Origin of the sequence: Intrasporangium sp. (assembly GCF_040414665.1) — a bacterium.
Taxonomy (GTDB): domain Bacteria; phylum Actinomycetota; class Actinomycetes; order Actinomycetales; family Dermatophilaceae; genus Intrasporangium.
Window position 1 is genome coordinate 1 of sequence record NZ_JBEDUL010000152.1, and the last position, 57,671, is coordinate 57,671.

The window sequence follows — 57,671 nt, forward strand, 5'->3', positions numbered from 1 at the left end:
GGCCTTGACGAGCGCCAGCTCGGCGAGCCCGCCGTAGTTCGTCTCGAACCCCCAGATCCGCTGCTGCGGGTCCATCATCGTGTCGTCGTGGCCCTCGGCGTCCTCGAGCTCGACGGAGAGGCAGTGCGCGACGACCTCCGTCCCCGGCTTCCACTTCGTCACGCCCGGCCCGACGCGGAGGATGACGCCGGCGAGGTCCGAGCCGACGACGTGGTACGGCAGGTCGTGGCGCTTGGCGAACTCGGAGGTGCGCCCGTAGCGCTCGAGGAACCCGAAGGTCGCCACCGGCTCGAAGATCGAGGTCCACACCGTGTTGTAGTTGATGGCGCTCGCCATGACGGCCACGAGGGCCTCGCCCGGCGCGAGCTCGGGCACGGGGACGTCGTCGATGTGGAGCGACTTGCGCGGATCCTTGTCCCGGGTCGCAAGCCCCTCGAACATGCCCACCTCGTCCTTGTGGACGGTGGCGCCCCGGTACGTCTCCGGGATCGCAAGGTTCGAGAAGGTCTCTTGGCTCCGGTCTCCGGAGAGGATGGCGTCGCGGATGGCCTGCATCTGAGGTCCTTTGGTCGCTGGCGTCATGGATTGCTACCCGAACGTAGCCATCCGTTCACGCCCGTGCACCCTCCTGAGACTGCCACCACAGGTGACCTGAGTCACGAGTTGGCGGGCTCACACAGGCACGGCTCCAAAGGTGGTGGCGGGCCCCATGGACACGTGGCCGTATGCCGCTGAGCTCGCTCCCACACGCCCGCTCGCTCCTAGCCCTCCCGCCCCCTCCCTCGAGTGTGCAGTTCGCGCCGGCCCGTGCTCGGTGCTGCTCGAGTGTGCAGTTCGCGCCGGGCGTGAAGTGCACACTCGACGGAGGGGGGAGCCCAGCGGCAGACGGCATGGGCGGAGTGACGGGACCACCCACCCCCTGCGGGGCGTCCCCAGCACGGAGGTATGAGACCCGTCCCGTCACTTGTACCGCCGCCCGGTCGAGTGTGCAGTTCGCGCCGGGCGTCAAGTGCACACTCGACGGAGGGGGAGGTCAGGTGAGGCGGCGGGTGACCGTGGGGTGGCGGCGAATCGAGAGCCAGGCGATCGCCGCAGCGATGAGCGGGACGACGATGACCGGGCCGACGAGCTGCAGCCAGGGCACGACGATCATCGGTTCGGTGATGCGGTTCTCCCGGGCCTGCCAGCTCGACATCGTGCTCGACCAGGCCACCGCGATCCCAGGGACCAGCCCGACGAGGCTACCGAGCACCATGCCGAGCAGGGCGAAGAGCCCTGCCTGCGCGGATGCCACGGCCCGCCGAGTCAGGCGGGTGGCGCCGACCGCCGCGAGCGTGCCGGACATCGCCTGTCCCTCCGCCTGTGAGAGGGCCGTGGCGATGAGCGTCGCGACGAGGATGATGAAGCCGACGATGCCCACCGCGATCGTGAAGATGAGCGCGGTGGCGGGTTGGAAGCCACGCTCGACGTAGACGTCGCTGTCCGGCGCGGCGGTGGCCAGGGTCGCGCGGATGGCGTTCTCGTCGGAGGCTGTGACGCCGCCCGGCGCGTCGAGGGCGATCCCAGCGAACTCGAGCTGGAAGCCCAGACGGCGTGCGGTTTCTGTCGTCATGACAGCCCCGGCCTCCTTGCTGGGAAAGGCGGTGCTGAATGATGCGCGTGGAGCGTAGACGGCTGGCACTGAGGCGAACGTCGACAGGCTGCTGATGTCGGCCCCCCGGTCGCCCAAGGTGACTACGTAGCGGACGAAGTCAACCCTGCCGTCGACGATGTCGACCTGGGCCTGTGGCGCATTCGAGGAATAGCCGCCCTGATCGTCGATCTGGAAGAGCTGCTCGGGAACACCCTTGCCGTCGGCGACGACCATCCCTCCAGACTCGAGCAGACGGGATTGCTCGGCACTGAGACCCAGCCGGTTCGCGAGAAGCTCGGTGTCTGCCGTGGCGATGGCGGCATAAGCGCCGTACGGCATGGTGGTGAGCGTCGCGCATGTCGTCGTCGGCTGGACCGGCTTGCCGTCCAGGTCGATTGAGATCCCCTGACCCATGATGCCGTCGCCCGGGTCGCACCCCGTTCGCACCGCGTCAATGTGGACCTCGCCCTTGCGATTCTGAGCCGTGGGGTCGAAAGTCGAGGCGCGCCAGGTCGCCGTCGCCGTGACGGCGGGTGCCGCTCCACGGACCACCTGCAGCACGTGATCCGGGGAATGCTGGGTGCTGACCAACCCCGTCCCGGCCGAGATCCGCGGGACATAGAACCGGGCGTTCAGGGCGGTGTCGCTCGCGAGAACCACCAGGATCGTCGAGAGCGCCGCGGCCCCTGCCAGGATCGCTGCGACGGTGGGCGTGGCACGGCCGCGCTGTCGAGCCGCGTCGCGCGTGGCCATCCGCAGTGCCACGGGTGCCTGCCCGGTGAGTCGCGCGAGCCAGACGAGCAGGAGGGGCACGATGAGCAGGGTCCCGAGCACGAGGGCCACCGATCCCGCCGCCATAGTGTTGGGGCTGTCCGCTGTCGCGGCCCACAGGGTTGCCGCGGCGCCGGGGGCAGCGATGAGGAGCCCCACGACGGGAATGCGTCTGCGCAACCGTGGTGACACGTTCTGCCCTCGCAGCACGGCCACGATGTCGAGCCGGGCCAGCCCTCTCGCCGGCAGCAACGCCGAGACGATGCTGCTGACCACGGCGGCGAGCACGATGACGAGAACCGCGAGCCAGGGGATGTCGAAGGGCCCGAAGAACTCGCCGGGCCGGGTCCTTCGCAACCACGTCACGACGGCCCAGCCGCCGCCGAGCCCGACGGCCAGCGCCACCAACGTCGCTCCCACCCCGAGCACGAGGGCTTGGCCGAGCACGGTCCGGCGCAGCTGCTTCCGGTCGGCGCCATTGCTGGCCGCTAGGGCCAGGGTCCGTCGCTGCCGGGCGGCGCTGACCGCGAAGGCCGGTCCGGCGAGCAGGCTCGTCAGCAGGAGGAGCCCGACCCCAGCCAACGCAGCGACTCCCGCAAACTGGACGTCCCTGCGCTGCGTGAAACCTGACTCCTCAGGCCCCAAACTGTGGGAGAAGCCGCCGAAGCTGCTCGGGTCCATGACCACGGCGCGGCTCAGGACGAAGATGCCGTGCTGGTTGAGCCGCTTGACCTCGGCAGCCGCGACAGGCTCGACTCGGTCGAGGAGGTACTCCGGGCCGTACGACGAGTAGGTCGAGACCTCGACGGGGAGTCCGATGAGCTCGGCCGTCGAGACGCCGCCGTAGGTCTGGACGAAGCCCGACCCCGTCCCCACGATGGTCACGTCGCGGCCCGCGTCCTGCCCGCCCTCGATCCGAACGCGCAGGGTGCCGGACGACGGAAGCCCCTTGTCGATGCCGGTCTGGGTGACCAGCATCTCGTCGGCGGAGGCGGGCCAGCGTCCGGACAGCAGCCGGACGCGGTCACCACCGGCACTCCAGTTCGCGGCCTCGATGCCGAGGTAGTCGACGCGGTCTGCCTTGGTCTCCAGCGAGACGATGGCACTGGCGTTCGTCACGGCGGTCACGCGGCCACCGGTCAGTGCAGACAGCGCGGCCACCTCCGACCCTGTCCCAAAGCCGGGAACTGGGGTTGCGGGCGTGCTGTCGTTGCCGAAGCCCTGTAGGTCCGCGTCCTGCACGGCAACGGAGGCGTCGGGGAAGTAGAAGAGGGATGCCTGCGCGGATCCCAGCGCCAGTGGCAGCCGCTCCTTGGCATCGACTTCCGTCGTCGCGTAGAGCACGCAGCCACCGACCAGGGCGATGACGGGGATTCCCACCATCAGGGCGATGAGCGCGCTGCGCCCCTTGTGCCTTCGCACGTCGCGTCGTGCCATGCGGATGGCGACGCGCCACGAGGACCGCCACTGCGACCAACGCCCGCCCTTGGGATGCGCCGACTCGTCGCGGGCCGAAGTGGCAGCGTTGCTTGGCGCACCGGTCATGACCATGGCCCGGCCTCAGGTGGCGCTGCCGAGCAGGAGCTCGGGCTCGTCGGGTGACCCGGTCGTGTCGACGATGCGTCCGTCACGGAGGAAGACGACCCGGTCCGCCCACGCCGCATGCCGGGCCTCATGCGTGACGAGCAGCCCTGCGGCACCAGCGTCGACGCGCGACCGCAGGACCCGCAGCACACCCTCGCCGGTCGTGGAATCAAGCGCCCCGGTCGGTTCGTCGGCGAGCACGAGCCGCCGCGAGCCAACCAGCGCCCGTGCGATCGCGACGCGCTGCTGCTGGCCGCCCGACATCTGGTCGGGGTAGCGGTCGGCGAGCTCGCGCAGCCCGAGCTGGTCCAGAGCGTCCAACGCGTTGCGCCGAGACCGCCGCACCGAGTCGCCGTCGAGCTCGAGCGGCAAGCTGATGTTCTCCGCCGCGGTGAGCGAGGGGATGAGGTTGAGGTCCTGGAAGACGAAACCCACCTTGCGCCGGCGGAGCTTGGCCAGGTCGTGCGCGCCGAGCGACCCGAGCTCGGTCCCGGCCACGTGCACCAATCCCGACGTCGCCCGGTCCAGCCCGCCAGCCAGGTTGAGCAAGGTCGACTTGCCGGAGCCCGACGGGCCCATGACCGCGACGAGCTCACCCGTCGACACCGTAAGGCTCACCCCGTCGAGAGCCCGGACCTCGGTCGCGCCCGAGCCGTGGACCCGGGTCACGTCCTCTATGACCAACATCGGTGTGCCCATCACCGGCTCCTCTCCCGACCAGCCGCGGCGGACTCAACCACGTCAGGGACGTCACCTGACGGCGGGGGCGAGCTCAGCGGCATACGGCCTCGATGGCGCGAAAGCGCCGACTCGATGTGATCGAGCCAGCGAGCCTCGGCCTCAGCGGTGAAGAGGTGATTCTCCAGGACAAGCGACCATGCGAGGTCGCGCCCGTCAGACGGCTCGTCGGCGCGGGCTTTGAGCCGCGTCAGGTCGCGCAGGTGCTTGAGGGTCGCCGTGCGCTGGGCCTGCACGACGGCAGCGACGTCGACGCCCGGCAGCGTCACGGCGAGTGCGAGCTTGATGACGAGCTCGTCCCGGGGGGACGACTCTCGCGTCACAGGAGTCAGCCACCATCTGGAGGTCTCGGCCCGGCCCGAGTCGGTCAGCGAGTACTCGATGCGGCCCTCGTCGTCGCCCCCTGAAGCGACGACGAGGCCATCCCGCTCGAGCCGGGAGAGCGTCGTGTAGACCTGCCCGACGTTGAGCGGCCACGTGCCGCCCGTCCGGGCCTCGAACTCGGCGCGCAGCCGCGCCCCGTACATCGGCTCCTGCGCCAGGAGGGCCATGAGCCCCTGCTTGACCGACATCCCCGACCCCCATACCGAGTATCCACTGCGACGGTCCGAACCGTATACCGAGTATTACCCGCCGTCAATCGCCCGAATCGTCCGTATCCTCGGCCTGGACGCGCCGCCTCCGACGGTGCCGGGACGAAGGGGGTGCGCATGCGCAGGAGGCTGCTGGTCGCGTCCGTTGCCACCCTGCTCGCCGGCGCGGCGCTCCAGCTGGGCGCGGGTCGCGCGCAGCCGCTGCCCACGCTCGGAAATGGTGCCGACTGGCGCAGCTCCAGGGCCACCGAAGAGGACGCCGCCTGGTTGAGCGGCGGCACGGTTCCGGGCGGCGCCGGCCACCGCGAGGTCGTCGCCCAGGCCCTGCTCGACCTGCGCGCCCTCACGCAGACCAATGGCGCTGTCGCCGCTGGCCCGGACGGACCATGGGCGTATGCGTGGCCGCGGGACAACTCCTTCGTCGCGGTGGCCTATGCCGTGAGCGGTCACCCGGAGGACGCCTGGCGGACCCTGCGGTTCTTCGTCGACGGGCAGCTCGAGGACGGCGGCTTCCAGGCCCGCTACAGCCTTGACGGATCGGGGGCGCCGGACGATCGCCAGCGGCAGACCGACGGTGTCGGGTGGCTCCTCTGGGCCATCGATGCCGTGAGCCGGTCCTCCGGCCAGCCGGTGCCCGGCGACCTACGGCGTCTGCGCGACCGCGCCACGGAGCACCTCCTCAGGCTCACCGACCACGGACGCGAGCTGCCCCCGCCGTCACCCGACTACTGGGAGGTGCCCGAGCGTCGGGTCACGCTGGGCACCGTCGCGCCGCTGGCCGCGGGCTTGGAAGCATCTGCCAGGGGCCATGCGGCAGAAGGGGATTCGGCTCGATCAGCACGATTGGAGCGCGCCGCGGCCGCTCTGCGGTCGGTCATCCGCGAGCAGTTCGGTCCTGACTACGAGCGGCACGGCGACCGTGGGGGCCCGGACGCCGGCGCGGCGATGCTGCTACCGCCCTTCGCCCGCTCGGCCGACCCAGCGGTCATCGGCGCCGTGCACCGCTACGCGCGGCAGGCCATCCGCCCTGCCGGAGGCCTTGCGCCAGGCGTCGGCTGGAGGGCGGACGGGGTCTCCTGGACGCCGCAGACCGCCCTCGTCGCCTACACCGCGGCTGCGTCAGGAGACCGGACCACCGCGTCCGCGTGGCACGACTGGCTGGCTCGGCAGGCAACGGACTGGGGCAGCCTGCCCGAGAAGGTGCTGCCTGACGCCAGGCCGGCGGGTCCGGCGCCGCTCGCCTGGACCGCGGCCCTGTTCGTCCTCACCGAGGCCGAGCTCGACGGCGACTGAGCGGGACGGGCGGGCGTGCGCGATCGCTCAGTGGTCGGCGTCGGCGGCGGGTTCCACGAGCTCGACGAGCACCCCACCCGCGTCCTTCGGGTGGATGAAGTTGACCCGGCTGTTGCTCGTGCCGCGCTTGGGAGTGTCATAGAGCAGCCGCAGTCCACGCTCGTGCAGCGTCTCGCACACCGCGTCGATGTCGTTGACCCGGTAGGCCAGCTGCTGGATGCCCGGACCGCTCCGGTCGAGGAACTTCGCGATCGTCGAGTCGGGGGAGAGCGGCGCGAGCAGCTGGATGCACGACCCCGAGTCGCCGACGCCAATCATCGCCTCGCGGACGCCCTGCTCCTCGTTGGTCTCTTCGTGCAGCATCGTCATGCCGTACTTCTCCTCGTAGAACGCGATGGCCGCGTCGAGGTCGGGGACGGCGATGCCGACGTGGTCGATGTGCGTGAAGAGTGGGCCTGCGGGTGCGGTCATGCGCCCAAGTTATGGCCGTATGCCGCTCTGTTGCCACCGCGACCGACGTGCCGTTCGCCACGCGCTTTATCACTTAAAGCAACAAGTGATAATCTCTGCCTGCGACCTTATCGGCTGAGGAGGAGCATGAGCTGGCCGGCGGTGACTTGGCAGGAGCGGGTGTGGGACCCGCCGCTCGACCGTGTCGGGGTGACCAGGGCCGAGCGCTCCGCGGTGGGCCGCACGTACCTCGCCGCGGTTCCAGCGACGATCGCGAGCCGCGACCTCACGGTGAGCTCGCGGGTCGCTGCCCAGGGCGAGGAGGCTGTCGCCGAGATGCGCGCCTTCGACGCCGAGACGACCGGCGAGCTCGCCAGCCTGGATGCCATCCTGCTTCGCAGTGAGTCGGCGTCGTCCTCGCAGATCGAGAACCTGACGGCATCCGCTCGGGCCGTCGCGGAGGCCGAGGTGACCCACGCGGGACGCGGCAACGCTGCCGTCGTCGTCGCCAATGCAGCAGCCATGGTGGCGGCCATCGAGCTCGCCGACCGGCTCGATGCCGACGCCATCCTGCGCATGCAGGACGCGCTGCTGCGTGAGACGTCCCCCCACCTCGTCGGGTGGCGGACTGAGCCGGTGTGGATCGGGCCGGGCGGCAGCACCCCACTGACGGCCGACTTCGTCGCGCCACACCACTCCCGAATCGGTACGAGCATCGACGACCTCGTGTCCTTCTGCGCGCGGGACGACGTGCCCGTCCTCGCGCAGGCGGCGGTGGCGCACGCCCAGTTCGAGACGATCCACCCGTTCGCTGACGGCAACGGCCGCACCGGGCGAGCTCTCGTCCACGCGCTCCTCCGGGCAAAGGGCGTCACCCGGCACGTCACGATCCCCGTCTCCGGAGGGTTGCTCCACGACCGCGACGGCTACGTGGCAGCCCTGGACGCCTATCGCTCCGGTGACGCCGAGCCGATCGTCACGGCCTTCGCGCTCGCGGGGCTCCGGGCGGTCCAGCACGGCCGGGTCATGCGCGAGCGCATCGCCTCGGTCCGGACCGAGTGGCACGAGCGGGTGCGTGCCCGGCGCGACTCGGCTGTGTGGCGGCTCACTGACCTGCTCATCGCGCACCCCGTCGTCGACGCCGCCGCCGTGGCCCGGGAGCTGGGCATCACCGAGACGAACGTCCATCGCCACCTCCGTGTCCTGACCGACGCCGGCGTGCTCGTCGCCACGAACCACCACAAGGCCCGCCGCACGCTCTGGCGCGCTCCCGACGTGCTCGCGGTGCTCGACGCGTACGCCCGCGACGTCGGTCGGCGCACGTGAGGCGGGCCGACCGACTACCACGACGGCGGGTCCGGATCGCAACTCGTGCTCAGGCTCTGCGCTGCGGCCGTTTGGTGGTCGTCCGTCGGCTCGCGGGTTCTCGGCTCGGCTCGTGTGTGCGCTAGGTCATGCGGGAGTGGGCTTCCCAAAGGTCGCGTCTAGAGTGGATGGGACATCCCCAAAGACGTTGGAGAGGCATCGCCATGACTGACCGTCCCGTGTCCGTGATCGTCGCTGGAGCCCGCACCCCGATGGGCCGGCTGCTGGGATCGCTCAAGGACTTCTCCGGCGCCGACCTCGGTGGCATCGCCATCAAGGGCGCGCTCGAGAAGGCGGGAGTGCAGCCCGAGCAGGTCGAGTACGTCATCATGGGCCAGGTCCTCCAGGCCGGCGCCGGCCAGATCCCGGCCCGCCAGGCCGCGGCCAAAGCGGGCATCCCGATGACCGTGCCGGCCATCACCATCAACAAGGTCTGCCTCTCGGGCATCAACGCCATCGCCATGGCCGACCAGCTCATCCGGGCGGGCGAGTTCGAGATCGTCGTGGCGGGTGGCCAGGAGTCGATGACCAACGCGCCGCACCTGCTGACGAAGTCGCGCGAGGGCTACAAGTACGGCGACGTGACGATGCGTGACCACATGGCCTACGACGGGCTGTGGGACGCCTTCACCGACCAGGCCATGGGAGCGCTGACCGAGCAGGCCAACACCGGCGGGCAGGCCTTCACCCGGGAGGAGCAGGACGAGTTCTCGGCGCGGTCGCACCAGCTCGCGGCGAAGGGCTGGAAGGACGGGATCTTCGACGACGAGGTCGTCGCCGTGTCGATTCCGCAGCGCAAGGGCGAGCCGATCGAGTTCAAGTCGGACGAGGGGATCCGGGCCGACACGACGGCCGCATCGCTCGCGGGCCTGCGCCCCGCCTTCAGCAAGGACGGGACCATCACCGCCGGATCCGCCTCACAGATCTCCGACGGCGCGGCCGCGGTCGTCGTCATGAGCAAGGCCAAGGCGGAGGAGCTCGGCCTGACCTGGGTCGCCGAGATCGGCGCGCACGGCGTCGTGGCCGGCCCGGACTCGACCCTCCAGCAGCAGCCTGCGCGTGCCATCGCGAAGGCGTGCGAGAAGGAGGGCATCGCCCCGGCCGACCTCGACCTCATCGAGATCAACGAGGCGTTCGCCGCCGTCGGGCTCGCCTCGGCCAAGGAGCTTGGCATCGACGTCGAGAAGGTCAACGTCAACGGGGGCGCCATCGCGCTCGGCCACCCGATCGGCATGTCCGGCGCCCGTATCGCCCTGCACCTGGCCCTCGAGCTGCAGCGGCGCGGCGGCGGCGTCGGTGCGGCAGCGCTCTGCGGCGGCGGTGGCCAGGGTGACGCGCTCATCGTCCGCGTGCCGAAGTCGGCCTGATCGCGGCGCGACAAATCTGCTTGCAGCAGAGGTGACTTCACGCAGAACTGTGGACGTGCCCGCCTTGGTCGATTCGGCCAGGGCGGGCTCGCCGCGCGCCGTCGCGCGCCTCATCTCCCTCGTCGAGGACGGCCATCCCGCGCTGCGCGAGATCATGGCCGCCCTCGCGCCGCACACCGGGGGAGCATGGGTCATCGGCCTCACCGGCTCACCCGGCGTTGGGAAGTCGACGTCGACGACGATGCTCGTCGGGGCCTTCCGCGAGCGGGGGCTGCGCGTCGGCGTCCTCGCCGTGGACCCGTCGTCGCCGTTCTCGGGCGGTGCCCTGCTCGGCGACCGGATCCGGATGCAGGACCACGCGCTGGACCCGGAGGTCTACATCCGGTCGATGGCGTCACGCGGCCATCTCGGCGGACTCTCGTGGACTACGCCCCAGGCCATCCGGGTCCTCGACGCCGCGGGCTGCCAGGTGATCCTCGTCGAGACGGTCGGGGTCGGGCAGTCCGAGGTCGAGATCGCCGGGCTCGCCGACACGTCGATCGTGCTGCTCGCACCGGGCATGGGAGACGGCGTCCAGGCGGCCAAGGCCGGGATCCTCGAGATCGGGGACGTCTTCGTGGTCAACAAGGCGGACCGGGACGGTGCCGATGCGACCGTCCGTGACCTGCGGCACATGATCTCGCTCGGCGACCGCACGGAGCCGGGTCTCTGGCGGCCTCCCGTGGTCAAGACCATCGCCGCGCAGAAGGTCGGTGTCGACGAGGTGATGGAGGCGCTCGACAAGCACTGGGCCCACATGGAGGGCAACGGCGACCTGCGCCGCCGTCGTGAGCGCCGGGCAGCGGACGAGATCGAGTCGATCGCCGTGGCGTCGCTGAGGGCGCGCTTCGGAAGGGTGCGGGGACATCATGGCCTGAGCACCCTCGCCGCCCGGGTCGTCGAGGGGGACACGGACCCGTACACGGCGGCGGACACGCTGTTGACCCAGGTCGACATCTGACTCGCCGTGACGTAGTCCCTCCGGGAGGATCGGTACCCCGCTGGCGTGTGGGAGCCGGCTCAGCGGCATACGGTGTGGGCATGTTGATCGCCTTCTCCGTTGCCCCGACCGTCGCCGCCGATGACACCGGGTCGGTGAGCGCGGCCGTCGCCCGCGCCATCGCCGTCGTCCGCGAGTCGGGGCTGCCACACCGGACGGATGCGATGTTCACGACGGTCGAGGGGGAGTGGGACGAGTGCATGGCTGTCGTGAAGCGGTGCTGCGACGTCATCGCCGAGGCGTCACCTCGAGTCGGGCTCGTGCTCAAGGCCGACATCCGGCCCGGCTTCAGCGGCGAGCTCGACGGCAAGCTGGAGCGGCTCGAGGCGGCCCTCGAGCGTCAGTCGGGCGACTGAGCCCGCTCGGGACGGGGTCGAGAGTCGATCCGCGCGGGGTTTGGCTGACGTGGCGCTGAGAGCCGTGCCGGTTTGTGCAGCATCGACCGGTTTGAGCTGACAAGCGCTACCACATGGATTTGGTCAGTCGGGGCGGGGGGTGCGTATGGTGGATCGCGGTCGGGCCACGGTCCGGCCGCTCGATCGTGCGCGCCGTGCGATCGGACGCGTCACCGAAAGGCCCTCTCTATGCTCCGCCCGCCCATCCGCCGCCGTGCACTCGTTGCGGCGCTCGCGACCCTCGCGTTGCTGAGCGCCTGCACCGGCAACGCCGACGAGAGAGCGGAGTCCACACCGACACCGGCAGTTGCCGCGACGGCAGCCGCGTCGACGGCGGACACCACGCTCAAGGCGGCGGTCGCAGCGCTGTCCGACACATCGCCGACGGGTGAGGCAGCTCGGGAGGCCGCCTTCACGGGCCCTGCGCTCGAGTCAGCGAATGCCTGGGCCAAGACCCTGCCCGGCAAGACGCCCCAGCAGAAGGCCGACGCCGAGCTGGCCACGTCGGGCGCGAAGGTCATCGGCGTCTCCCGGGTGGGCGACGAGCCGAAGCAGCTCCTCGTCCAGACGACCCTCGAGAAGTCGAAGGCAGCCGTACTGGCACTCCTCCTCAGTGACGGCGCGGGTCAGGAGTTCAAGGTCGCGGCCCTCACCCCGATGCTGACGGAGGCCCGGGTCGACGCCCTGGACACGACCTCGATCGGGTCGGAGCCCATCGGTTCCGGCGAGGGCCTGGCGATGACACCGGATGAGGCCACGCAGGCGCTCGCGGACTCGCTGCGGTATCCCGACCCGAAGGAGACCACCGCGCTGGTCGAGGACCCGTTCTCGGCGCAGCTGCGTCAGTCTGCTGCCGCGCAGGCCAAGGCCATCTCGGCGACCGGGACCTTCACGCAGTCGCACCAGCCCAAGGAGGTCATCGGTGGGCTGCGCCTCAAGGACGGATCGGGCGCCCTCGTCTTCGCCCATCTCGTCCGGACGGACAACATCGCCATGCGGCAGCCCACCAAGCTGACGCCGTCGAAGGACCTCACGCTCCTGACGGGCATCAAGCAGATCACGAGCGAGGCGAGTCTGAACTCCAACCAGATCGTCGCCTTCGTCATCCCGACGACCGGTGCCGCCCGAGTCGTCGCAGGGTGGGACCAGCTCGTCGGCGGCACGGGTCGGTGAGGCAGGATTGATCCATGAGTCAGCAGCCCTTCACGGCAGCCGCCTTGCGCGGTGCCGTCGACCTCTCCTCGCTCAAGCGTCCGGCCCAGCCGGCTGGCCCCGCATCAGGCGGGGGGGCCGCCCCCACCACTTCCGGTGGTACTGCCGGCGTCATCGTCGAGGGTTCTGACGCGGCGCTTCGCGACATCATCGCCGCGAGTGCGCGTCATCCCGTCGTGCTCGTCCTGTGGTCGTCCCGGCTCGCCGAGACCGCGACCTTCGTGGCCACCGCCAAGCAGGTGGCACAGCGCTACGGCGGCCGTTTCCAGCTCGTCACGGTCGACGTCGACAGCAACCCGGCCACGCTGCAGGCCTTCCAGGTGCAAGCGGTGCCGGTGAGCTTCGCGCTGATCCAGGGTCAGCCGGTGCCCCTGTTCGAGGGCGCCCAGCCGGAGGCGCAGTTCGCCGCCGTGATCGACCAGGTGCTCGCCCTCGCGACCCAGAACGGCATCACGGGCACGGTGGCGGCAGGCCCCGAGGACGCTGATGGTTCCGGCGCTGAAAGCAGCGGCGAGCAGGCCGACGCGGCCGTTCCCCTGCCACCACTGCACCAGAAGGCGTTCGACGCCATCGAGGCGGGCGAGCTGGACGGGGCGGCCGACGCCTACCGAGAGGCACTCGCGCAGAACCCTGCGGATGAGGACGCCAAGCTCGGCCTGGCCCAGGTCGGGCTGCTCCAGCGCACTGCGGGAGTGGATCTCGCAGCAGCTCGGGCGGCGGCTGCCGACGCTCCCACCGACGTGGACGCCCAGATCCTCGTCGCCGACCTCGACCTGCTCGGGGGCCACGTCGATGATGCCTTCCTGCGGCTCGTCGACACCGTGCGGGTGACGAGCGACGCCGACCGCAACAAGGCTCGTGAACACCTCGTCGAGCTGTTCGACGTCGTCGGGCCCGCCGATGAGCGGGTCGTCAAGGCGCGCAAGGCGCTCATGAGCGCCCTGTTCTGAAGCGCTCCTCCCGGCGTCAGTCGGCCGACGCAGCGTCCTCGCCCGGCTCGACGGTTCGGACCTTCGCCTCCTCGAGATGTGCAAGGATCGCGCCCACTAGGTCGCCGGGCGGGGCGGCGCTGGCATCGAGCCACAGGCCCCACCGGGGCGTCGCCGACACGCGTGGGTCGTCGAGGACGACGACGTGAACGGTTTCGGGCGCCGCGAGGTCGAGGAAGTCCTCGAGGTGTCCGCCGATGACGACGTCGTGCACCACGGCGTCGAACCCCTCGAGCTGGTAGGTCTCCGCCGCAGCCAGGCATGCCGACCACCGAAGGAGACGGTGCCGGACGCCCTCCAGGCCGGCGTGGTCAGCAGGGGCGCGGCCGCTCACGACCATGGCGTCCACCTGCGATCCCGCCACGACCAGACACCTCGGCAGCCGGTCGCCGAGCTCCAGCGCGACGGCTGCTGCCGTGTCCTCGTTCGCTGCCGTGACGAGGAAGAGCCGGCCGCGCGTGATGGGTTCGTCGGTCATCCGCGCAGCGCCGCGTCCACGACCTCCTTGGCCTCCGCCTGTACCTGGGCCAGGTGCTCACGACCGCGGAACGACTCGGCGTAGATCTTGTAGACGTCCTCCGTGCCAGAGGGCCGGGCGGCAAACCACGCGCTCTCGGTGACGACCTTGAGCCCGCCGATCTTGGCGCCGTTTCCGGGCGCCTCGGTCAGTTTTGCCGTGATCGGCTCTCCGGCGAGCGATTCCGCCGTGACATCAGCCGCCGACAGTGCCGACAGCTTCGCCTTCTGCTCACGGTCGGCGGGGGCGTCGATGCGGGCGTAGGCGGGCGACCCATGCCGGTCGGCGAGATCCGCATAGAGCTCGCTGGGGGTCCTCCCCGTCGCCGCGAGGATCTCGGACGCGAGCAGGGCCAGAATGATCCCGTCCTTGTCGGTCGACCAGACGGTGCCATCGAAGCGCAGGAAGCTCGCTCCCGCCGACTCCTCGCCACCGAACCCGACCGACCCGTCGAGCAGACCGGGCACGAACCACTTGAACCCGACGGGCACCTCGAGCAACCGACGGCCGAGATCCGCGGCAACGCGATCGATCATCGAGGAGGACACGAGGGTCTTGCCGATGGCGGTGTCCGGGCCCCAACCGGGCCGGGCGCCGCCGAAGAGGTACTGGATCGCAACCGCGAGGTAGTGGTTGGGGTTCATCAGTCCGGCGTCGGGCGTGACGATGCCGTGCCGGTCGCTGTCCGCGTCGTTGCCCGTCGAGATGTCGAACCGCTCCCTGCTCGCGATGAGCGAGGCCATCGCCGCCGGCGAGGAGCAGTCCATCCGGATCTTGCCGTCCCAGTCCAGGGTCATGAACGACCACTGGGGGTCGATCTCCGGGTTGACCACGGTGAGGTCGATCCCGTGTCGTTCGGCAATCGCGCCCCAGTAGTTCACCGACGCCCCACCCAGAGGGTCTGCGCCGATCCGGATGCCGGCCTCCTTGATCCGTGCCAGGTCGACCACGGCAGGCAGGTCGTCGACGTAGCTACCGAGGAAGTCGTATGCCGCTGAGCTCGCTCGCGCTTGCTCGTACGGGACCCGCTTCACGTCCTTCAACCCCGCGCGGATCAGCTCGTTCGCCCGTGCCGCGATGACCGAGGTGGCGTCTGTGTCTGCGGGGCCGCCATGCGGCGGGTTGTACTTGAAGCCGCCGTCCGAGGGCGGGTTGTGGGACGGCGTGACGACGATGCCGTCGGCCAGCCCACCCGCGCCGGACGTCTTCCCACGGTTCGCGCGAAGAATGGCGTGCGACACCGCAGGGGTGGGAGTGCAGCTGTCGCGGTCGTCGACGAGCACCTCGACGCCGTTCGCGACAAGGACCTCCAGGGCCGTCTTCCAGGCGGGCTCGGACAAGCCGTGGGTGTCGCGGCCGATGAAGAGTGGGCCATCGAACCCCTGCGAGGCCCGGTACTCACAAATGGCCTGCGTCGTCGCGAGGATGTGGTCCTCGTTGAACGCCGCGTTGAGGCTGGAGCCGCGGTGCCCCGACGTGCCGAAGACGACCTGCTCGTCGGGGTTGTCGGCGTCCGGGTGTCGGTCGTAGTAGGCGGCGACGAGCTCGTCGACATCGATGAGGTCGCGGTCCTGAGCGGGTTGTCCGGCGCGTGGGTGGGTCATCAGGAGCCTTCCTTCGACGTTGGCTTCGCCCGACGGTGGGCGGTCGGGGCGGACTGCTGCTCGGCAGGCTCCGGGACCAGCCACACCGCCGACAGCCGCGGGACGGTGATGGTGGCGGCGTGTGCCTGCTGCTGCCACGCCTCCGGGCGCGCCTCGACGACGACGCCGGTGCTGCTGGGGGCACCCGGGTGGTAGCCGGCGGTGTCCAGCACCACACGCCACGACCCGGGCCGGGGCAGACCGACGCGGTAGCCCTCCAGGGTCTCGCCGCTGAAGTTGACGACGCACGCGACGACAGGGGCGTCAACCGCTCGGTCGCCCGTGCCGAAGCGCAGCCAGGCGAAGGTGCTGTGTGCGGCGTCGTCGGCGTCGAGCCACTGGAAGCCGGACGGGTGGGAGTCCAGCTCCCACAGCGCGGGATTGGCCCGGTAGATGCCGTTGAGCTCCTTGACGAGATTGTGGACCCGGTAGTGGAGCGGCAGATCGAGCAGCCACCAGTCGAGGCTGCGGCCCTCGGACCACTCGGACTCCTGGCCGAACTCACAGCCCATGAAGATCAGCTGCTTGCCCGGGTGGCTCCAGATGTAGGCCAGGAAGGCGCGCAGGGTCGCCACCTGCTCCTCCCGGGACCCCTGTGACTTGCGAAGCAGCGAGCCCTTCCCGTGGACGACCTCGTCGTGGCTGATCGGCAGGACGTAGTTCTCGCTGAAGGCGTACATGAGCGAGAAGGTCAGCTTGCCGTGGTGGTGACTGCGGAACAGGGGGTCCTCGCCGAGGTAGCTCAGCGAGTCGTTCATCCAGCCCATGTTCCACTTGAAGCCGAAGCCGAGGCCGCCCTGGTCGGTCGGCTTCGTGACGCCGGGCCATGCGGTCGACTCCTCGGCGATCGTGACGATGCCACCGACCCTCTTGTAGGCCGTCGCGTTGGTCTCCTGGAGCAGCGCCACCGCTTCGAGGTTCTCGCGGCCGCCATGTCGGTTGGGCACCCACTCGCCCGCCTGGCGTGCGTAGTCGAGGTAGAGCATCGAGGCCACACCATCGACTCGGAGGCCGTCGACGTGGAACTCCTCGAGCCAGTAGATGGCGTTGGCGACGAGGAAGTTGCGCACCTCTGGCCGACCGTAGTCGAAGACGTTGGAGCCCCACTCCGGGTGCCATCCGAGGCGCTTGTCCGGGTGCTCGTAGAGGGGCTGACCGTCGAACCGGGCCAGCGCCCAGTCATCGGTGGCGAAGTGCCCGGGCACCCAGTCGAGGATCACCCCGATGCCCGCCTGGTGCAGCTCGTCCACGAGGTGGCGGAAGTCGTCCGGGGTGCCCCAGCGGGAGCTCGGCGCGTAGTAGCCGGTGACGTGGTACCCCCAGGACGGGACGTAGGGGTGCTCCATGACCGGCAGGAACTCCACGTGGGTGAAGCCGGCGTCCCGGACGTAGTTGACCAGGTGCTCGGCCAGCCCCCGATAGCCGAGGCCCTGGCGCCAGGACCCCACGTGCACCTCGTAGATGCTCATCGGCCCCACATGGGCGTCCGCGCCTTTGCGCCGCTCCATCCACGCCTCGTCCTGCCAGACGTGGTGCGTCTCCGTCACGATGGCGGCCTGCTTCGGAGCCACCTCGGTCATCCGGGCCATGGGGTCGCTCTTGAAGCGGACGATGTCGTCGGCACCCCGGATCGCGAACTGGTAGTTCATGCCCTCCCGAGCGCCCGGCAGGAAGAGCTCCCAGATGCCCGACTCGCCGAGCGCCCGCATCGGGTGCGACAGGCGGTCCCAACCGTTGAAGTCGCCGATGACGTGGACCGCCGTGGCCCGGGGAGCCCAGACGGCGAACGCAACTCCCCAGACGTCGCCCATCGGTCCCGGGTAGTTGCGCAGATGGGCACCGAGCACGGTCCACAGCTGCTCGTGGCGTCCTTCGTTGATGAGGTGCCGGTCGATGTCGCCGACCGTGGGCGCGAACCGGTACGGGTCATCCTGCTCGTGCTCGACCCCGTCGCCGTAGGTCACGAGCAGGCGGTAGTCGTGGGTGCTGCCGAAGTCCGGCGACGTCATCGACCAGATGCCGTCCCGGATGTGCTGCAGCTGCACCTCATCGCCCGAGTCCAGGCGCGCGCGGACCGACGTCGCGAGGGGGCGATAGCAGCTGATGGTGAGCCCACCGGGGCCGAGGTGGTGCCCCAGCAGGTCGTGCGGCTGCCCGTTTCGTCCCTGGAGGAAGGCATCGACGGCACGATCGTCAAGATGGGGGTCCGACGCGCCGGACGTCTCCGATGGCCCTGATGGCCCCGATGATGTGGGCGAGGGCGTGCTGCCTGGTTGCGGCGGTGTCCTGCGTTCCGGGCTCATCCAGACGGGCCTTTCTCGGAGAGGATCCGGCCAACCGCATCGACGGGGATCGGCAGCCAGGTCGGGCGGTTCCGGGCCTCGTAGTCAACCTCGTAGAGGGCCTTGTCGAGCTCGAGGACCCGAACCAGCGTGTGGTCGTCGGCGTCGAGCTCACCGGCAACGGACCCATACCCATCGAGGAAGGCGAGCCGACAGTCGGCCGCCCACGTACCGGGTCCGTCGTCGCCGGCGGCCTGGCCGCTCAGACGCACGGAGCCGGCCACGTAGTCGAAGGAGCGCAGCATCCCGGCGATGTCGCGGTGCACGAGGTCGGGTCGGACCCGCTCCGCAAGCGGCCGTAACGGCTCCCCCTCGAAGTCGAGCGCAACCCACCCGCGTTCGGGCACGTCGAGCACCTGACCGAGGTGGTAGTCCCCGTGGATCCGCTGGAGTGGTGGCCAGGCCACGGAGCCGACCCGACCGAGGAGGGCCGCGACGTCGGACTCGCGGGAGGCAAGGTCGGGCACGGCGGCAACGGCAGCGGCATACCGGCGTCGCATCGAACTCAGCAGGGACGCATGGGCTTCTGGCGACGCCTCCTCTGTCCCGAGGATGGCCGCCAGTGACTGGTGGATCTCTGCCGTCACGGCGCCGAGCTCGCGAGCCCGGGCGGTGAAGTCGGTGCCGGATGCTGCGGCGACGAGGGCGATCCGCCACGCGTCTTCGACGCCGGGGATGAACTCCTGGGCGAAGGCCAGCTGGCCGTGCTGCTCGACCCCGGAGCCCGAGGAGTCGTCCCAGGCGCCGGAGAGGTGGCCGAAGGCGGCCGGCACCCGCGTCGAGCCCGCCTCCGTCAGGGCGGACTGGATCACGACGTCGGGATTCTCGCCATCCTGGACGATGCGGAACACCTTGACGATGAGCGGCTCCGCTGGCCCCCCGTCGGGCGCTGCCATCCGACAGATGATCGAGGTGTTCGACTGCTCGCCGGTGAGCACCATCGAGGACGAGACGGCTCCGGTCGTGAGACCGGTGGGCCGTCCGATCGCCAGGGCGTTGCTCCCGCGGGAGGCCTGGGCGTCATCGCTGCGCCCGCCCGTGAGGATGGTATCGACGAGTCCGGCGACGTAGACCGGGTCGTGCGGACCGTCGTACACCCAGCGGGCACCGAGGACGCTGTGGTCCATGGTGCCGACGAGGGCATGCTCGGCACCCTCCAACGGGGCGCCTCGGTAGGTGAGGGGCACCTGATAGACGATGACTGGCGACGCGGCCAGGTCGGCGACGAGGACCACCTCGACCCCGACCTGCCCCTCCGGGTCCTCGAAGCGGAAGCCCCCAACCCGCTCGAGCCTCGGGACCCGCCCCTTGCCGGCGTACCATCGTTGCTCGGGCATCCATCGCGCGAGCAGCTCGAGCTTGGAGGGAACGAGGGAAGCGCCCTTGTGCACGATCGCCATCAGGATCCGTCCCCACTGCGGAGCTGGAGCCAGAAGAAGTCACGGGTGCCGAGCGTGATGGTCACCCGGCCGTCTGCGGCGACCCAGGGGAAACCGCTACCGCCGAAGAGGTCGACGAGCTGACGGCCCGCGAACTGCTCCGGCAACGTGATCGTGGCCGCCTGCGGCCGGCTCGACAGGTTGCTGACGCAGAGCACCGCTTCTGCCGGGTCGTTCCCTTCAGCGTCCATTGATCGGGTGAACGCCAGGATGGCCTCGTTGTCAGCGCTGACCACCTCGAAGTCGCCGAGCCCGAAGACCGGATGCCGGCTTCGCACCTGGATCATGCCGCGGATCCAGTGCAGCAGGGACGCCGACGTGGCCATCTGCGCCTCGACGTTGACGTTGTTGTAGTGGTAAACGAGGCTCGAGATGACCGGCAGGTAGAGCTTGCCCGGGTCGACCGTCGAGAAGCCCGAGTTGCGGTCGGGCGTCCACTGCATCGGCGTGCGCACGGCATCGCGGTCGGTGAGCCAGATGTTGTCGCCCATCCCGATCTCGTCGCCGTAGTAGAGGCAGGGCGATCCGGGGAGCGAGAGGATGAGTGCGTGGATGAGCTCGATCTCCGGACGTGAGTTGTCGAGCAGGGGCGCCAGTCGGCGGCGGATGCCGACATTGGCCCGCATGCGAGGGTCCGGCGCGTACCAGCCGTACATGGCGGCGCGCTCCTCGGGCGACACCATCTCCAGGGTCAGCTCGTCGTGGTTGCGCAGGAACGTCCCCCACTGGGTTCCGGTCGGAATGGATGGCGTCTCCGCCAGCACGGAGACGATCGGCGCGGCCTTCTCCTCACGCAGCGCGTAGTAGAGACGCGGCATGACGGGGAAGTGGAAGCACATGTGGCACTCGGGATCCTCCTCCGTCCCGTAGTAGTCGACGACCTCGGCCGGAGGCTGGTTCGCCTCGGCGAGCAGGATCCGGCCCGGGTACTCCTCGTCGACCATGGCTCGGAGCCGGACGAGGAACTCGTGCGTCCGGGGCAGGTTCTCGCAGTTGGTGCCCTCCTCCTCGAAGAGGTACGGCACCGCATCGAGTCGGAAGCCGTCGATCCCGAGGTCCATCCAGAACCTGACGATGTCGAACATGGCCTCCTGGACGACCGGGTTCTCGTAGTTGAGGTCCGGCTGGTGCGAGAAGAAGCGGTGCCAGAAGAACTGTCGGCGCACCGGGTCGAACGTCCAGTTCGAGACCTCGGTGTCGACGAAGATGATGCGCGCGTCGGGATAGCCCTCGTCCGTGTCGGACCAGACGTAGAAGTCACCGTGGGGACCGTCGGGCTCCGCCCGGCTCGCCTGGAACCACGGATGCTGGTCGCTCGTGTGGTTCATGACGAGGTCCGTGATGATCCGGATTCCGCGAGCATGGGCCTGCGACACGAGCTCGGTGAACTCCGGCAGGGTGCCGAACTCGGGGAGCACCGCCTTGTAGTCGGCAATGTCGTAGCCGCCGTCTCGTAGCGGCGAGGCGTAGAAGGGCGGCAGCCACAGGCAGTCGACGCCGAGCCACTGCAGGTAGTCGAGTCGGCCGATGAGGCCGGTGAAATCGCCGGCACCGGAGCCTTTGGAGTCGGAGAAGGCCCGGACCAGCACCTCGTAGAAGACGGCCTTACGAAACCACTGGGTGTCGTACTTCAGGCCGGGTTGGGCGAGGTTGAGTCCCTGCATGGATTCAGTGGCTCCTCACGCTGATGATGTGAACGGGCTCCGAGTCAGGTCCGAGTCGCACGTAGTTGTCCTGTTGCCAGGTCCAGGTCTGGTTGAGGACGTGGTCGTGGGCGTCGAACGTCGACCAGGTCGCCATCCCCAGTGCCTCCATGTCGAGGTGCACCCACGTCTCCCGGGTCCCGTGCGGGTCCAGGTTCGCGACGACGATCACTGTGTCGCGGTGCCCGTCCACCATCCTGGACTTGGAGTAGACGAGGAAGCTGTCGTCGTCGGCGCGATGGAAGTGGAGGTTGCGCAGCCAACGCAACGCCGGGTGCCACGCGCGAATCTCGTTGAGCCGCTTGAGGTACCACGCCAGCGACCGGTTCTCGAGCGGACCACCCGGCTCGTACAGGTACCACTGCCGGTCCTTGAACTCGTACTTCTCGTTGTCGAGCTGCTCCTCGGCGCCCGGCCGGGCGACGTGCTCCATGAGCTCGTAGCCCGAGTAGATGCCGTACGTGGGGACCATCGTCGCCGCGAGCGCGGCCCGTAGCTTCCACGCGGTCGGGCCTCCGTACTGCATGTACGGCGTGAGGATGTCGTGCGTCGTCGGCCAGAAGGAGGGGCGCATGTAGGCAGCAGCGTCGCCGGACAGCTCGCGGCCGTACTCCTCGAGCTCCCACGCCTCGTTGCGCCACGCGAAGTAGGTGTAGCTCTGCTGGAACCCGGCCTTGGCGAGGGTGTGCATCATCGCGGGTTTGGTGAACGCCTCGGAGAGCCAGATCGTCTCCGGGTGGTCCTTGGCCACATCGGCGATGAGCCACTGCCAGAAGGGGACCGGCTTCGTATGCGGATTGTCCACACGGAAGATACGGATGCCGTGGTCGAGCCAGACCTGGATGACCCTGCGCACCTCGGCGTAGGCGCTCGCAGGGTCGTTGTCGAAGTTGAGCGGGTAGATGTCCTGGTACTTCTTCGGCGGGTTCTCCGCGTAGGCGATCGTGCCGTCCGCCCGGGTCGTGAACAGCTCCGGGTGCGTCTGCACCCACGGGTGGTCGGGCGAGGCCTGCAGGGCGAGGTCGAGCGCGACCTCGAGCCCATGGCGACCCGCCTCCGCGACGAAGAAGTCGAAGTCCTCGAAGGTGCCGAGGTCCGGGTGGATGCCGTCGTGCCCGCCGTCTGGTGACCCGATCGCATAGGGCGACCCGGGGTCGCTGGGGTCGGGGGACAGCGTGTTGTTCCGCCCCTTGCGCGCGGTCGTGCCGATCGGGTGGATCGGCGTCAGGTAGACGACGTCGAAGCCTAGGTCGGCAATGGCAGGGAGTCGCTTCGCCGCGCTCCGCAAGGTCCCCGACGTCCACTCACCCGTCTTGGGGTCCCGGTGCGCGCCTTCCGAGCGCGGGAAGATCTCGTACCACGCGCCGTAGAGGGCGCGCTCTCGCTCGACGAGGAGGGAGTACCGGGGCGAGGGCGAGACGAACTCGCGCAGCGGCATCCACGAGGCCAGCCCCATGATCTCGGGGGACGTGGCTGCCCCGAAGCGGTGTGCCGCAGGCCGGTCCCGGTTCGTCAGTGCCGCGATGCCCTTGTCGATCTCGCTCGCGTCGACGCCCATCCCACGGACCGACTCGGCGAACCGCTCGAGGACCCGCACTCCCTCGGCGCACATGAGCTCCTCGTCGACGCCCGCGCCGATCTTGATCTGGGCATCGTGGACCCACGTGGCGTAGGGGTCGGACCACCCCTCCACGCGGTACGTCCACCACCCCGTCCGGTCGGCGCGCACCGTCGCGCTCCACTCCGACAGGCCGACGTTGTCGCAGTGCATGGCGAAGTAGTGGTCCTCGCCCTCCGGGTCCGTGAGCACGGCCTGCGCATTGACTGCGTCGTGCCCTTCGCGGAAGACCTTGGCCCGGATGACGAAGTCCTCCCCGACGACCGACTTGGCCGGGCGCTGGCCGCAGTCGACGACCGGTCGGACGTCCATGACCGGGATACGTCCGATCGGGCTGGCCCCGCCCGGCATCCCCTGGATGGTCGGTGCCGTGCTGGCCGGACTTGCGGGGGCCAGATGGGTGGCTCCGGCCTCCGTGTCGTCGGTCAGGCCGACCTCGGCGACCGGTGTCGCCGAGGGCTGGGCAGTCGCATCGGTGCCACTGAGGGGCGGTTTGGCGGGCTGGTTCGGACGGGATGTCGGTGAGGAGCCAGTCACGGGATCGACCGTATCGAATGTGCGTCGGTTCTCACCCCCTCGCGCCTCGTCGAGTGCTCAGTCCGCGCCGCCCCCCTCTCGTCGAGTGTGCACTTCGCGCCGCCCCCCACCTGGTCGAGTGTGCAGTCCGCGCCGGGCGCGAACTGCACACTCGACGAAGGGGGAGGCGGTCGCGGCGCTGGCCGCGGGCGCAAACTGCACAGTCGACCTGAGGGATAGTCCAGAGGTGCGTATGCCGCTGGGCTGGCACCTCGTCGAGTGTGCACTTCGCGCTCCCCCCATTTGGTCGAGTGTGCACTCCGCGCCGGGCGCGAACTGCACACTCGACGAAGGGGGAGGCGAGGGGGCCTGCCCTTCGGGCGCGTGACCGGGCATTCCGGGCGCGAGCGAGCGCAGCGGCATACGGCGTGAGGTCTGTGAAAGGACGCTGAAACGATTGCAAGATCTTGCCGCGACCACCCGTATGCTGTCGCCTCGTGAAGGCAATCCGTCGCTTCAGTGTCCGCACCGTCCTGCCGAGCCGCATCGAGGGCCTCGGCCTCCTCGCCAGCAACCTGCGCTGGTCCTGGCACCCCGAGACAAGGGACCTGTTCGCCAGCATCGACCCGAAGGAGTGGGCCGACACCAAGGAGGATCCGGTCCGACTCCTCTCCCGTCTGTCGGCGGATGAACTGGATGCCCTCGCGGCGGACGACGAGTTCGTCGGGCGCGTGGTCGCGGCGAACGAGGACCTGCACGCGTACCTGACGCAGGAGCACTGGTACCAGGCCTGGAGCCGGGAGCAGGAGGCTGCCGGCCGCGCTGCTCCGAAGGCAATCGCCTACTTCAGCCCGGAGTTCGGCATCACGGCCGTCCTCCCGCAGTACTCCGGTGGTCTCGGCATCCTCGCTGGCGACCACCTCAAGACCGCGTCCGACCTCGGGGTGCCGATCGTCGGCGTCGGCCTGTTCTACAAGACCGGCTACTTCAAGCAGTCCCTGTCCGCGGACGGTTGGCAGCTCGAGTCCTACCCCGTGCTCGATCCCGACGGGCTGCCGCTCTCCCTCGTCCGGGAGGCCGACGGCAGCCCTGCGGTCGTCTCCATCAACCTGCCCTCCGAGCGCGTCCTGCACGCACACATCTGGCGCGCGCAGGTCGGTCGGGTGCCGCTCCTGCTGCTCGACTCCGACGTACCCGGCAACGACGAGCAGACGCGCAGGGTGACGGAGTCCCTGTACGGCGGCGGCGGGGACACCCGTCTGGAGCAGGAGCTGCTCCTCGGCGTCGGCGGCGTCCGCGCGCTGCGCATCTGGTCCCGCCTCACCGGCGCGCCGGCACCCGAGGTCTACCACACCAACGAGGGCCACGCCGGCTTCCTCGGCGTGGAGCGGATCGCCGAGCTCGTCCGCGACCATGGGCTGACGTTCGACGAGGCGCTCGAGGCGGTCCGGTCCGCGACCGTCTTCACAACGCACACGCCGGTCCCCGCAGGCATTGACCGCTTCGACGCCCACAAGATCGCGCTCTTCTTCGGCGGCGCCAACGCCGTGCCGGGCGTGCCGGTCGACCGACTGCTCGCGCTCGGCGCGGAGGACTACGAGGGCGGCCAGCCGGGCATCTTCAACATGGCGGTCATGGGGCTGCGCCTCGCCCAGCGGGCCAACGGCGTCTCGCAGCTGCACGGCCATGTGAGCCGGGAGATGTTCGAGGGCCTGTGGCCGGGCTTCGACGAGGACGAGGTGCCGATCACCAGCATCACCAACGGCGTTCACGCGCCGACGTGGGTCGACCGCAAGGTCTATGACGCGGCGCGCGCCCACCTCGGCACGGCTGATGTCGCTGGTGAGAACGCCTGGGAGCGGGTCGCGAGCGTGCCGGCCGAGGCCATCTGGCAGGTCAAGCGCGACATGCGCAGCGCCCTGGTGCAGGACGTCCGGCAGCGGGTCCGATCGTCGTGGCTCAAGCGCGGAGCCGCGCCCGCCGAGCTCGGCTGGGTCGACGACGTGCTGGACCCCGACGTGCTGACGATCGGCTTCGCCCGCCGCGTGCCGACCTACAAGCGGCTCACCCTGATGCTCAGCGACAAGGAACGGCTCAGGCGCCTCCTGCTGCACCCCGAGCGTCCGATCCAGCTCGTCATTGCCGGCAAGTCGCACCCGGCGGACGAGACGGGCAAGCGGCTCATCCGAGAGATGGTGCAGTTCGCAGACGACCCGGAGATCCGCCACCGGATCGTCTTCCTGCCCAACTACGACATCGCCATGGCCCAGCACCTCTACCCCGGCTGCGACGTCTGGCTCAACAACCCGCTCCGCCCCTTCGAGGCCTGCGGCACCTCGGGCATGAAGGCCGCCCTCAACGGCGGGCTGAACCTGTCCATCCTCGACGGCTGGTGGGACGAGTGGTTCGACGGGCACAACGGGTGGGCCATCCCCACGGCAGACGGCGTCGCGGACCCGGACCGGCGTGACGATCTCGAGGCCGCTGGTCTCTACGAGCTCATCGAGCACAACGTTGCCGCGAGCTTCTACGACCGCGACGAGGCGGGGCTGCCCCACACGTGGATCTCGATGATCACGCACACGCTCTCCACCCTCGGGCCGAAGGTTCTCGCGAGCCGCATGGTGCAGGACTACACCGAGCAGCTCTACAGCCCGGCGGCAGCCGCGGGACGCGCGCTGAACGGTCCCGACTTCGAGGGGGCTCGTGAGCTCGCCGCCTACAAGGCCCGGGTCCGCGCTGCCTGGCCGAGCGTCCGCGTCGACCATGTCGAGCCGTCCGGGTTGTCGGACTCCCCGCAGATCGGCGACGCGCTGCACGTCAGCGCCTACGTGGACCTGGGCGGCCTGTCGCCCGACGACGTCGAGGTCCAGCTCGTGCACGGGCGGGTCTCCGACGCGGACGAGCTGCGTGAGACCCTCGCGGCGCCGCTGCAGCTCGTCGAGGGCTACGACAACGGGACCTACCAGTTCGCCGGGGAGCGGAGCCTGACGCGCACCGGGTCGTTCGGGTACAACATCCGCGTCGTGCCGCAGCACCCCTCGCTCGCGTCGGCCGCCGAGCTGGGCCTGGCTCGCAACGCCTGAGCCCGCTCGAGCTTCTCAGGTGGGGTCGTGCGCGCTCCACAGGCGCATCGACGACGGTGACATCGTCACGTCGGTACCCGCCGGAACGCTGGGCCCCCGGGCGGCCGGGCGTTCCTGCGCGCTGTCCCACAACAGGTCGTATGCCGCTGAGCCGGGTGCGCTCGGCAGCGTGACCTCCGCTGCCCAGGCACTTCCGTTGACCTGGAGCAGGACCGAGCGGTGACCCTGCCAGGCACCGTTGAACAAGGCCTGGAGAGCGTCGACGGCGAGGCCGTCCCACCGTCGACCCATCTCCTTGCCGTCGCCGCCGTACCACGCGAGGTCGGTCGAACCGTCGGCATGAACCTGGCGGCCGGAGAAGAACTGCCGTTGTCGCAGGACCGGGTGGTCCCGTCGCAGCGCGACGAGGTGCCGGACGGTGTCGAGAAGGTTCTGCTGCCACTCCTCGAGCTCCCATGAGTACCAAGAGATCTCGTTGTCCTGGCAGTACGGGTTGTTGTTGCCCAGCTGGCTCCGGCCGAACTCGTCGCCTCCGTTGATCATGGGCACGCCCGTCGACAGCAGCAGGGTGCCCATGAGGTTGCGCATCGAGCGCCGTCGCGCAGCGTTGATCGACGCGTTGTCGGTCGGCCCCTCGACGCCGTGGTTCCACGACCGGTTGTCGTCGGAGCCGTCCAGCCCGCCCTGACCGTTCCCCTCGTTGTGCTTGTCGTTGTAGGACGTCAGGTCGGCCAGGGTGAAGCCGTCATGGGAGGTGACGAAGTTGACCGACGCGATGGTCCCACGGTCGAGACCGCCGAAGAGGTCCTGGGAGCCGGCAAGCCGGGTGGCGAGGTCGCGCACGCCGTGGCCGGCCTCGCCAGCGGTGGACGCCGCCAGATCGCGAAGCCAGAACGTCCGCACACTGTCCCGGAAGCGGTCGTTCCACTCCGACAGCGGTGGCGGGAACTGTCCGGTGCGCCAGCCGTGCATCCCGAGGTCCCAGGGCTCGGCAATCAGCTTGACCCGCGACAGGACCGGGTCGGTCCGCAGTGCGACGAGGAACGGGTGCGTCGGGTCATACGCCTCCTCCCGGTCCCGCGCGAGCGCCACCGCGAGGTCGAAGCGGAACCCGTCGACGTGGCACTCCTGCACCCAGTAGCGCAGCGAGTCGAGCACCATCCCGGCGACGACGGGGTGGGACAGGTCGAGGGTGTTGCCGCACCCGGTGACGTCGATGTCCTGCCCTCGAGCATCGAGCCGGTAGTAGGCGCGGGCATCGAGCCCTCGCCAGGACAGGGTCATCCGGTCCTGGGTCTGCTCGGCCGTGTGGTTGTAGACGACGTCGAGGATGACCTCGATGCCTGCCGCATGGAGCAGCTTCACCATGCCCTTGAACTCGTCGACGACCCCCTGCGGGTCGTCGGCTGCGGCATAGCCGGCGTGCGGCGCGAAGAAGCCGAGGGTGTTGTAGCCCCAGTGGTTGGTCAGCCCCCGAGCGACGAGCTCCGGCTCGTGCGTGAAGGCGTGGATCGGCAGCAGCTCGACAGCGGTGACGCCCAGGCTCTGGAGGTGGGACACGAACGCCGGATGCGCCAGACCGGCGTACGTGCCGCGGAGGTGCCTCGGAATGTCCGGATGGAGTGCAGTCGCGTTCTTCACGTGGACCTCGTAGATGACCGACTCAGTCAGTGACCGCCGAAGCGGCCGATCCGACCCCCAGTCGAACGTGTCGTCCACGACGACAGAACGCGGAAGGTATGCCGCTGAGTCCCGCGGGTCCGGCACCGTCAGGTCGCCTGCGTGGTCGGCTCCGACGTGGTGGGCGAAGAGTGAGGCGTCCAGCGTGACCTCTCCCTCGAGCGCGCGGGCGTACGGGTCGAGGAGGAGCTTGTTGGGGTTGTAGCGCTGGGCACGCCCCGGCTCCCAGGGGCCGGCGGCGCGGAAGGCATAGCGCTGGCCTGCGCGGACGCCGGGCACGCTGCCGAACCATGTGCCGTGAGCTCGGTGCTGCAACGGGACCCGCCGCTCGGACTCGCGGCCCTTGGTGTCCCGGTCGAAGAGGCAGACCTCGACCGAGGTGGCATTCAATGCGTAGACCGAGAAGACCGCGCCCCCAGTGGTGAGGTGAACGCCGTGCTCCGGCGGGACATCGGGAGATCCTGGAGGAGGCGGCACGGGGCTCAGCCTAGAGCGGGAGGGCGAGGACGCCGGGACCGAGCCGGCAGGGCGGAGCACCCTCGAGGATGGGACGGGCTGTCCGGGTGACACGTCCATGTGACTGGGACCTGTCTCGCTCGTTACGGTGGGGCCATGACCGATCCGACCTCCCTGCCCAACTTCCAGCCGCACGTGCCTGGCGGCCCTCCGAACGGCGCCGCGAAGAACGATGCCCCGGTGCGCGATCGCATCCTCGCGGTGCTCGCGGACCTGGGTCTGGAAGCCAAGGTCGACAACGACGGCGACCTCGAGTTCGTCGTCAACGAGCAGACTCTCTTCGCCAGGGTCGCGGAGGGTGAGATCCCGCTGGTCCGGTTCTTCGGCCAGTGGCAGCTGCAGGAGCCGGTCTCGCCGGACCGCAACGAGCGCCTGGCCCGCTGCAACGACATGACGCTGCAGCTCAACATCGTCAAGATGTGCCTCGTCCAGGAGAGCCTCGTCGTCTCCGCCGAGCACGTCGTCCCGGACTGGGCCGACCTCAAGCTGCTCACGCCGCTGTCGATCAACCACATCCTCCAGGCGGTCCAGTTCTTCTTCCAGTCCTGGCTGCCGAGCGATGACCAGGCCCAGCCCGGGGCCGATGGCGCGACGCAGGGCGGCCAGTGATGGGAGAGTTCGTCCGCCTCGAGGTCGAGGACGGCATCGGCACGATCCGGCTCGACCGGCCCAAGATGAACGCCCTCAACGTGCAGGTCCAGGAGGAGATCCGGGCTGCGGCTCTCGAGGCGACCGACCGGGCGGACGTGAAGGCGGTCATCGTGTGGGGCGGGGAGAGGGTCTTCGCTGCCGGGGCGGACATCAAGGAGATGCAGACGATGTCCTACACGGACATGGTCGACCGCTCCGGGCCGCTCCAGACGTCCATCACCGCCGTCGCCCGCATCCCCAAGCCGGTCATCGCCGCCATCACCGGGTATGCGCTCGGGGGCGGGTGTGAGCTCGCGCTCGCGTGTGACTTCCGCGTGGTCGCTGATGACGCGAAGCTCGGCCAGCCGGAGATCCTGCTCGGCATCATCCCCGGTGCCGGGGGCACGCAGCGGCTGGCGCGCCTGGTCGGTCCGGCCAGGGCCAAGGACATCATCTTCAGCGGCCGGTTCCTCGACGCCCAGGAGTCGCTCGCGATCGGTCTCGCGGACAAGGTCGTCCCCGCCGCCGAGGTCTACGCGGCTTCGCGGAAATGGGCCGCGCAGTTCGTCAAGGGGGCCGGCTACGCCATCCGCGCGGCCAAGGAGGCCGTCGACCGAGGCCTCGAGGTCGACCTCGAGACCGGTCTGGAGATCGAGCGGATGCTCTTCGCCGGGCTCTTCGCGACGCGGGACCGCGAGATCGGCATGGCCTCGTTCGTCGAGCAGGGACCGGGCAAGGCGCAGTTCGAAGGCAAGTGACCGGCACGTGACGGGCATGGACGTCCTCGTCTTCTACTCGCCGGTCGACTCGACCAAGGATGTCCTCGCGGCGGTGTTCGCGGCGGGTGCCGGGGCGATCGGTGACTACAGCGAGTGCGCCTGGTTCGTCGAGGGCACCGGTCAGTTCCGGCCCGGGGCAGACGCCAACCCCGCCATCGGCGCGGTGGGCAACCTCGAGCGACTGCCGGAGCACCGGGTAGAGGTCACGTTCCCGAAACCGCTGCGGCAGCAGGTGGTCGCAGCCCTCAGAGCCGCCCACCCCTACGAGGAACCGGCCTTCCACGTCATCGAGGCGGCAGACCCCGACGCCTGACCGCCTGACCCCTCGATCGAGTGGACAGCTTTGGGGGTATGCCGCTGGGCCGGGTCCACTGATCTTGTTCACTCGATCACCGGCAGAGACCAGGTTCTCTTGGCCCAAGTCGTGGAGGGCGGCAGGGCTGGGAGGAGGCGATGGGCGCACAGCGAGCTCAGCGGCATACTTCATGGTCGTTGACGTGAGCCAGCCCACGGGTGGTGAGCGTCACCCCGCGGTGGTGCTGGGTATGCGAGCGCTCAGTGACAAGATGGACGGCAGTGCCGGGGTGGACCTCCGGTCTCAGGGAACCCCGCATCACCAGCTACGGAAGAGGACGATCACCCATGAACATCGTCGTCTGTGTCAAGTACGTGCCGGACGCCCAGGCGGACCGCACGTTCAACGCAACCGACAACACGACCGACCGCGAGAACGTCGACGGCCTGCTGTCCGAGCTCGACGAGTACGCCGTCGAGGCAGCACTGAAGCTCGTCGAGGCCAGCGAGGGCGAGGTTACCGTCGTCACGGTCGGACCCGACCAGGCAGCCGATGCCATCAAGAAGGCCCTCCAGATGGGCGCCGACAAGGGCGTGCACATCAAGGACGACGCCATCCACGGCTCCGACGCGCCGGCAACGTCCCTCGTGCTCGCCGAGGCGATCAAGAAGCTGTCCGCCGACGGTCAGCCGGACCTCGTCATCACCGGCATGGCGTCGACCGACGGCACGATGGGGGTTGTCCCCACGATGCTCGCCGAGCGGCTCGGCCTGCCGGCCGTGACCTACGCGTCGGAGCTGACGGTGGACGGCGGCAAGGCCACGATCCGCCGCGATGGCGACGTCTCGACCCAGACGATCGAGGCGAGCCTCCCCGCCCTCGTGTCCGTCACCGATCAGATCAACGAGCCGCGCTACCCCTCGTTCAAGGGGATCATGGCCGCGAAGAAGAAGCCGGTCGAGACGTGGGGAATCGCCGACCTCGGCGTCGACGCGTCGCAGGTCGGTCTCGACGCCGCGTGGACGAAGGTGGCGTCCTTCGCCGCTCGCCCGCCGCGCACGCAGGGCACCATCGTCACCGACGAGGGTGACGGCGGCCAGAAGCTCGCGGCCTTCCTCGCCGAGCGCAAGTTCATCTGATCGCAGCAGCCGTTAGAAGGAGAGACATCGCAATGGCTGAAGTTCTCGTGCTCGTCGACCACGTCGACGGCAAGGTCCGCAAGACCACGTCCGAGCTGCTGACGATCGCCCGCCGCCTCGGCGAGCCGTCAGCGGTCTTCATCGGCTCCGGCTTCGACGCCGCCAAGGAGACGCTGGCGAAGTACGGCGCTGCCAAGGTCTACCGGGTCGAGTCCCCGGAGGTGCTCGAGCACCTCGTCGTGCCCCAGGCCGAGGTCCTCGCGCAGCTCGTCGGCTCCGCGTCGCCCGCGGCCGTGCTCGTCCCGGCCAACACCGAGGGCAAGGAGATCGCGGCGCGTCTGGCGGTCAAGACCGGGTCGGGCCTGATCACCGACGCGGTCGACGTGCAGGCTGGTGAGGGTGGCGGCGTCGCCACCACCCAGTCGGTCTTCGCCGGCTCCTACACGGTCGCGGCGACGGTGACCAAGGGCACGCCCATCGTGGCCGTCAAGCCGAACTCCGCTGCGCCCGAGGAGGCTCCGGCGGCGGCTGCTGACGAGGTCGTCGACTTCACGCCGTCCGACGTGGCCAAGAGTGCCCGGATCACCGAGTCCAAGGAGAAGCAGGCCACTGGCCGTCCGGAGCTGACCGAGGCGGCGATCGTCGTCTCCGGCGGCCGCGGCACCGGCGGCGACTTCTCGCCCGTCGAGGCGTTCGCCGACTCGCTCGGCGCCGCGGTGGGCGCGTCCCGCGCGGCGGTCGACGCGGGGTGGTATCCGCACACCTCGCAGGTGGGCCAGACGGGCAAGCAGGTCAGCCCGCAGCTCTATGTCGCCGCGGGCATCTCCGGTGCGATCCAGCACCGCGCCGGCATGCAGACGTCCAAGACGATCATCGCCGTCAACAAGGACAACGAGGCGCCGATCTTCGAGCTCGTCGACTTCGGGGTCGTCGGTGACCTCTTCCAGGTGCTGCCGCAGGCGACCGAGGCGATCAAGGCCACCAAGGGCTGAGGCCCGGGTTGTGCCGTCAAGGGCCCCCGACCGCTCATGGTCCGGGGCCCTTGCGCGCCTGCGGCGCACGATCATGCCGTATGCCGCTGAGCTGGGTTGCGCTCAGGCCGCGGGCTGGCCGTCGGGTCGCCTCCCGGCCGTGCGCACCCAGCTGCGCAGCTCCTCGCGGTTCCTGGCGTACGTCGTGGCGGCGGTGCCGAACGCCCACCACGGTGGCCGCAGGGTTTCGGACAGTGACCGCGTCGGCCGGTCCCCGCCCCTACGCCACTCGATCCGCCCGTTGTCGGTGACGCGGTGGACGCTGCTTCTTGAGATCGACTGGGAGACAAGGGTGTTGTAGACACGCAGGGCGTCGTTGCGGCTCAGGTCGATGCGCGCGGCCCACGCGCGGACGCCGAGGACGGCCGCGACCGTCAGGCACGCCCCGTAGACCGGGAGCTCAGGCAGGGTGACGAGCTCGAGGATGAGGCGGGCGATCAAGTACCCCACGAGCGGACTTGCCAGTGCCGCGATGACTCGGTGGCCGGCCGGCGCTCTGAGGATGCGAGGAGCGTGCCTCATGCGCCCGATCATAGGCAGGACACCAGCTCCCGCTGCGTTGTCAACGCCCGTCCAGGCCGCCAGCGCCCAGCTGGACCGGCCAGGCCGGGGGAGCGACGGTCGAGGCTCCCGGCTCGGGTCACCGCGCCGGACGTGTGACGGGGGCAGCCGGTTCCGGTCCTAGAATCGGTGGGTGACTGCCTACCTCGACCACGCGGCGACCACGCCCATGGTGCCCGCCGCCCTGGAGGCGATGACGGAGCAGCTGGCCGTCGTCGGCAACGCGTCGTCGCTGCACCGGATCGGGCGTGCGGCGCGTCGGGTGGTCGAGGAGTCGAGGGAGAAGATCGCCAAGGCCATCGGCGCACGTCCGTCCGAGGTCGTCTTCACGTCCGGCGGCACCGAGTCGGACAACCTGGCGGTCAAGGGCACCTACTGGTCGCGCCGGGACGCCGACCCCGCGCGCACGCGCCTCGTCGTCAGCTCGCTCGAGCACCATGCGGTCCTCGACTCCGTCGAGCACCTCGTCCGGCACGACGGCGCCAAGGTGACCTGGGTGGAGCCGACGAGCGACGGCTTCATCGAGCCGGACGCCGTGCGCCGGGCCATCGAACAGGATCCCGGTTCGGTCGCTCTCGTCTCGGTCATGTGGGCCAACAACGAGGTCGGCACGATCCAGGACGTCGGCGCCGTCGCCGCCGCGGCGCACGAGTACGACGTGCCGTTCCACACCGATGCCGTCCAGGCGGTCGGGCACGTGCCGGTCGACTTCGCCGCGAGCGGCGCCGACCTGTTGTCCCTGACGGCGCACAAGCTCGGTGGGCCCATCGGCGTCGGCGCGCTCGTCGCCCGGAGGAGTGTTCGCCTCGTGCCCCTGTCGCACGGCGGCGGCCAGGAGCGGCAGCTGCGGTCGGGCACGTTCGACACGCCGGCGATCAGCGGCTTCGCGGCGGCCGTCGTCGCCACCACCTTGACCCTTGACTCGGAGACCGCGCGCGTCACCGCCCTGCGCGACCGGCTGATCGAGCGGGCCACCGGCCTGGGGTTGGGCATCCGGCCCGGAGGCTACTGGCGCCCCGGGGACCACGAGCGTCGACTGCCTGGCAACGCCCACCTGCTCATCGACGGCTGCGACGGGGACTCGCTGCTCTACCTGCTCGACGCTGCCGGTGTCTCGTGCTCGACCGGATCTGCCTGCCAGGCGGGCGTTCCCCAGCCGAGCCATGTGCTCCTGGCGATGGGGATCAGCGAGAAGGACGCCCGGGGCGCCCTGCGCCTCTCCCTCGGTCACACGTCGACGGAGTCCGACGTCGACGAGGTCATCGAGGCGCTGCCCGCCGCGATCGAGCGCGCGCGCCGGGCGAGGCAGGTGACGGCATGAGGGTCGTCGCCGCGATGAGCGGAGGCGTCGATTCCGCGGTGGCAGCGGCTCGCATGCTCGATGCGGGCCACGAGGTTGTCGGCGTGCACCTGGCCCTCTCACAGAGCGCGGCGACGTTGCGGGAGTCGGCGCGGGGCTGCTGCACGATCGAGGACGCGGGAGACGCGCGACGGGTCGCCGACGTGCTCGGCATCCCGTTCTACGTGTGGGACATGGCTGAGCGCTTCAAGCGAGACGTCATCGAGGACTTCACCTCCGAGTACGCCCGGGGCCGGACGCCCAACCCGTGCCTGCGCTGCAACGAGAAGATCAAGTTCTCGGCACTGCTCGACAAGGCGGTTGCACTCGGCTTCGACGCCGTGGCGACCGGTCACTACGCCCGGATCGTCGAGGTGCGCGACGGCGCCGGGGACGTGCGTCGCGAGCTGCACCGCGCGGTCGACGCCGCGAAGGACCAGAGCTACGTCCTCGGTGTCCTCGACGAGGAGCAGCTGGCCCACGCGTTCTTCCCACTCGGGGACACGACGAAGCCGAGGATCCGCGAGGAGGCGGCGGCGCGCGGCTTCTACGTGGCGAACAAGCCGGACAGCCATGACATCTGCTTCATTCCCGACGGCGACACCCGAGCCTGGCTCGGCCGGGCCCTCGGCGAGGAGCCGGGCGACATCGTCGACGCCGACGGGTCCGTCCTGGGCAGCCACTCCGGCGCCTTCGCCTACACGGTCGGCCAGCGCAAGGGCCTACGGTTGACGCGCCCGGCAGCGGACGGTCAGGCACGCTATGTCGTCGAGGTCCGGCCGGAGCGCAACCAGGTGGTCGTCGGGACCGCCGACCTGCTCGGCATCAACGCGCTCACCGGTGACCACGCGCGCTGGTGCGGCCCAGCGCCAGAGGGTGTCATCCGGGTCGGTGCCCAGGTCCGCGCCCATGGGGAGGAGCTCCCGGCCACCGCCTGGGCGCACGGGGACCGGGTGGAGGTGCGCCTCGACGAGCGGACCCGTGGAGTGGCACCCGGCCAGTCGGTCGTCCTCTACGACGGCACCCGCGTCGTCGGGTCGGCGACCATCGCAGCGTCCCGCCTCGAGCGCGTCGACGCCTGACGGGTGCGCTGCCCGCCGTCGCGCGCACTCAGTCCATCGACCGGGTCCACGTGACCGTCCGGGCGACCGGTCGGAAACCGAGCGACTGGTAGAGGCGTCTGGGTCCCGGGTAGTCGTCGTCGCCGCGTGGGCTCACCTGGGCCGTGTGAGCCCCGAGCTCCCTCGAGCGGTGCAGCGCGGCCAGCGTGACGGCTGCCGCCAGACCCCGGCCGCGGTGGGCGGGCACGCAGCCGACCGGCTCGACCAGCGCGACGCCGATCGACTCGTCGAGCCAGACAACGGCCGAGGCGACCATGCGTCCCTCGCGTTCGCACGCCACCCAGTCGAGGTCGGGCCGGTAGGGCCATGCCCGCATGACCTGCGCATAGGCTGCGGCGCTGACCCGCGAGGGCCCGAACTCCGCCCACGCGACCCGGTGCACCGCCGCCCGAGGCGATGCCTCGCCCTGCTCGACCGGGCGGAGTCGATAGCCGGCGACCCGCGGCACTTGTGGCAGCTCGCGCAGGTCGAGGAGGTGGTGGGTGAGATGCCAGCCGTCTCGATCGGGCCGGAAGCCGGCCGCGCGGAGCACCGGCTCGACGCCGTCACCCTCCATGACCACCGCGGACTGCCGCGGCGCATCGCTCCAGTCCTCGAACCAGTCGACGACGTCGCCGGCCACCTCCGGGTAGGCGGGGTCGACCTGGAGCTCCAGCCAGTCGGGGCTCTCCGCCCAGCCGAAGCCGACCACTTCATCGCCCACCCGCCACAGGGAGATCGCCTCGTCGGCCCCGACACGGTCGGGCTCCTCAGCATGCGAGTACCGGTTCCACGCGAGCTGGCCCGGGTGAAACCGGGCGCTCGGGGACCAGGCCCGCGAGCACATCGCCTGCATCCCGCCCAGGTCTACCGGGCCGGAGAAGTCGCTGCGCACCGTCGGCACGCCGCACACCCTAGCCACCCCATCCGCCGGACACCCCACTGCGCAACCCACCGAGCAGTCGTCAGCGTCGGGCGGAAATATCCGCAGCCGCTTGACCGGTGCTCGGTGTGTTGCGGGGGACGGGGCGGGCCTAGGGTGGGGGCCGTGACGCAGGCAACGGGGATCGGCTCCTGGCCGGGCACGTCGGTGCGCGACGCGCTCGGCCAGGTGCGCGAGGTCCTTGACGGCCACCTGCCCTACCTGCCCGAGCTGCCCGCACGTGGGCCCGGGGCGGACATGGTCGGGCGCACCGCCGGCCTGCTCGTCGAGCTCCCCGTGGACCTCCAGCCGACCGGCTGGCGCCTCGTCGACCGGCCGGGCCGCGACGCACATCGGACGGCGGCGCTGATGCGCGAGGACCTCGACGAGCTCGCCGAGACCTTCGAGGGGCAGGTCGGCCCGATCAAGCTGCAGGTCGCCGGGCCGTGGACCCTCGCCGCATCGCTCTGGCTGCCCCGCGGCGAGCGGGTGGTCGCCGACGAGGGGGCGTGCCGGGACCTCGTCGACTCGCTGGCCGAAGGCGTCCGGGCCCACGTGGCAACTGTGCGACGGCTCCTCCCCGGCGCCGACGTCGTGCTCCAGGTCGACGAGCCGTCACTCCCGACGGTCCTCTCGGGTCGGCTGCCCACTGCGTCGGGGTACGGACGGCTGCCCTCCCTCGATCCGCAGGTGGCCGCTGCTGGACTGGCGAGGGTGCTCGAGGCGCACGACGGCGACACCGTCATCCACTGCTGCAGCTCCGACCCACCCCTGCCGCTCCTCCGCTCGGCGCGCCCGGCGGCGCTGTCCCTCGACATCGCGCAGCTCCGTCCGCGCGGCTGGGAGGGGGTGGCCGTGGCCGTCGAGGACGGCATCCATCTGTATGCGGGCGCCGTGCCCACGGACGGGTCGGTGACCCGGGCGGTCGAGGTGGCCGACCGCATCGCTGACGCCTGGCACCGAGTCGGTATGCCGCTGAGCTCGCTCTCGGACGTCGTCGTCACGCCGGCGTGTGGCCTGGCGGGGGCGCCCCCGCAGCTCGCCCTGGCAATCCAGCGCGCCGCGGTCGACGCAGCGCGGGAGCTGACCGAGCGCGTCCATGTGGGTTGAGGTGAACGTGCCGCGGGCCCCGCGGCACGTTCACCTCGACAGGGAGCAAACCTACCCGGGGTAAGGTGGCTGTCATGGCCGCCCCCAGCTCCCTCCGCTTCGGCGACCGCGGGCAGCGGATCGGGCTGCGCCTGATCACCAAGGTGGGCTCCCTACCCATGCTGGGCAACCCCGAAGTCCGCCGGACCGTCGAAAGCCTGCTCTACCGGGGCAGCAAGGGCGCGTTCGCGGCTGTCGAGGCCGCCTCGAGGCGACCCTTCGCATCGCGGCCGGGCCGTGGCGACCCGGCCCGCACTGCACCGGCTCGGCCTCGGCGAGAGTTCGACCTGACCCCTTCCGAGGACCAGGAGGAGCTCCGCTTGGCGGCGGCCCGGCTGGCCGACGACATCATCCGGCCGGCTGGAGCACGGGCCGATGCCGACCGCTCGGTCCCCGAGGGAGTGCGCCGTGCGGCCGCCGAGCTCGGCCTGCACCTCGTCGGCGTCCCGAGCGCGCTCGGCGGCATCGCCGAGGAGCGCTCGGCCGTCACCGCCGCGCTCGTGGTCGAGGAGCTGGCCCGTGGCGACCTGGGCATCGCGACGGCGCTGCTGGCTCCCGCCGCCGTGGCGACGGCGCTCGCGAACTACGGCTCCAGTGCGCAGCAGGCGACCTACCTGCCTGCCCTCACGAGCGGCAGTCCCCCCGCACGCGCCTCGCTCGCGCTCATGGAGCACGGGCCGCTGTTCGACCCCCTGTCGCCCACCACGACGGCAACCACCCGCGGGAGCGACCTCGTCATCAACGGCGCCAAGTCCCTCGTCGTCGGGGCGGCCGAGGCCGACCTGCTCGTCATCTCGGTCCTCGTCGACGGGGTGCCGCGCCTCGTCCTCGTCGAGGCGGGCACGCGGGGGATCACCGTCGCCGACGACCCCGCCATGGGCATCCGCGCCTCCACCACCGGTCGGATCGCACTGGACGGCGTGGTGGTCCCGGCGACCAACCTGCTCGGCACGACCGATGACCATCTGGACGCCGTGCGGCGCGCCCGGCTCGCCTGGTCCGCCGCCGCCTGCGGGACCGCGCAAGCCGCCCTCGACCAGCTCATCCCCTACGTGCTGACGCGGCAAGCCTTCGGCGAGCCGATCGCGCACCGCCAGGCCGTCGCGTTCACCGTCGCCGACATCGCCATCGAGCTCGCAGGGCTGCGCCTGGTCGTCTGGCGCGCCGCGTCCCGACTGGACCAGGGCAAGGACGCCGCTCGCCTCATCGCCCACGCCCGCCAGCTGACGGCCACGCACGCCGCGCAGATCGGCTCGCATGCCGTCCAGCTGCTCGGGGGCCACGGCTTCGTCAAGGAGTTCGACAACGAGCGGTGGTACCGGGACCTGCGCGGAGCGGGCATCCTCGAGGGGGTGCTGCTGACGTGATCAATCTCGAGGTCCCCCGCAAGTTCATCCCGCTGCTGGGCCGGGCCCGCGCGTTCGCCGACGAGGTGATGCGGCCGATCTCGCGCAAGTACGACCGGGCCGAGCACGCCTACCCCGTCGAGCTCGACCTCGTCTCCGCCGTCATCGACGGGCTCACCGACGCGGGCGCCGGGCAGGGCGCGGGAGTGGCTGCCGCCACTCGCACCAAGGACGGATCGGCCCGGGCTGCCGTCGGCTCCGGTCGGAAAGCGCCACGCGGCAGCGACAACCGCAACGGCGCCAACCTCTCGTCGGTGCTGTCCGTGATGGAGACCTGCCGCGGTGACGTCGGGCTCGCCCTGTCGATCCCGAGGCAGGGACTGGGCAACGCCGCCATCGCTGCGGTCGCAACCGAGGAGCAGAAGGCGCGCTACGGCAAGCGCTGGGCCGCCATGGCCATCACCGAGCCGGAAGCCGGCTCCGACTCCGGGGCGATCCGCACCACGGCGGTCAAGGACGGGCCGGACTACGTCCTCAACGGCGAGAAGATCTTCGTCACCGGCGGCGAGCGAGCCGAGCTCGTCGTCGTCTGGGCGACGCTCGACGGCAGCCTGGGCAAGGGAGCCATCAAGTCGTTCGTCGTCGAGCGGACCAACCCAGGCCTCAAGCTCGTCCGGCTCGAGCACAAGCTCGGCATCCGGGCCTCCGACACCGCCGCCTTCCACCTGGACGACTGCCGGGTGCCGTCCAGTGACCTGCTCGGCGACCCCGGGATCAGCACCGAGGCGGGATTCGGCGGCGCCATGGCCACCTTCGACAACACCCGTCCCCTCGTCGCGGCGATGGCGGTCGGCCTGTCCCGCGCCTGCCTGGACACGACGAGCGATCTGCTGGCCCAGAGGGGCATCAGCGTCGACTGGGACCGTCCGCCGCTCGGCCAGAGCGCGGCCGCAGCCCGGCTCGCCACGCTCGAGGCAGAGTACGAGGCCGCCTACCTGCTCACGATGCGGGCCGCGTGGATGGCGGACAACGGACGTCCCAACTCGATGGAGGCCTCGATGGCCAAGGCAAAGGCGGGTCGCGCCTGCGTCGACATCGCCCTCGCCTGTGTCGAGCTCGCCGGACCGACGGGTTACGGCGAGACCGAGCTGCTCGAGAAGTGGGCCAGGGACGCGAAGATCCTCGACATCTTCGAGGGCACCCAGCAGATCCAGCTGCTCGTCGTCGCCCGACGGCTGCTCGGCCTCAGCTCGGCCCAGCTCAAGTAGCGCCCGCCAGGCCGGTGACCAGTCCACGAGAAGCACCTCACGGGAGGCGGTCGGTGGCCGTCGTTATCGTGTGCGAGTGACTCGGGAAGTGACAACGGTGGACAGTGGTGCAGGATCGGCAGCCGACGTGATGCCGGTGCACCGGCAGCGGGTCCCGTGGCAGGTCAAGTTCGGTTCGCTCGCGGTCATCTGGGGCGCCAGCTTCCTCTTCATGAAGATCGGGCTCCGGTGGTTCTCACCGGTCCAGATCGCGACCGGTCGCATCGTCCTCGGTGCGATGACCGTCCTGCTCCTGCTCCGCCTCACCGGTGGTCGCCTCCCGCGATCCTGGCACGTCTGGCGCCACCTGCTCGTCGTGGCCGTCTTCCTCGCCTCCCTGCCGTTCGTCCTCTTCCCGCTCGGGGAGGAGCGCGTCAGCTCTGCGCTCGCCGGCATCGGCAACGCCATCACGCCGATCGCGACCGTCCTCGCGACGATGGCCATGGTCCCGTCGGAGCGCCTGCCCGGCCGGCGGATCCTCGCGATCGTCGTCGGCTTCGTCGGCGTGGCCCTCATCGCCCAGCCCTGGGAGAGCGCCGGCCAGCCGGACCTCGTGGGCTTCGGCCTGACCCTCATCGCTGGTGCCTCGTACGGCCTCGGGTGGACCTGGGTGCGCAAGTACCTCTCGCACGCCGACCTGGGCGGCCTCCAGCTCCCGGCCGCGCTGCTCACCGTCGCAGCCGGGCAGATGACGATCGTGCTCCTCGTCTGGTGGGGGTTCCACCGCGAGCGGTTCCCGGGGCCGTGGTCCCCGGCCGTCGACGCGACGGGTGGCGGCGCCGGACCGATCCTCTCGATCCTCGCCCTCGGGGTCCTCGGCACCGGGCTGGCCTACCTCTTCCAGTTCGACGTCTTCCGGGCGGTGGGCCAGCAGGTCGGCTCGCTCGTCACCTACCTCATCCCGATCGTGTCGGTCGGGCTCGGCTACGCGTTCCTCGGGGAGCGGCTCGGGGCGTGGCAGGTCGCCGGTGCGGCCCTGGTGCTGGGTGCCGCGGTGGCGGTCACCCGTCCCCGGCGCGCGCCCCGCGACAGCTGAACGGCACCGACCGCACACGGGGCGTGCGACGGAAGCCCGCCCAGCGGCATACGGCCTCTGTTGGTGGGCCGACAGGCCGGGTCAGAGGGCGGAGCCCTTCTGCCAGGTGGCCCAGCTGAGGTTCCAGTCGGCGTAGCCGTTGCCCATCGTCATCGGCTTCTTGGTGCCGACGGTTTCGACGACGTCTCCGACACGCATGTTGTCGTAGAGCCAGATCGAGTTCGCGTCGCTCATGCCGACGCACCCGTGGCTGACGTTCTCGTGACCCTGCTGGCGGACCGACCAGGGCGCCGAGTGGAGGAACTCGCCGGAGTGCGTGATGCGCAGAGCCCGCTTGACCTTGACGTCGTGGTAGTAGTCCTTGTCGCCCTCCTTGAGGCCGATCGACTCGGCCTTCATGGTGAAGTCAGTGAACTTCTCCATGATGACCTTGACGCCGGAGCGGGTCTCCCAGCCGGGCCGGCCGCCGGAGACCGGGATCGACTTCGCCTTCTTGCCGTTGATGACGACGTCCATCATGTGCGTCTTGAGGTTCACCTTCGCGATGACCGAGCGCCCGACCGTGAAGTCCGTGACGACACTCTGCTCGCCGAAACGACCCCCGCCCGCGGGGACGCCGTTGAGGTTGGCCTCGACGTGGACCTTCGTGCCCGGCTTCCAGTAGTTCTGCGGTCGCCAGTGGGCCTCGCGGTCGGAGAGCCAGTACCACGATCCGTCCTGCGCCGGCTGGGAGGTGACCTTCATGCGCTTCTCGAACGCGGCCTTGTCGACGACGGGCAGGTCGAACGTGGCGATGACCGGCATGCCGATGCCGACGGTGCCGCCGTCGGGGTACACCTTCGTCCAGATCTGGTCGTCGAGGGTCAGGTCAGCCGTGGAGAAGGAGCGCTTCGACTTCTGCTGCTTGCCGGACTCGTCCGTCGCCGTGAGGTTGAAGGTGTACTTGACCCCCGGCTCGAGCAGGTCGCTCGAGGTCCAGGTGCCGGACTCGAGCCAGCCGTCGACGGGAACCTTGTTGCCCTTCTTGCTGACGTAGGACAGCGAGGCCTTGGTCAGCGTCCCGTTCTCGGTCCGCGCCGAGACGCGCGTGTCGACCGAGACGTCCTGGGCGCCCGACTTCGGCGTGGTGATCCAGCTGACGGGCACGGTCGTGGGTGTCTTTGTCGACGCGGCCGCCGACGGGGAGCCGCCCGTCGCAGCACCGTGGCCGGCCGCCGTGACGGGCGCCTCGGCCGAGCAGGCCGCGACACCGAGCAGGCCGACGACAGCGATGGCCGCGACACATGTCTGGCGGACGGATCGAATGGTGACGTTCACGTACTTCCCCTCAGGACCTACCGGTGCCCGCGCCGCCGACATCCGGGATCGCAGGCCAAAACACCCCATTGACCAGTGTCGCTGATGAACGCACGCATCACCAAAACCATCCGCACCGCGTCGTCCGGTCTTCTCCCGCCGTCGCCGCTCGTGGACCTGTCGTATGCCGCTGGGCTCGGTGCCGCTCCAGCCGGGCCGTCAGGGGTGGCTGGCAGGATGGGGCGGGTGAGCGAGATCACCGAGCGTGAGATCCCCGAGAACGACGTCCCGCGCGCCGGTTCCGGTCCGGCCGTCGTCGAGGACCCGATTCCCGTCGAGGTCAACCAGGAGTGGGCCGACCTCGCCGAGCAAGCGAGTGCGGCACAGTTCAACTACCACGTCAAGGACTCGCCGACGATCAGCGACGGTGAGTACGACGCGCTCATCCGCCGTCTGAACGAGCTCGAGGAGCAGTGGCCCTCGCTGCGCACGCCCCAGAGCCCGACGCAGAACGTCGGTGGTGCGGCGTTCGCGACCGGCTTCGAGACGGTCGACCACGTCGAGCGGATGCTCAGCCTCGACAACGCGTTCTCCTTCGAGGAGCTGCGTGCGTGGGCGGAGCGGGTCGAGCGTGAGGTGGGCACCGGATCCCACTTCCTCACGGAGCTCAAGATCGACGGCCTGGCCATCAACCTCCTCTACGAGGATGGTCGGCTCGTTCGGGCGCTCACCCGGGGCGACGGCCGCACCGGCGAGGACGTCACCAACAACGTGCGCACCATCAGGGGTGTGCCCGAGCGGCTGAACGGTGCGGACGTGCCAGCGCTGGTGGAGATCCGCGGCGAGGTCTTCTTCCCGACCGCTGGGTTCGCCGACCTCAATGCCTCGCTCGTGGCGGCGGGGAAGGCGCCGTTCGCCAACCCGCGCAACGCGGCTGCCGGGTCGCTGCGGCAGAAGGACCCGAAGGTCACGGCGAGTCGGCCACTCCAGCTGCTCGTCCACGGGATCGGGGCCAGACGGGGTTTCGACCTCGAGCGCCAGAGCCAGGGGTACGAGGTCATGCAGGCCTGGGGCCTGCCGACGTCCGACAAGGTCAGGGTGCTCGAGGAGATCTCCGAGGTCGAGGAGTTCGTGACCTACTACGGGGAGCACCGCCACGACGGTACCCATGAGATCGACGGCATCGTGGTCAAGGTCGACGAGGTGGCGCTCCAGCGCCAGCTGGGCACGACGTCGCGGGCGCCGCGATGGGCCATCGCCTTCAAGTACCCCCCCGAGGAGGTCAACACTAAGCTGCTCGACATCCGCGTCAACGTCGGCCGCACCGGGCGGGTCACGCCGTACGCCGTCATGGAGCCCGTCGTCGTCGCCGGGTCGACGGTCGAGCAGGCGACGCTGCACAACCAGTTCGAGGTCGAACGCAAGGGCGTGCTCATCGGGGACACGGTCGTGCTGCGCAAGGCAGGGGATGTCATCCCGGAGATCGTCGGGCCGGTCGTCGACCTGCGCGACGGGAGCGAGCGTGCCTTCGTCATGCCGACCCAGTGTCCGGCCTGCGGGACAGCGCTCGCGCCGGAGAAGGAGGGGGACAAGGACATCCGGTGCCCCAACGGCCGGTCCTGCCCCAGCCAGCTGCGGGAGCGGATCTTCGGGCTCGCCTCCCGGTCGGCGCTCGACATCGAGGCACTCGGCTGGGAGGGCTCGATCGCGCTCCTGGAGTCGAGGGTCATCACCGACGAGGGCGACCTGTTCGTGCCGCGGGCGGACAGCCCGGAGGCCGGCCGCTACGGCGTGACGCGGGAGCGGCTGTCGACGGTCACCCTCTACACCCGGGCGGCGAAGAAGACCGACCCGGCCGAGCACGTCGTGGCCGGCCGGGTGCTGTCCGCCAATGGCGAGAAGCTGCTGACCGAGCTCGAGAAGGCCAAGTCGCAACCGCTCTGGCGCGTGCTCGTCGCGCTGTCGATCCGTCACGTCGGTCCGACCGCCGCCCGGGCTCTCGCGGCGACCTTCCGATCGATGGACGCGATCCGGTCCGCGAGCACGGAGGAGCTGGCCGAGGCGGAGGGCGTCGGCGGGATCATCGCCGAGTCGGTCACCGCGTGGTTCCGGGTGGACTGGCATGCCGAGATCGTGCGCAAGTGGGCCGCTGCCGGGGTGCGCATGCAGGACGACGTGGACGAGTCGGTGGAGCGCACCCTCGAGGGCAGGACGGTCGTCGTCACCGGCTCGCTCGAGGGCTTCTCGCGCGACGAGACGAAGGAAGCGATCATCAGCCGTGGCGGCAAGGCCGCCAGCTCGGTGTCGAAGAAGACCGACTGGGTCGTCGTGGGAGCCAACGCCGGCTCCAAGGCCGCGAAGGCCGAGGAACTCGGTTTGCCCGTCCTCGACGAGGCCCAGTTCGTGCGGTTGCTCCAGACCGGCTCGCCCGACTGACCGACCGGGAGCTCACGGCTCCCGACGGCGCACCTCGGCCTCGGTGTACCCGGACCAGTTGGCGCCTGATCGTTACCGCTTCGTTGCCCCCCTGTAGCCCTGCTGCCGCCGTTGCGGTCGCCGCGCACGGGAGATGTGGCCTCGGGCCATACCCAACCCGCAGGTGTGTGGGGAGGGCCCGTGCCTCGCGTCTGGCCGACTCCTAGAGTTGCCGGAGTCGGGAGGCCATTCCCGGACAAAGTCCATCATCCGCACGAGTCAGACCAGCTATGCACGAGGAGGTGCAGGTGTCCAAGGATGCGCCGCTGCTCGAGACCCGCTCCCTGACCAAGGAGTTCCGCGGGTTCAAGGCGGTCTCCGACGTCAACCTCTCCGTCGCCGAGGGCACCATCCACGCGCTCGTCGGCCCCAACGGAGCAGGCAAGACCACGCTGTTCAACCTCCTGACCGGGTTCCTCTCCCCGTCGTCCGGCTCGATCGTGTTCGACGGCAAGGACATCACCGGCAAGGAGCCGGAGGAGATCGCCCCGCTCGGGATCGCCCGGTCCTTCCAGATCACCAGCCTCTTCGACCAGATGACGCTCCGCGAGCACGTCGAGCTGGCCCTGGCCAGCCCTACCGGAATGGGCATGCAGTTCTGGCGCTCCATCAAACGCATGGCGGTCTTCCGGGATCGCTCGATGGAGCTGCTCGACCACGTCGGTCTCGCCGACCGTGCGGGCCTTCCGGCGGGCTCGCTCGCCTATGGTCAGAAGCGGGCGCTCGAGCTCGCGATCGCCATGGCCCTCGATCCCAAGCTGCTCCTGCTCGACGAGCCGACGGCCGGGATGGGCATCGAGGACGTCGACCGGACGATCGCCCTGGTCAAGCAGCTCGCCGAGGGCCGCACGGTCGTCTTCGTCGACCACAACATGCACGTCGTCGGATCGCTCGCCAGCACGGTGACCGTCCTCCAGTCGGGGCAGGTGCTGGCCGAGGGCAGCTACGACGAGGTGCGCAACGACGAGCGTGTCATCACCGCCTACCTCGGAGCAGCCCATGACTGAGACGCCAGCCAGGACCTCGACCCGGACCTCGCTCGAGGTCGCCGGAGTCTCCGCCTGGTACGGCGAGGCGCGGGTGCTCTCCGATGTCGGCATCGAGGTCGGCCAGGGCGAGGTCGTCACGCTCGTCGGTCGCAACGGTGCCGGCAAGACGACGCTGCTCCGCTGCATCATGGGCCTGCACAAGCAGGTGCAGGGATCGACCACGTTCGACGGGATCGAGCTGCACAAGCGATCCCCGAACCAGCGCGCCTGGTTGGGTATCGGCTGGGTTCCCGATGACCGCGGGATCTACGCCTCGCTGTCCGTCGCCGAGAACCTCATGCTGCCGCCCGTCGTCCACGACGACGGCTGGAGTCTCGAGCGGATCTACGAGTTCTTCCCCGCGCTCCACGAGCGCAGGGATTTTCCCGGCACCAAGCTGTCGGGCGGCGAGCAGCAGATGCTCGCCATGGCACGGGTCCTGCGGATGGGCGCGCGCCTGCTCCTGCTGGACGAGCCGAGCGAGGGTCTCGCCCCGGTCATCGTCCAGAGCATCGGAGAGATCATCCGCGAGATCAAGGCCCAGGGCGTCGCCGTGCTGCTCGTCGAGCAGAACGTCAAGTTCGCCGCCACCGTGGCGGACCGGCACTACCTCCTCGCACAGGGGAGGGTCGTCGAGCACCTCGACAACGCGGACTTCCAAGCCCGCGAGGGCGAGCTGCTCACCTATCTCGGGATGTAGCACACCTCCATCCCTCGGCCCCGATGCCGGGCACCCGGCACGACGCAATGCACCATCCAGAAGGCATGACATCCCAGGAGGGGACATGAGTGGCAGGAACAAGGTCACGGGCACCGTGGCCATCGCGGCCTCGGCGTCGCTGGCGCTGGCGGCCTGTGGCGGCGGAGCCGGCGGGCCGCAGTCCGGCGGAGACGCCAAGCTGACCAACGACAAGGTCGTCATCGGCCTGCTCAACGACCAGTCAGGCGTCTACAAGGACCTGTCCGGGCCGAACTCCAAGGTCGCGATCGAGATGGCCATCGCGGACTACCAGGCCAAGTACGGCGACAAGGCGGTCGCCAAGAGCATCGAGGTCGTCCAGGCCGACCACCAGAACAAGCCCGACATCGCCAACACCAAGGCGCAGGAGATGTACGACCGGCAGAACGCCGACATCATCCTCGACGTCCCCACGTCCTCGGCCGCCCTGGCCGTCGCGAAGCAGGCCCAGGCGAAGAAGAAGATGTACATCAACATCGGTGCCGCCACGACAGCCCTGACCGGTGAGTCGTGCAACAAGTACACCTTCCACTGGGCCTACGACACCTTCATGCTGGCCCACGGCACGGGCACCGCGACCGTCAAGAACGGCGGCAAGACGTGGTCCATCGTCTACCCGGACTACGCCTTCGGCCAGGACATGAACAAGTCGTTCACGACGGCCATCCAGGGCGCCGGTGGCGAGGTCCAGCAGTCGATCCCCACGCCGTTCCCCAACGACAACTTCGCGACGTTCATCACCAAGGCGGCCTCGACCAACCCCGACGTCGTCGGGATCATGGCCGCCGGCGGCGACCTCATCAACTTCGTCAAGCAGTACAACCAGGCCGGGATGCAGGACAAGGCCACCCTCGCCGTGGGCCTGATGTTCATCACCGACATCCACTCGCTCGGTGTCGAGCAGTTCTCCGGAACCCAGTTCACGGACGCCTGGTACTGGAACTTCGACGACCAGAACCGCAAGTGGGCCGATCGGTTCCAGGAGAAGACGAACACCCGTCCGTCCTTCGCACACGCCGGCAACTACTCGGCCGCCCTCCAGTACCTCGAGGCGATCCAGGAGGCCGGCACCGATGACGCCGACTCTGTCGTGGCCAAGCTCGAGGGCAAGAAGATCAACGACGTCTTCCTCCGCAACGGTGAGATCCGCGCCGCGGACCACCGCGTCCTGCACGACGCCTACCTGGCCAAGGTCAAGACCAAGGACCAGGTCAAGGAGGACTGGGACTACGAGGAGATCCTGACGACGATCCCCGCGGCCGAGGCCTTCGGGCCGGTGTCGGACGCCTGCAAGATGTGACCTGACCCCGTCACGGCGACGTGGTGCCGGGTGCCGGGCGGCATCCGGCACCCCGTCCCACGGCGGGGCCGAGACCAGAAGGTCCAGGAACCTCATGAGCGCATTCATCCAGTACACCCTCCAGGGCCTCGCGGCCGGCGGTTTCTACGCCCTGTCCGCCCTCGGCCTCGCGGTGATCTTCGGCGTCCTCGGCGTTGTGAACTTCTCCCACGGCGCCTGCTACATGCTCGGGGCCGTGCTCGCAGCCGTGCTGCTCGCCGAGCTCAACGTCAACTTCTGGCTCGCGCTCGTCATCGTGCCGATCCTCATGTTCGGCTTCGGAGTGCTCATGGAGCGCGCGCTCGTTCAGTGGCTGCTCCCGCTCGACCCGCTCTACAACTTCCTGCTCACCTTCGGCCTGACCCTCGTGCTCGTCGAGGCGGTCAAGCAGCGCTACGGCGTCTCTGGCCTGCCCTACCAGGTCCCGCCGGGTCTGAGCGGGCAGGTGAGCGTCGGCAGCCTGACCCTGCCCACCTACGCCATCTTCGCGTGCCTCTTCTCGGTCGCCGTGTGCGTCGGGGTCGGACTGCTCCTGACGCGGACCCGGATCGGCATGATCGTCCGGGCCGCGACCGAGGCGCCAGAGCGCACCCGTGCCCTTGGCATCAACGTCGGGCGCTGGGTCACCCCGGTATTCGGCTTCGGCATCGCCCTGGCCGGCCTGGCCGGCGTCCTCGCGGCTCCGACTCGCGCCATCACCGCCGAGATGGGCAGCAACTTCATCATCATCCTGTTCGCCGTCGTCGTCATCGGCGGACTCGGTTCGATCCGCGGGGCGGTCGTCGCCGGGTTCCTCGTCGGTCTCGTCGAGGCCTATGGAGTCGCCTACCGCCCCGCCTACGCCCAGATCGTCATCTTCGTCCTGATGGCGCTCGTCATCCTCGTCCGCCCTGCTGGCCTGTTCGGACGGGAGGAGATCGCATGACCGCCGACCCACAGCTCACCGACCGCACCGACATCGACCTCGCCAAGCCGTCGATCCTGTCGCGTCGCAGCCCCTGGCGCTACGTCATGCTCCTCGTGGGCCTCGCGGTCCTCGTGCTGCTGCCCTACCAGATCTACCCCCCTGTGGCGATGGACATCCTCTGCTGGGGACTGTTCGCGATCAGCGTCGACCTGCTGCTCGGCTTCACCGGTCTGCTCAGCTTCGGCCACGCGGCCTTCTGGGGCGGATCCGCGTACGCCACCGGCCTCATCGCGATCAACACCGGCTGGCCGTTCCCGCTCGCGGTGCTCGGGGGCGCCGTCTTCGCCATGGCCATCGCGGTGCCGATCGGCTACCTCTCCGTGCGGCGGACGGGCATCTACTTCGCGATGGTGACTTTGGCCTTCGCACAGATGCTCTACTTCATCGTCAACCAGCTGCGCGACCTGACCGGCGGAGAGAACGGCCTCCAGGGCATCCCGAAGAACTTCTTCGGCGTCGAGTCCGTCGAATCCGACTCGTTCTACTTCTACTACGCCGGCGCCGCCGTCATCCTCATCGGGATCGTCGTCGCCTGGCGGGTCGTCAACTCGCCGTTCGGGCGGGTCCTCACCGCGATCCGTGACAACCCGGCCCGCGCCCGGGCCCTCGGGTACAACGTCGAGAAGTACAAGATCGTCGTCTTCGTCATCTCCGCGGGCCTCGCGGGCCTGGCCGGCGGCGTCTTCTCGATCAGCCACGGGTTCGCCTCGCTCCAGGAGGTCGCCTGGACGACGTCCGGAAAGGTCGTGCTCATCACCGTCCTCGGTGGGATCGGGACGCTCTGGGGCGGCCTGGTCGGCGCGGGCGTCGTCGTGTATCTCGAGGACTACCTCGCGTCCGCGGGGGTCAGCGGCATCGCCATGATCACCGGTGCGATCTTCGTCCTCATCGTCCTGCTCTTCCGCCACGGCATCTGGGGCACGGCCCGCAACCTCATCCGCGAGCAGGTCATCGCGCGGCGGAACCGGCCCCGCTCCTGACCCACCCACCACCACGTCGAGTGTGCGGTTCGCGCCGGGCTGGCACCTGGTCGGATGTGCACTTGCTTCCGAGGCAAAGTGCACACTCGAGGAGGAGTGGGCCCGGGCTGCCCGGCCTGCCGTCGGGGACGTGGTCGAGTGTGCACTTCGAGCCGGGCTGGCACCTGGTCGAGTGTGCACTTGCTACCAACGCAAAGTGCACACTCGAGGAGGAGTGGGCCCGGGCTGCCGGGCCGGCCGTCGGGGACGTGGCTTTCACCCGGGGGGTGGGCGGTCGGGAGCGCATCCTCCGGCCCATAGACTGGCCGGCATGTCCACACTCACCCGTGCCGACGTCGCCCACCTCGCCGGGCTGGCTCGCATCGACCTCTCGGACGCCGAGCTCGATCGCATGGTCGGCGAGCTGTCCGTCATCCTCGAGTCGGTCGCCAAGGTCCAGCAGGCCCCGATCGAGGACGCTCCTCCGATGTCGCACCCGATGCCGCTGACCAACGTGACCCGACCCGACGTGGTCCGCCCCGGGCTCAACCCCCAGGAGGCGCTGTCGGGTGCGCCGGAGCAGGAGCTCGGGCGCTTTGCGGTCCCGCGCATCCTCGACGAGGACTGACCGGTCCGCAGGCCGAGCTGACAGCTCGGGTGAGCCGACCACAGACCAACGGCACGCATGCCGCCCAGCCGGCTCAGCGGCATACGGAACCATTTCGTGAACTCCCTGAGGGACAAAGGCAACTGACGTGACAACTGACCTGACTCGCGCCTCTGCGGCGGAGCTCGCCGAGGGCCTGGCGAGCAAGACGATCTCTTCGGTCGAGGTGACCCAGGCCCACCTTGACCGGATCGCTGCCGTCGACGAGCAGGTGCACGCCTACCTCCACGTCGACGTGGACGGGGCGCTCGCGACGGCTCGCGCGATCGACGAGCGGCGCGCAGCGGGGGAGCGCCTGCCCACGCTCGCCGGCGTGCCGATCGCCGTCAAGGACGTCATGGCGACCAAGGGTCTGCCGACGACGTGCGGCAGCCGCATCCTCGAGGGCTGGATCCCGCCCTACGACGCGACCGTCGTCCGCCACCTCAAGGAGGCGGGGATGCCGATCCTCGGCAAGACCAACATGGACGAGTTCGCCATGGGGTCCTCCACCGAGCACTCGGCCTACGGCCCGTCCCGTAACCCGTGGGACCTCGACCGCATCCCCGGCGGCTCGGGAGGCGGGTCGAGCGCCGCCGTGGCGTCCTTCCAGGCGCCGCTCGCCACCGGCACCGACACAGGCGGTTCGATTCGCCAGCCGGCCGCCGTCACCGGGACCGTCGGGACCAAGCCCACCTATGGGGGCGTGTCGCGCTACGGCCTCGTGGCGCTCGCGAGCAGCCTCGACCAAGCGGGCCCCTGCGCTCGCACCGTCCTGGACGCTGCCCTGCTCCACGTCGTCATGGGCGGGCACGACCCGCTGGACTCCACCTCGATCGATGCTCCGGTGCCACCGGTCGTCGAGGCGGCCCGCCGCGCCGACGTCAAGGGGATGCGGATCGGCGTCGTCAAGGAGCTCGGCGGCGCGGGCTACCAGTCCGGTGTGCGGGCCCGCTTCGAGGAGTCGGTGGCGCTGCTCGTCGAGCAGGGGGCCGAGGTCGTCGAGGTGAGCTGTCCCAACTTCGACTACGCCCTGGCCGCCTACTACCTCATCCTGCCGAGTGAGGCCTCGAGCAACCTGGCCAAGTTCGACGCGATGCGCTACGGCCTGCGCCTCCTGCCGGAGGGGGTCGACGCCCCGACGGCAGAGCAGGTCATGGCTGTGACGCGCGACGCGGGCTTCGGCGACGAGGTCAAGCGCCGCATCATCCTCGGCACCTATGCGCTGAGCTCGGGGTATTACGACGCCTACTACGGCTCTGCCCAGAAGGTGCGCACGCTCATCGCGCAAGACTTCGAGCGCGCCTACGAGCAGGTCGACGTCCTCGTCAGCCCGACGGCGCCGACGACGGCGTTCCGCCTCGGCGACAAGCTCGACGACCCGATGGCCATGTACCTCAACGACATTGCCACGATCCCCGCAAACCTCGCAGGGGTGCCCGGCATGTCCATCCCGTCCGGTCTCACGGACGAGGACGGCCTACCGGCCGGGATCCAGGTCCTCGCGCCGGCCACGAAGGACGAGCGCCTCTACACCGTCGGCGCCGCGCTCGAGCAGGCCCTTCTCGAGCGGTGGGGCGCCCCGATCCTGTCCAAGGCACCCGAGCTCGCCGGCCAGGCCGGCGCCGGTGCCGCCGTGAAGGGAGCCTGAGATGGCCGTGACGTCCTCTGCTGTCGACGCCGTCCTCGACTACGACGAGGCGATCGCCAGGTTCGACCCCGTCATGGGGCTCGAGGTCCACGTCGAGCTGCACACCGCCACGAAGATGTTCTGCGGCTGCCCGACGGTCTTCGGCGCCGAGCCGAACTCCCAGGTGTGCCCCGTCTGCCTTGGGCTGCCGGGTGCCCTGCCGGTCGTCAACGAGAAGGCGGTCGAGTCCGCGATCCGGATCGGCCTGGCCCTGAACTGCGAGATCGCCGAATGGTGCCGCTTCGCCCGGAAGAACTACTTCTACCCGGACATGCCGAAGAACTTCCAGACCTCGCAGTACGACGAGCCGATCGCCTACAACGGCTGGCTCGACGTCGAGGTCGACGACGGCGCCGGTGGCACCGAGGTGTTCCGGGTCGAGATCGAACGGGCCCACATGGAGGAGGACACCGGCAAGTCCCTCCACGTCGGCGGCGCGACCGGTCGCATCCACGGTGCCGAGTACTCGCTCGTCGACTACAACCGCGCGGGGATACCGCTCATCGAGATCGTCACCAAGCCCATCGTCGGCGCAGGGGAGCGGGCGCCGGAGGTGGCGCGGGCCTATGTCTCGGCCCTGCGTGACCTCATGCGCGCGCTCGACGTCAGCGACGTCAAGATGGAGCAGGGTTCGATGCGCTGCGACGCCAACGTGTCGTTGCGTCCCCGCGCTGGTGACGACCCGCGCGGCGAGGCGCAGCTCGCAGTCCCCCTCGGGACGCGCACCGAGACGAAGAACGTCAACTCGCTCCGCTCGGTCGAGCGGGCGGTGCGCTACGAGATCTCGCGCCACGCGGCGATCCTCGACGCAGGCGGCTCGATCCTGCAGGAGACCCGCCACTGGCACGAGGACACCGGCATCACGACCTCAGGGCGGGTCAAGTCGGACGCCGACGACTACCGATACTTCCCGGAGCCGGATCTCGTGCCCGTCGCGCCGAGCCGCGACACGGTCGAGGCGCTGCGCAAGACGCTGCCGGAGCCGCCTGGCCTGCGGCGCAAGCGCCTCCAGAACGACTGGGGCTACAGCGATCTCGAGATGCGCGACGTCGTCAACGCCGGCGCGGTCGAGCTCATCGAGGAGACGGTCGCTGCCGGGGCCAGCCCGGCAGCCGCGAAGAAGTGGTGGCTGGGTGAACCGTCGCGGCGCGCCAACGCCGAGGGCCAGGACATCGTGACGTATGCCGCTGGGCTGGGTTTCGCTCCAGCGCACGTCGCCGAGCTCGACCGTCTCGTGACGAGCGGTCGGCTCAACGACTCGATGGCCCGCCAGGTCCTCGACGGGGTCCTCGCCGGTGAGGGCACCCCGACCGAGGTGGCCGACGCCCGCGGGCTGGAGCTGGTCCAGGACGACAACGCACTCGAGGCAGCCGTGGACAAGGTCATCGAGGCCAACCCGGACATCGCCGCGAAGATCCGCGACGGCAAGGTCCAGGCGGCCGGAGCCCTCATCGGCCAGGTGATGAAGGAGCTGAAGGGACAGGCCGACGCGGGCCGGGCGCGCGAGCTCATCCTTGCCCGACTCACGTGAGTTCGCCCTGTCAAGAGTGAGATTGCTCACGACGGCAGCACGGTCGCGTCCGGCGCAAGGTCCGCTCACGCCTAGTCTCGGGGCTCGTGACAACGACGCACTCGCCAGCCGCTCTGACCGACCCTTCGACTGACCAGTCTCCCGGGAGCCTTGCCGAGGAGCACCACGAGGAGTGGTCCGAGCGACAGGCCCTCGCCGAGGCGATGATCCCGATCATCGGGCGGCTCTACCGGCAGAACAACGTCGTCACGTCGATCTATGGGCGCCGGCTCATCAACGAGTCCGCCATCCACCTCATCAAGGCACACCGTTTCGCCCGACGGATCGACGACGTCGAGCTCGACCTGCACGACACGCTGCCCGTGCTCCATGCGCTCGCGGCAGTCGACCCGGGGGCAGCCTCGGTCGACCTGGCCCGACTGACGAGGAAGTACAAGCAGAGTGGTGGCGACGCCGACCTGACGGAGTGGGTGCGGACCGAGCTCGGTGAGGTGGCCGGCCGCAAGGGCGCGACCGGGCGAGAGAACGGGGACGGCCGCCGTGGGACCGATGTCGTCCTCTACGGCTTCGGCCGGATCGGGCGGCTGCTCGCCCGGATCCTCATCGCCCACACGGGCCGGGGCGACGGCCTGAACCTCCGGGCGATCGTCGTGCGCAAGGGGAGCGACAACGACCTGATGAAGCGGGCGAGCCTGCTGCGCCGGGACTCGGTCCACGGATCGTTCCAGGGCACCATCACCGTGGACGAGGACGCGAACACCATCCTCGCGAACGGCACGCGCATCCAGGTCATCTACTCGGATGACCCGACCACCGTGGACTACCCGGCCTACGGCATCGAGGACGCGATCGTCGTCGACAACACCGGCCGCTGGCGCGACCGGGAGGGACTCTCGCAGCACCTCCAGTGCCCCGGGGTGTCGCGGGTGCTCCTCACGGCGCCCGGCAAGGGCGACCTGCCCAACGTCGTCGCCGGCATCAACGAGCACCTCATCAGCCGCGACGGGGCACATGACGAGACCATCCTCTCGGCGGCCTCGTGCACGACCAACGCGATCGTGCCGGTGCTCAAGGCGGTCAACGACGAGTACGGCATCGTGGGTGGCCACGTGGAGACGGTGCACTCGTTCACGAACGACCAGAACCTCATCGACAACTTCCACAAGGGCGAGCGTCGGGGCCGGTCGGCCGCCCTCAACATGGTCCTCACCGAGACCGGCGCGGCCAAGGCCGTGGCCAAGGCCCTCCCCGAGCTGGAGGGCAAGCTGACCGGCAACTCGATCCGCGTGCCCACGCCTGACGTGTCGATGGCGATCCTCAACCTCACGCTGAACCGTCCGACGTCGCCGGACGAGATCAACACCTATCTGCGTCGCACGTCGCTGCACTCACCGCTGCACAAGCAGCTCGACTACATCGACAGCCCGGAGGTCGTGTCGACGGACTTCGTCGGCTCGCAGTACGCCGGCATCGTCGATGGCCGCGCGACGATCACAGCAGACGACCGTGTCGTGCTCTACGTCTGGTACGACAACGAGTTCGGCTACAGCTGCCAGGTCGTCCGGGTGCTGGAGAGCATGGCGAGGGTCCACCCCCCGGCCTTCCCCCGCGTCTGAGGGCCGGGGGCCCGGGCTCAGCGGCGGCCACCGCCGAGCAGACCCCCGAGGATCCCGCCGAGCAGGTCCCCGCCACCGGAGCCTCCGAGAATTCCGCCGAGGACGTCCTGGATGGGGTTCGACGAGCCCTGCTGGGCAGACCCACCCGCCCCGGCCGGTTGCTGCGTCGGTGCGCTCTGCGCGCCTTGACCGCCCGGGAAGAGTGGTCCCGAGTCGCCCTGTCCGGACGGCTGGTCCCCGCCGAGAACGCCTCCCAGCGCTCCGCCCAGCCCACCTTGGCCGCTCATCTTCTTGGCGAGCCAGGACAGCACGATGGGGGCGAGGACGGGCAGCATCTTCTTGACGAGGTCGCCCGTCGCGCCGCCACCCACCCCGCCGAGCTGGTGCATGACCTGGTCGGTGTTGTCGCCGAAGATGTTGCCGACGATCTTCTGTCCGTCGGCAACGTCGACCTGGTCGAGGTCGTCGGGGACGCCGTCCTGGTGCTGGGCGAGGGCGCCCATGAGCGAGCTGGCGCCGGCGGGATCAGCGGCATTGGCCTGCAGGCCGCCGAGCAGCGCCGGCAGTGCCTGCTCGGCCGCCTGCCGGGCCTCGCCCTCGTCGACCCCGAGCTGGCTGGCGAGCTGACTGAGAGGGACCTGCTCCAGGATCTCGTCGTACTGCGACATGACCTTCACCTCCTCGGTGTGCAACGGCCTCGCGCCGCCCTGGTTCGGACTCTAGTCATCGGCAGCGGCGTCGTCGCGTGGAACGTCACCCGGCCCCGACGTCGGACAACGGCAGCGAGATGAGCCTGTCGTTCGACTCGTTGCTCGTGGTGAGCCACAGCCGGCCGCCGACGAACAGGACATCGCGGATGCGGCCATAGGTCCCATTCAGCTTGCGCTGGGGCTCCCCGGCCGACCCATCTGCGCGAATCGGCACGCGCCAGACGGACGTTCCCCGCAGCGCCGCCATGTAGACCGCCCCGTCCGGACCGATCGCGATGCCGCTGGGTGACATGTCGGACGTGGGCCATTGCGCCACGGGGTCGACGAAGTTGTCGTTGCCCGCCTTGCCCTCGACCTCCGGCCACCCGTAGTTGCGACCCGGCTCGATGAGGTTGAGCTCGTCCCACGTCGACGCGCCGAACTCGCTGGCCCACATCCGGCCCTTGCTGTCCCAGGCGAGGCCCTGGACGTTGCGGTGACCGTAGCTCCAGATGGGCGAGCCGCCGAACGGGTTGCCCGGTGCCGCGTCCCCCTCGCGAGTGATGCGCAGGATCTTGCCGCCGAGCGACTGGCGGTTCTGCGACAGGGAGGTGTCACCCGCCTCGCCGGTTCCGACATAGAGATAGCCGTCCGGTCCGAACTTGATCCGGCCACCGTTGTGGTTCTGGCCGCGGGGGATCCCCTGGAAGATGACCTTCGGCTCGCCGATGCGGTCACCTCCCCACGGCACCGCGGCGATCCGGTTGTCGCTGTCGGTCGAGTAGTACGCGTAGAACACCGGATTCGCTCCGAAGTCCTTCGCGACCGCGAGGCCGAGCAGGCCGCCCTCACCGCTCGTCCGTTCGATGGGCAGCCGCCCCACGACGCGTGGCTGGCCGCCGCTCCCGGGCGCGGGGACGTGGTACACGTCACCGGTGTTCCGCTCACTGACGAGGGCGGACCCGTCGGGCAGCAGGGCGATCGACCACGCCACCTCCAGGCCGGCGAGCAGCGTCGTCGCCGGACCGGTCTGGACCGGGGTCGGCGAGGGTGTCGCCGTGCCGGTCGCGGCCGACCCAGGGCTGGTCGTCGCCGCCGCTGCGGTTGTCGTGCTGGGGCTGCCGGCCGGGGTCTTGCCGGATTCGGACGCCGGAGTGCCGGCTGTGCACGCAGCGAGTGCCACCAACGAGGCGACCACCCACGTGACCAGCCGGCGGGTGCGCATGCGGGGCGTGGGCGGCATACCTCATTCTGTCCCATGCGATCGCCGGGAACCGGTTTGCGCCACCGCGTCTCTCGGCGCGACGGTGCGAGCGGTCACCGCCCGCGGCGGGCCACCTTGTCGGCCAGCCAGGCGTGCTCGTCGGGGTGCAGCACACCCGCGTCGAGGACCCGACGCGCTGCATCGAGGTCGCCCATCGCTGCCCGGAAGCTGAGCAGGAGGTCGATGTCGTGCTCCGGCCGCTCGATCTCGATGGTCACGCCGGCGCGAAGGGTTCCGGGCCGGACGACCGACAAATATGCCCCGGTGCGGCCGGCGGCGCTGAATCGCTTGACCCACTGGGGAACTCCC

Annotated in this window: 47 protein-coding genes (1 of these 47 running past the window's edge); 29 read left to right on the plus strand and 18 right to left on the minus strand. The window is 69.9% G+C overall.

Annotated features, from left to right (window positions below; genetic code table 11):
- The 4 genes from ABF401_RS16175 to ABF401_RS16190 form a co-directional block, all read right to left on the minus strand.
- Nucleotides 1–555: alcohol dehydrogenase catalytic domain-containing protein (locus tag ABF401_RS16175; protein WP_353510601.1), on the minus strand; the 555-nt coding region annotated here is incomplete at its 3' end.
- Between the two features lie 478 nt (nt 556–1,033).
- On the minus strand, nt 1,034–3,826 hold the full coding sequence (locus tag ABF401_RS16180; RefSeq protein ID WP_353510602.1) for an FtsX-like permease family protein: 2,793 nt from the start codon (nt 3,824–3,826) through the stop codon (nt 1,034–1,036).
- A gap of 138 nt (nt 3,827–3,964) precedes the next feature.
- Complete coding sequence (locus ABF401_RS16185) at nt 3,965–4,687, minus strand: ABC transporter ATP-binding protein (protein WP_353510603.1); 723 nt, start codon at nt 4,685–4,687, stop codon at nt 3,965–3,967.
- Nucleotides 4,687–5,298 carry a PadR family transcriptional regulator gene (locus tag ABF401_RS16190; RefSeq protein WP_353510604.1) on the minus strand — a complete coding sequence of 204 codons (612 nt, stop codon included), beginning with the start codon at nt 5,296–5,298 and terminating at the stop codon, nt 4,687–4,689. The genes ABF401_RS16185 and ABF401_RS16190 overlap by 1 nt, the downstream gene beginning before the upstream one ends.
- Nucleotides 5,299–5,436: 138 nt before the next feature.
- Between ABF401_RS16190 and ABF401_RS16195 the strand changes: the two genes are divergently transcribed.
- Entirely contained in the window at nt 5,437–6,612 is a 1,176-nt protein-coding gene (locus ABF401_RS16195) for a glycoside hydrolase family 15 protein (protein ID WP_353510605.1), read from the plus strand.
- A 27-nt stretch (nt 6,613–6,639) separates the two neighbouring features.
- Here the strand turns inward: ABF401_RS16195 and mce are convergent, their stop codons facing one another.
- The gene (mce, locus tag ABF401_RS16200; protein WP_353510606.1) at nt 6,640–7,083 is read right to left on the minus strand and encodes a methylmalonyl-CoA epimerase; all 444 of its coding nucleotides are present in this window, start codon (nt 7,081–7,083) and stop codon (nt 6,640–6,642) included.
- A gap of 126 nt (nt 7,084–7,209) precedes the next feature.
- Here mce and ABF401_RS16205 point away from each other — a divergent pair, with 126 nt between their 5' ends.
- The 6 genes from ABF401_RS16205 to ABF401_RS16230 all read left to right on the plus strand — a co-directional run bounded on the left by ABF401_RS16205 (nt 7,210) and on the right by ABF401_RS16230 (nt 13,390).
- Nucleotides 7,210–8,388, plus strand: coding sequence for a Fic family protein (locus ABF401_RS16205; RefSeq protein ID WP_353510607.1), 1,179 nt, complete (start codon nt 7,210–7,212; stop codon nt 8,386–8,388).
- A gap of 203 nt (nt 8,389–8,591) precedes the next feature.
- Nucleotides 8,592–9,794 (plus strand): acetyl-CoA C-acetyltransferase, encoded by a 1,203-nt coding sequence (locus ABF401_RS16210; RefSeq protein ID WP_353510608.1) that lies wholly within the window; start codon nt 8,592–8,594, stop codon nt 9,792–9,794.
- A gap of 55 nt (nt 9,795–9,849) precedes the next feature.
- Nucleotides 9,850–10,794, plus strand: a complete 945-nt coding sequence (gene meaB / locus ABF401_RS16215) for a methylmalonyl Co-A mutase-associated GTPase MeaB (RefSeq protein WP_353510609.1) — start codon at nt 9,850–9,852, stop codon at nt 10,792–10,794.
- A gap of 80 nt (nt 10,795–10,874) precedes the next feature.
- Nucleotides 10,875–11,189 (plus strand): thiamine-binding protein, encoded by a 315-nt coding sequence (locus tag ABF401_RS16220; protein ID WP_353510610.1) that lies wholly within the window; start codon nt 10,875–10,877, stop codon nt 11,187–11,189.
- A gap of 228 nt (nt 11,190–11,417) precedes the next feature.
- Nucleotides 11,418–12,401 carry a hypothetical protein gene (locus tag ABF401_RS16225; RefSeq protein WP_353510611.1) on the plus strand — a complete coding sequence of 328 codons (984 nt, stop codon included), beginning with the start codon at nt 11,418–11,420 and terminating at the stop codon, nt 12,399–12,401.
- Nucleotides 12,402–12,415: 14 nt separating this feature from the next.
- Nucleotides 12,416–13,390 carry a tetratricopeptide repeat protein gene (locus tag ABF401_RS16230; protein ID WP_353510612.1) on the plus strand — a complete coding sequence of 325 codons (975 nt, stop codon included), beginning with the start codon at nt 12,416–12,418 and terminating at the stop codon, nt 13,388–13,390.
- 16 nt (nt 13,391–13,406) lie between these two features.
- Here ABF401_RS16230 and ABF401_RS16235 read toward each other — a convergent pair whose 3' ends face one another.
- The 6 genes from ABF401_RS16235 to ABF401_RS16260 are packed head-to-tail and all read right to left on the minus strand — an operon-like array spanning nt 13,407 to nt 23,228.
- Nucleotides 13,407–13,907 carry a hypothetical protein gene (locus ABF401_RS16235; protein WP_353510613.1) on the minus strand — a complete coding sequence of 167 codons (501 nt, stop codon included), beginning with the start codon at nt 13,905–13,907 and terminating at the stop codon, nt 13,407–13,409.
- A complete protein-coding gene (pgm, locus tag ABF401_RS16240; protein WP_353510614.1) occupies nt 13,904–15,550 on the minus strand; it encodes a phosphoglucomutase (alpha-D-glucose-1,6-bisphosphate-dependent) in 1,647 nt (548 codons plus the stop codon). Before pgm ends, ABF401_RS16235 begins: the two co-directional genes overlap by 4 nt.
- Nucleotides 15,550–17,892 (minus strand): 1,4-alpha-glucan branching protein GlgB, encoded by a 2,343-nt coding sequence (gene glgB, locus ABF401_RS16245; protein WP_353510615.1) that lies wholly within the window; start codon nt 17,890–17,892, stop codon nt 15,550–15,552. Before glgB ends, pgm begins: the two co-directional genes overlap by 1 nt.
- Nucleotides 17,889–19,331, minus strand: coding sequence for a maltokinase N-terminal cap-like domain-containing protein (locus tag ABF401_RS16250; protein WP_353510616.1), 1,443 nt, complete (start codon nt 19,329–19,331; stop codon nt 17,889–17,891). Before ABF401_RS16250 ends, glgB begins: the two co-directional genes overlap by 4 nt.
- Nucleotides 19,331–21,034 carry a maltose alpha-D-glucosyltransferase gene (gene treS, locus ABF401_RS16255; protein ID WP_353510617.1) on the minus strand — a complete coding sequence of 568 codons (1,704 nt, stop codon included), beginning with the start codon at nt 21,032–21,034 and terminating at the stop codon, nt 19,331–19,333. Before treS ends, ABF401_RS16250 begins: the two co-directional genes overlap by 1 nt.
- A 4-nt stretch (nt 21,035–21,038) precedes the next feature.
- Nucleotides 21,039–23,228 (minus strand): alpha-1,4-glucan--maltose-1-phosphate maltosyltransferase, encoded by a 2,190-nt coding sequence (locus tag ABF401_RS16260; RefSeq protein WP_353510618.1) that lies wholly within the window; start codon nt 23,226–23,228, stop codon nt 21,039–21,041.
- A gap of 476 nt (nt 23,229–23,704) precedes the next feature.
- On the opposite strand from ABF401_RS16260, the gene glgP reads away from it, so the two are divergent.
- Nucleotides 23,705–26,293: an alpha-glucan family phosphorylase gene (gene glgP / locus ABF401_RS16265; RefSeq protein ID WP_353510619.1), complete on the plus strand. Its 2,589-nt coding sequence runs from the start codon at nt 23,705–23,707 to the stop codon at nt 26,291–26,293.
- 15 nt (nt 26,294–26,308) lie between these two features.
- Here glgP and glgX read toward each other — a convergent pair whose 3' ends face one another.
- Nucleotides 26,309–28,549 (minus strand): glycogen debranching protein GlgX, encoded by a 2,241-nt coding sequence (glgX, locus tag ABF401_RS16270; RefSeq protein WP_502908269.1) that lies wholly within the window; start codon nt 28,547–28,549, stop codon nt 26,309–26,311.
- Between the two features lie 36 nt (nt 28,550–28,585).
- On the opposite strand from glgX, the gene ABF401_RS16275 reads away from it, so the two are divergent.
- From ABF401_RS16275 to ABF401_RS16295, 5 genes are all read left to right on the plus strand, one after another.
- Nucleotides 28,586–29,098 carry a T3SS (YopN, CesT) and YbjN peptide-binding chaperone 1 gene (locus ABF401_RS16275; RefSeq protein ID WP_353510621.1) on the plus strand — a complete coding sequence of 171 codons (513 nt, stop codon included), beginning with the start codon at nt 28,586–28,588 and terminating at the stop codon, nt 29,096–29,098.
- Nucleotides 29,098–29,877 carry an enoyl-CoA hydratase/isomerase family protein gene (locus ABF401_RS16280; RefSeq protein WP_353510622.1) on the plus strand — a complete coding sequence of 260 codons (780 nt, stop codon included), beginning with the start codon at nt 29,098–29,100 and terminating at the stop codon, nt 29,875–29,877. The genes ABF401_RS16275 and ABF401_RS16280 overlap by 1 nt, the downstream gene beginning before the upstream one ends.
- A gap of 16 nt (nt 29,878–29,893) precedes the next feature.
- Nucleotides 29,894–30,211 carry a YqfO family protein gene (locus tag ABF401_RS16285; RefSeq protein WP_353510655.1) on the plus strand — a complete coding sequence of 106 codons (318 nt, stop codon included), beginning with the start codon at nt 29,894–29,896 and terminating at the stop codon, nt 30,209–30,211.
- Between the two features lie 329 nt (nt 30,212–30,540).
- Nucleotides 30,541–31,332: an electron transfer flavoprotein subunit beta/FixA family protein gene (locus ABF401_RS16290; RefSeq protein ID WP_353510623.1), complete on the plus strand. Its 792-nt coding sequence runs from the start codon at nt 30,541–30,543 to the stop codon at nt 31,330–31,332.
- A 32-nt stretch (nt 31,333–31,364) separates the two neighbouring features.
- Nucleotides 31,365–32,324: an electron transfer flavoprotein subunit alpha/FixB family protein gene (locus ABF401_RS16295; protein ID WP_353510624.1), complete on the plus strand. Its 960-nt coding sequence runs from the start codon at nt 31,365–31,367 to the stop codon at nt 32,322–32,324.
- A 102-nt stretch (nt 32,325–32,426) separates the two neighbouring features.
- Here ABF401_RS16295 and ABF401_RS16300 read toward each other — a convergent pair whose 3' ends face one another.
- Nucleotides 32,427–32,885 (minus strand): hypothetical protein, encoded by a 459-nt coding sequence (locus ABF401_RS16300; protein WP_353510625.1) that lies wholly within the window; start codon nt 32,883–32,885, stop codon nt 32,427–32,429.
- A 172-nt stretch (nt 32,886–33,057) separates the two neighbouring features.
- On the opposite strand from ABF401_RS16300, the gene ABF401_RS16305 reads away from it, so the two are divergent.
- Together ABF401_RS16305 and mnmA are read left to right on the plus strand one after the other, a co-directional pair.
- Nucleotides 33,058–34,245, plus strand: coding sequence for a cysteine desulfurase family protein (locus tag ABF401_RS16305; RefSeq protein WP_353510626.1), 1,188 nt, complete (start codon nt 33,058–33,060; stop codon nt 34,243–34,245).
- Entirely contained in the window at nt 34,242–35,345 is a 1,104-nt protein-coding gene (gene mnmA / locus ABF401_RS16310; RefSeq protein ID WP_353510627.1) for a tRNA 2-thiouridine(34) synthase MnmA, read from the plus strand. The genes ABF401_RS16305 and mnmA overlap by 4 nt, the downstream gene beginning before the upstream one ends.
- A gap of 28 nt (nt 35,346–35,373) precedes the next feature.
- Here the strand turns inward: mnmA and ABF401_RS16315 are convergent, their stop codons facing one another.
- The gene (locus ABF401_RS16315; protein WP_353510628.1) at nt 35,374–36,267 is read right to left on the minus strand and encodes a GNAT family N-acetyltransferase; all 894 of its coding nucleotides are present in this window, start codon (nt 36,265–36,267) and stop codon (nt 35,374–35,376) included.
- Nucleotides 36,268–36,411: 144 nt separating this feature from the next.
- Between ABF401_RS16315 and ABF401_RS16320 the strand changes: the two genes are divergently transcribed.
- The 4 genes from ABF401_RS16320 (at nt 36,412) to ABF401_RS16335 (ending at nt 41,123) form a co-directional block, all read left to right on the plus strand.
- Nucleotides 36,412–37,395, plus strand: a complete 984-nt coding sequence (locus ABF401_RS16320; RefSeq protein ID WP_353510629.1) for a methionine synthase — start codon at nt 36,412–36,414, stop codon at nt 37,393–37,395.
- A 74-nt stretch (nt 37,396–37,469) separates the two neighbouring features.
- On the plus strand, nt 37,470–38,801 hold the full coding sequence (locus tag ABF401_RS16325) for an acyl-CoA dehydrogenase family protein (RefSeq protein ID WP_353510630.1): 1,332 nt from the start codon (nt 37,470–37,472) through the stop codon (nt 38,799–38,801).
- Nucleotides 38,798–40,048: an acyl-CoA dehydrogenase family protein gene (locus ABF401_RS16330; protein ID WP_353510631.1), complete on the plus strand. Its 1,251-nt coding sequence runs from the start codon at nt 38,798–38,800 to the stop codon at nt 40,046–40,048. The genes ABF401_RS16325 and ABF401_RS16330 overlap by 4 nt, the downstream gene beginning before the upstream one ends.
- A 76-nt stretch (nt 40,049–40,124) precedes the next feature.
- Nucleotides 40,125–41,123 carry a DMT family transporter gene (locus ABF401_RS16335; RefSeq protein WP_353510632.1) on the plus strand — a complete coding sequence of 333 codons (999 nt, stop codon included), beginning with the start codon at nt 40,125–40,127 and terminating at the stop codon, nt 41,121–41,123.
- An 81-nt stretch (nt 41,124–41,204) separates the two neighbouring features.
- Here ABF401_RS16335 and ABF401_RS16340 read toward each other — a convergent pair whose 3' ends face one another.
- On the minus strand, nt 41,205–42,440 hold the full coding sequence (locus ABF401_RS16340; protein WP_353510633.1) for an Ig-like domain-containing protein: 1,236 nt from the start codon (nt 42,438–42,440) through the stop codon (nt 41,205–41,207).
- Nucleotides 42,441–42,656: 216 nt separating this feature from the next.
- Here ABF401_RS16340 and ligA point away from each other — a divergent pair, with 216 nt between their 5' ends.
- The 10 genes from ligA to ABF401_RS16390 all read left to right on the plus strand — a co-directional run bounded on the left by ligA (nt 42,657) and on the right by ABF401_RS16390 (nt 55,409).
- The gene (gene ligA / locus ABF401_RS16345) at nt 42,657–44,855 is read left to right on the plus strand and encodes an NAD-dependent DNA ligase LigA (protein ID WP_502908272.1); all 2,199 of its coding nucleotides are present in this window, start codon (nt 42,657–42,659) and stop codon (nt 44,853–44,855) included.
- 287 nt (nt 44,856–45,142) lie between these two features.
- On the plus strand, nt 45,143–45,901 hold the full coding sequence (locus tag ABF401_RS16350) for an ABC transporter ATP-binding protein (protein ID WP_502908271.1): 759 nt from the start codon (nt 45,143–45,145) through the stop codon (nt 45,899–45,901).
- Nucleotides 45,894–46,622, plus strand: a complete 729-nt coding sequence (locus ABF401_RS16355; RefSeq protein ID WP_353510636.1) for an ABC transporter ATP-binding protein — start codon at nt 45,894–45,896, stop codon at nt 46,620–46,622. The genes ABF401_RS16350 and ABF401_RS16355 overlap by 8 nt, the downstream gene beginning before the upstream one ends.
- 85 nt (nt 46,623–46,707) lie before the next feature.
- Entirely contained in the window at nt 46,708–47,961 is a 1,254-nt protein-coding gene (locus ABF401_RS16360) for an ABC transporter substrate-binding protein (RefSeq protein ID WP_353510637.1), read from the plus strand.
- A 94-nt stretch (nt 47,962–48,055) separates the two neighbouring features.
- Nucleotides 48,056–48,925, plus strand: a complete 870-nt coding sequence (locus tag ABF401_RS16365; RefSeq protein ID WP_353510638.1) for a branched-chain amino acid ABC transporter permease — start codon at nt 48,056–48,058, stop codon at nt 48,923–48,925.
- Nucleotides 48,922–49,947, plus strand: a complete 1,026-nt coding sequence (locus ABF401_RS16370; protein ID WP_353510639.1) for a branched-chain amino acid ABC transporter permease — start codon at nt 48,922–48,924, stop codon at nt 49,945–49,947. The genes ABF401_RS16365 and ABF401_RS16370 overlap by 4 nt, the downstream gene beginning before the upstream one ends.
- A gap of 310 nt (nt 49,948–50,257) precedes the next feature.
- Nucleotides 50,258–50,554 carry an Asp-tRNA(Asn)/Glu-tRNA(Gln) amidotransferase subunit GatC gene (gatC, locus tag ABF401_RS16375; protein WP_353510640.1) on the plus strand — a complete coding sequence of 99 codons (297 nt, stop codon included), beginning with the start codon at nt 50,258–50,260 and terminating at the stop codon, nt 50,552–50,554.
- A gap of 127 nt (nt 50,555–50,681) precedes the next feature.
- On the plus strand, nt 50,682–52,223 hold the full coding sequence (gene gatA / locus ABF401_RS16380) for an Asp-tRNA(Asn)/Glu-tRNA(Gln) amidotransferase subunit GatA (protein ID WP_353510641.1): 1,542 nt from the start codon (nt 50,682–50,684) through the stop codon (nt 52,221–52,223).
- A 1-nt stretch (nt 52,224) separates the two neighbouring features.
- Entirely contained in the window at nt 52,225–53,793 is a 1,569-nt protein-coding gene (gatB, locus tag ABF401_RS16385; protein WP_353510642.1) for an Asp-tRNA(Asn)/Glu-tRNA(Gln) amidotransferase subunit GatB, read from the plus strand.
- A 113-nt stretch (nt 53,794–53,906) separates the two neighbouring features.
- Nucleotides 53,907–55,409, plus strand: coding sequence for a glyceraldehyde-3-phosphate dehydrogenase (locus ABF401_RS16390; RefSeq protein WP_353510656.1), 1,503 nt, complete (start codon nt 53,907–53,909; stop codon nt 55,407–55,409).
- Nucleotides 55,410–55,426: 17 nt separating this feature from the next.
- Here ABF401_RS16390 and ABF401_RS16395 read toward each other — a convergent pair whose 3' ends face one another.
- The 3 genes from ABF401_RS16395 to ABF401_RS16405 form a co-directional block, all read right to left on the minus strand.
- A complete protein-coding gene (locus ABF401_RS16395; RefSeq protein ID WP_353510643.1) occupies nt 55,427–56,077 on the minus strand; it encodes a DUF937 domain-containing protein in 651 nt (216 codons plus the stop codon).
- Between the two features lie 85 nt (nt 56,078–56,162).
- Nucleotides 56,163–57,341: a PQQ-dependent sugar dehydrogenase gene (locus ABF401_RS16400; RefSeq protein ID WP_353510644.1), complete on the minus strand. Its 1,179-nt coding sequence runs from the start codon at nt 57,339–57,341 to the stop codon at nt 56,163–56,165.
- Between the two features lie 74 nt (nt 57,342–57,415).
- Nucleotides 57,416–57,671, minus strand: partial view of an MOSC domain-containing protein gene (locus tag ABF401_RS16405; protein WP_353510645.1) — the final stretch only. 416 nt of this gene lie beyond the right edge of the window; 256 of the gene's 672 nt are visible here — the last part of the coding sequence; its start codon lies off the right edge, out of view — the gene reads right to left on this strand; it ends in the stop codon at nt 57,416–57,418.

Excerpts from the sequence above, each read along its gene's own strand:
- ABF401_RS16185 (WP_353510603.1), bottom strand. The coding sequence starts at position 4,687 with ATGGGCACACCGATGTTGGTCATAGAGGACGTGACCCGGGTCCACGGC.
- ABF401_RS16190 (WP_353510604.1), bottom strand. The coding sequence starts at position 5,298 with ATGTCGGTCAAGCAGGGGCTCATGGCCCTCCTGGCGCAGGAGCCGATG.
- ABF401_RS16195 (WP_353510605.1), top strand. The coding sequence starts at position 5,437 with ATGCGCAGGAGGCTGCTGGTCGCGTCCGTTGCCACCCTGCTCGCCGGC.
- mce (WP_353510606.1), bottom strand. The coding sequence starts at position 7,083 with ATGACCGCACCCGCAGGCCCACTCTTCACGCACATCGACCACGTCGGC.
- ABF401_RS16205 (WP_353510607.1), top strand. The coding sequence starts at position 7,210 with ATGAGCTGGCCGGCGGTGACTTGGCAGGAGCGGGTGTGGGACCCGCCG.
- ABF401_RS16210 (WP_353510608.1), top strand. The coding sequence starts at position 8,592 with ATGACTGACCGTCCCGTGTCCGTGATCGTCGCTGGAGCCCGCACCCCG.
- ABF401_RS16220 (WP_353510610.1), top strand. The coding sequence starts at position 10,875 with ATGTTGATCGCCTTCTCCGTTGCCCCGACCGTCGCCGCCGATGACACC.
- ABF401_RS16225 (WP_353510611.1), top strand. The coding sequence starts at position 11,418 with ATGCTCCGCCCGCCCATCCGCCGCCGTGCACTCGTTGCGGCGCTCGCG.
- ABF401_RS16230 (WP_353510612.1), top strand. The coding sequence starts at position 12,416 with ATGAGTCAGCAGCCCTTCACGGCAGCCGCCTTGCGCGGTGCCGTCGAC.
- ABF401_RS16235 (WP_353510613.1), bottom strand. The coding sequence starts at position 13,907 with ATGACCGACGAACCCATCACGCGCGGCCGGCTCTTCCTCGTCACGGCA.
- pgm (WP_353510614.1), bottom strand. The coding sequence starts at position 15,550 with ATGACCCACCCACGCGCCGGACAACCCGCTCAGGACCGCGACCTCATC.
- glgB (WP_353510615.1), bottom strand. The coding sequence starts at position 17,892 with ATGAGCCCGGAACGCAGGACACCGCCGCAACCAGGCAGCACGCCCTCG.
- ABF401_RS16250 (WP_353510616.1), bottom strand. The coding sequence starts at position 19,331 with ATGGCGATCGTGCACAAGGGCGCTTCCCTCGTTCCCTCCAAGCTCGAG.
- treS (WP_353510617.1), bottom strand. The coding sequence starts at position 21,034 with ATGCAGGGACTCAACCTCGCCCAACCCGGCCTGAAGTACGACACCCAG.
- glgX (WP_502908269.1), bottom strand. The coding sequence starts at position 28,549 with ATGGACGTGTCACCCGGACAGCCCGTCCCATCCTCGAGGGTGCTCCGC.
- ABF401_RS16275 (WP_353510621.1), top strand. The coding sequence starts at position 28,586 with ATGACCGATCCGACCTCCCTGCCCAACTTCCAGCCGCACGTGCCTGGC.
- ABF401_RS16280 (WP_353510622.1), top strand. The coding sequence starts at position 29,098 with ATGGGAGAGTTCGTCCGCCTCGAGGTCGAGGACGGCATCGGCACGATC.
- ABF401_RS16285 (WP_353510655.1), top strand. The coding sequence starts at position 29,894 with ATGGACGTCCTCGTCTTCTACTCGCCGGTCGACTCGACCAAGGATGTC.
- ABF401_RS16290 (WP_353510623.1), top strand. The coding sequence starts at position 30,541 with ATGAACATCGTCGTCTGTGTCAAGTACGTGCCGGACGCCCAGGCGGAC.
- ABF401_RS16295 (WP_353510624.1), top strand. The coding sequence starts at position 31,365 with ATGGCTGAAGTTCTCGTGCTCGTCGACCACGTCGACGGCAAGGTCCGC.
- ABF401_RS16300 (WP_353510625.1), bottom strand. The coding sequence starts at position 32,885 with ATGAGGCACGCTCCTCGCATCCTCAGAGCGCCGGCCGGCCACCGAGTC.
- mnmA (WP_353510627.1), top strand. The coding sequence starts at position 34,242 with ATGAGGGTCGTCGCCGCGATGAGCGGAGGCGTCGATTCCGCGGTGGCA.
- ABF401_RS16325 (WP_353510630.1), top strand. The coding sequence starts at position 37,470 with ATGGCCGCCCCCAGCTCCCTCCGCTTCGGCGACCGCGGGCAGCGGATC.
- ligA (WP_502908272.1), top strand. The coding sequence starts at position 42,657 with ATGGGGCGGGTGAGCGAGATCACCGAGCGTGAGATCCCCGAGAACGAC.
- ABF401_RS16355 (WP_353510636.1), top strand. The coding sequence starts at position 45,894 with ATGACTGAGACGCCAGCCAGGACCTCGACCCGGACCTCGCTCGAGGTC.
- ABF401_RS16360 (WP_353510637.1), top strand. The coding sequence starts at position 46,708 with ATGAGTGGCAGGAACAAGGTCACGGGCACCGTGGCCATCGCGGCCTCG.
- ABF401_RS16365 (WP_353510638.1), top strand. The coding sequence starts at position 48,056 with ATGAGCGCATTCATCCAGTACACCCTCCAGGGCCTCGCGGCCGGCGGT.
- ABF401_RS16370 (WP_353510639.1), top strand. The coding sequence starts at position 48,922 with ATGACCGCCGACCCACAGCTCACCGACCGCACCGACATCGACCTCGCC.
- gatC (WP_353510640.1), top strand. The coding sequence starts at position 50,258 with ATGTCCACACTCACCCGTGCCGACGTCGCCCACCTCGCCGGGCTGGCT.
- gatB (WP_353510642.1), top strand. The coding sequence starts at position 52,225 with ATGGCCGTGACGTCCTCTGCTGTCGACGCCGTCCTCGACTACGACGAG.
- ABF401_RS16395 (WP_353510643.1), bottom strand. The coding sequence starts at position 56,077 with ATGTCGCAGTACGACGAGATCCTGGAGCAGGTCCCTCTCAGTCAGCTC.
- ABF401_RS16400 (WP_353510644.1), bottom strand. The coding sequence starts at position 57,341 with ATGCCGCCCACGCCCCGCATGCGCACCCGCCGGCTGGTCACGTGGGTG.